This window comes from Ascidiimonas aurantiaca (assembly GCF_037646345.1).
In the GTDB taxonomy this organism is placed as follows: Bacteria; Bacteroidota; Bacteroidia; order Flavobacteriales; family Flavobacteriaceae; genus Ascidiimonas; species Ascidiimonas aurantiaca.
This window is the reverse complement of record NZ_JBBEWR010000016.1, coordinates 57,672-98,413: the sequence shown is the minus strand read 5'-3', so window position 1 is coordinate 98,413 and position 40,742 is coordinate 57,672. Positions and strand designations below refer to the sequence as shown.

Genomic DNA, 40,742 nt, shown 5'->3' with positions numbered 1-40,742 from the left:
GGGTGACGGGGTGAGCACTGCCGAGCTGAATGAACTTTGTTATCAGTACACCTATGACCATCGCGACCGGGTAGTGACAAAGAAAGTTCCCGGCAAAGGCTGGGAGTATATTGTGTATAACAGTCTGGACCGGCCCGTAATGACCCAGGACAGTATGCAACGTACCCAGAACCGGTGGCTTTTTACCAAATACGACCGTTTTGGAAGAGTAGTCTATAGCGGGCTCTATACAGCCGCAGGTGCTGCTTCCCGTGCCAGCGTACAGGCCGCTGCAGAGAACACCACGCAGTATTCGCTAACCGAGAGCCATAGCAGTACCGCCCAGAGTATAGGAGGCACCCAGGTATATTACAGCAACAATGCCTTTCCTGTTACCGGGATCACCGAGGTATATAGTATAAACTATTATGATGATTACAACGATTTTGACAAAGCCGGCTTTACCGTACCTGCCAGTATAGACGGGCAGGGGGTGACCACCCGCACGCGGGGGCTTGCAACCGCCAGCCAGGTAAAAGTACTGGACCCTTCGGCAGGCTCAGGGCCCGCCCACTGGATCACTACTTTGATGGGGTATGATGAAAAAGGACGTGTGATCTGGAGCGGTAGCCGCAACACCTATCTCGATACCCGGGATGAAACAGAGACCACGCTGGACTTTTCCGGGCGCCCCCAAAAAGTAGTGACCCGGCACACCAAAGGTACCAGTGCAGTAATTGTCACTACCGAGCGGTTTAAATATGATGCCAAAGGGCGGCTGGTGCAGCATACCCACCAGACAGGGAGCGGGAGTGAAGAGTTACTGGCCCAGAACCGGTATGATGTGCTGGGGCAACTGGTACAGAAAAACGTAGGGAACACAATTACCACCCCGTTACAGCAAATAACCTATAATTACAATATACGGGGCTGGTTAAAAGGTATAAACGATGTGAATAGTACCACAAAATTGTTTAACTTTAGTATCCGGTATAACGACCCGCAGACTGGGGCCACCCCGCTTTATAACGGGAATATTAGTGAGACCCATTGGCGTACGGCCAATACCGACAGTTCTTTGAAACATTATCGCTATACGTATGATGCGCTCAACCGGTTGGTAAGCGCCACCCACTCGAATCCCAACTATACTCTGGGCTTAGTGCAATACGACAAAATGGGTAATATCACAAAGCTGACAAGGAATGGCCATCGGGACGTAAGTGCTTTGAGTTTTGGATTGATGGATGATCTAACGTATAGCTACCAGGGCAACCGGTTACAGGCCGTAGATGATGCCATAGGGGCCAGTGCAGTGACCGGTTTTAGAGATGGAGCCGAAGCCACTACCGAGTACTGGTACGATGGTAACGGGAACATGACCCGGGATGATAATAAGGGGATCACGAATATTAGCTATAACCACCTGAATTTACCCACCCAGGTAAGTTTTGCTAATGGGAATATTGAGTATACCTATGATGCCTCGGGGAGCAAACTTCGTAAGACCGTTACCGAAAGCGGGAACACTACGACCACAGATTATATAGGCGGTTACGTCTATGAGAACGGCCAGTTACAGTTTTTTAACACAGCCGAAGGCTATGTATATAAAGATGGTGGGGGGCAGTTTAGGTATGTGTATCAGTATAGGGACCATCTGGAGAATATACGTATAAGTTATACCGATGGTAATGGTGATGGCACCATTACCCAGGACGAACTTATTGAAGAGAACACCTACTACCCCTTCGGGTTAAGGGTACGTGGGGTAAATGACGGCATAGGCGCTTTGGGGAACAGTGTGGCCCAACGCTGGAAGTTTGGCGGGAAAGAGTTGCAGGATGAACTGAACCTGCAATGGTATGACATTACCGCCAGGAACTATGACCCTGCTTTGGGCAGATGGATGAACATAGACCCCTTAGCCGAGCAAATGCGTAGGCATAGCCCGTATAACTATGCGTTTGATAATCCTATTTATTTTATTGACTATGATGGGATGATGCCTTCGGCTGGAGGCGGAAATCCAATAATTAAAAAATTAATACAGGCATTAAGCAAGAATAGAAATAAGCTTGTTAAGTCGCAAAAATCATATACCAAATTAATAACAGAGCATAAACAGAAGCTCGATGATTTTAATAAAGACCCTATAGGCAATAGTAGTAAAGACGCTCTTGAAAAGATGACAAAGGACAATCCTTCTAAAGAAGTCTTATTAGAAAGAGCTAAAGGGAGAGCAAAAGCTTTAGAAAAACAGATTGCTAAACAAGAAGGCGAATTAAAGAAAATAAATGAGCAAATTGACAAAGTAGATGATAACCTAAAAAAATTGAATGATAAGTTAGATGGAGCTTCTTCTACAACTTTAGCAGGCACTATTAATAGTGGAAATACTGATGATGATACAGGAAGTTCTGGAGACAATTCTTTAAAACCTGATAAGGTTGATGAGATAGGTAAAAAAGCTGTAGGTTTTGGAGAAAAAATGACAAGATTTGTTGAGAAATTTGGCACGAAAATATTTGGAGATAATGATTTTGGACGTATGATAGATGATATAAATCCACTGAATTTAGGGTTGAATGACCTATTTAAATTAAGTGAAGAAATTTTAAATGAAGATTAAGAAATAATGAAAACATTAACATTAGAAGAATTGAGTAAGTTGTTTGACTTAACAATAAAAAAGTTAAAAGATAGCAATATTGAAGAAATAAAAATTGAAGAAGATTTTTATAGATTTATACCAGCTGATAAATGGGACTCTTACGAAGAAGATATTATATTAAATGGTTCTCTTTTTGATGATGTTGATAGCCTAAAAGCTCATTTTAGCAATAATAAGAGACCATTTACATACGTAGATTTTGATAGGCTGTCATCTGTATTAAATTACATTAGTAATAAAGAAAATCCTGTTGAAATTTAACAGATAGTAAATTTGGGTAGTGTCCCAAACGGGTGCTTTACGGAAAATCCTGAGTTTTTAATTTGATTATCAGTAATTTATATTTACGACAAGCCTCTTAATGGGGCTTATCTAGTTCTTTGAAATATTCACTATAACTTGGGCTTGGTACAGTATGACAAAGGTGGGAACATTACCCGGCTGACAAGGAACGGCCACCGAGATGTAAATGCTTTGAGTTTTGGATTGATGGATGATCTTACCTATAGCTACCAGGGCAATCAGTTACAGGCCGTAGATGATGCCATAACCGCCAGTGCCGTGACCGGTTTTAGAGACGGAGCCGAAGCTGCTACGGAATACTTTTATGATGGTAACGGGAACATGACCCGGGATGATAACAAGGGCATCACCAATATCACCTATAACCATCTCAATTTACCCACCCAGGTAAGTTTTGCCAATGGGGATGTTCAATATACCTATGATGCCGCTGGGAGCAAGCTTCGCAAGACTGTTACCGAAAACGGGAACACCACCACTACAGATTATTTAGGCGGGTATGTCTATGAGAACGGCCAACTGCAATTTTTTAACACCTCCGAAGGCTATGTATATAAAGACGGTGGGGGGCAGTTTAGGTATGTGTATCAGTATAGAGACCATCTGGACAATATTCGTATAAGTTATACCGATGGTAATGGTGATGGTACCATTACCCAGGACGAACTTATCGAAGAGAATACGTATTACCCTTTCGGGCTATTGGTACGTGGGGTAAATGACGGTATAGGGGCCCTGGGGAACAGTGTGGCCCAACGCTGGAAGTTTGGCGGGAAAGAGTTGCAGGATGAACTGAACCTGCAATGGTATGACATTACCGCCAGGAACTATGACCCTGCTCTGGGAAGATGGATAAATAATGGTTATGGTACCTGGACTGCGGAAGCAGGAGACAGTGTTGCTACACTAGCAAAAGATGCGGGGATTACATTTGAAAGAGCGAATGAGCTTGTTCAAGATCGATTAGGAAAAATTATATTGATTCAGAAGATAGGCATCTATATACCAAATGGGACAGGGACAATGGAAAGTATTTTAAAAACTAAGTAAAAATCTATCTTTGGTAAAAATATTTTCTCTATGAATGTACGCTTGCCAAAGGATGAAGACATACGTATAGCAAATTCATAAGGCATAGCTCGTATTAAGCGTAAGATCCTATTACGGCAAAACCGATTGCACAGGAAGAAGGAATATTTCTGGGTGGTAGGTTAAATATAAAGAATGACATTGAGTATATAGAACTACTAACCGTAGGCATATTAAATAAAAATGCTTTAGATCCTGTAGAAGTATTTAATTTTGCCATAGCTAAAAAGTGTAAAAAACTTATTCTCTGCCACAATCACCCTACCGAGACACTTCGCCAAGTAAAGCAGATATTGCAGTTACAGAAAAGATAATTGCAGGCGCAGAAACCTTAAATATTGAGGTTTTAGATCAAATCGTTATTTGTGAAGATAAAAAATACTCTAGTTTTAAGGATTTTGATATGATTTAGAATATTTCATTCTAACTAGAATTTAATAGGCAGTTATATACAATTTGTTGTAAACAGGGATAAATAAACAAATCAACTTTTTTCATTTCTGATTTTTTGAAATGTATACCTCTTCCCACTTATAGGGTTTTGATGGTAAAAGATATTATGCTCTTTAAAGTGATTATCGTAGTATGTTTTTGACTTGACATAACTATCTATCTTTTTCATATTTGAAACAAAATCCTCTAATCCCGATTTAACTAATATTACTTCGTTATCGGATATAGCTATAAATAAGCTTGATATGTTAGTATTGCCTATTTTCAAAATTACTAAAATGTCATATATACTATATATGACATTTTTTAATAAATTAAATTGTAAATATAAAAATTTAATTATATATATTTGTATATGCAAAAACGCCGATGCTATGAACATCGACGTTTTCGGACTGTAAGTCAAAAGCCCTATCCTAATGAGAGACGGCACACTTTTGAACAGTGTATTTGCACTTTTCCAGTCTGTTACTTCTAAATGAAGAAGTATTATAAATTGACACAAAAATAACCGCATATATATGCGGTTATTTTATTTAATTAAATGATTGCCTCATCATATTAATCCAGTTTGTAATCGTATCCAAATCGCTTGCTTTTGCATCATTAGGAAGGATTAATTGAGCTGTCCTTCTTTCTTTTAATAATACATTGATGATTATACCATCAGAATTGGTTTTAGCAAAACCTCTTTGATCTTCTTTCTCTTTAATAACTGGTTGTGTTATAATAGAAGCTATATCATTGGGCTTATTGTCAAAATTATTTTGAATGTACTCTGTTTTAGAAAATTGATCCTCCTGTTGCGAGGTATCATCATTTGGTTTTATAACCTCTGATTTAGTTTCTATTTCTTTTTCATTTATATTCTCATAATCCGACAAACTACTATTCCCTTTCAAAATTAGCATTCCATCATCATCAATTAAATTTAATTCAGTGGCATTTTCTAAAAAGATAGAAGCTGCTTTCTCACATGCGTTATTTGATATATTATGATCCTGGAATAAAATATTAGACAAAGCCTTGTATTGCGGAATTATCGAGTTTTCGAAAACATTTACAAGATTTTCATAGAGAGTCGGACTTTTAAAAGCCTCTAAAAAGGCTTCATTTTTATCTTCTTCTGATTTTGGGCGGTATAATCTCAAAAATAAATCTGTTACCAGATACCCTTCTTTGTTTTTGACATCTAAAAAAGAATACTGGACACTTGAACCAATTTTTTGATTTAATGAACCAACAGACAAGCCTAAAACTTTAGATATATCTTCTCTTTTCGCTCTGTATGAACCATAATTTATGTAAATCTTTTTGCATAAATCCAAGCAATAGTGTATAGTATAACTTGGATAAGAAGCACTTCTCGTTTTTTTCATGACGAAAATTAATATAAATTGACTCTACAAAGATATTTAATTTCTATGTTGATCAGAACACAAGAAAATTATATTTATTTAACGATATTAACAATTTTATTTTTAATTACTAATTGTCAGGTACTTAACATGTTAATATCTTATGTTGAAATTTGTAAATACTGCCATTGTTTGTTGTCTTTTTAAAAGAGCCTAGCTTTATAGATGCTATATTCCTTTTTCCTTACCAAAGTCCAATAACTAGGAAAATTTGGTAGTGTCCCAAACAGGTGCTTTAAAGAAAAGCTTGATTTTTTAATATCATTATAAGTGATTTATATTTATAATAAGCCTCTTTTAAGAGGCTTATTATGGTTTATTGAAATAAATCAAAGCTATACTTTATTCAACATAGGTATAATGACGCGCAGAATGGGGCCACAACCTTACTAAACACCACAAAAGAAGTAATTATATAGATGCCTGCAACATTTCTCCCTATTACCCTGGACCAAAGAACGTTATAAATCAAAAAACCTCCCCTTAGGGGAGGTCTGGTGCCGAAGAAGGGACTCGAACCCATACACCTGAAAGGCACATGTCCCTGAAACATGCGTGTCTACCAATTTCACCACTTCGGCAGGGAATACAAAGGTACTGTTTTCGGGAGTATCAAAAAATAAAATAACCCCAAAAAAAGAAGGTTGCTGCTATTTAGTACCGCTAAGGATGTTAGTTAAAAAGGATAGGTCTCTATGAGCATGGGGATCGCCATACCTACCACAATAGACGAAATGACGAGTATCCACTCTTTTTTATTAAACCTGAAAAGCGAACTGATAATAAAACTCAATACCAAAACAATAAGTACCACAATTATTTGGGCAATTTCAATTCCCAGTGCAAACTCAAGAGTGGGGATAAGCTTATTGTCTTCTACCGCAATAATTTGTCTGAAATAATTGGAAAAGCCTAGGCCGTGAATAAGCCCGAAAAAAAGCGTAAAGAAAAAGGTAATACCCAGCTTTTCTTTACGTGCGGGTTTACCGGCTGTAAAAACATTAAACAAGGCGGTAGCCAGTATGGTAAGGGGGATTAGAAATTCTACCAGGCTGGTTTTAATACTTACAATTCCGTAAATGGCCAGAAGTAGGGTAAGGGTATGGCCTATGGTGAAAATGGTGACCAGCCATATAATTTTTTTCCAGTCTTTAAAAGTGTAGGGAATGGCAAGGGCAATAAAGAAAAGTACGTGGTCGTAAGCGTTAATATCCAATACATGGGTAAGGCCCAGTTTTACATAATACCAGAAAAGCTCCATAAAATGAATGTAGATTTAGCATTTTTTCAAACTTACAACATAATTTAGAATGAAAAAAACCGGGGTTTTAAACCCCGGCTTTTTTTAAGCGGCTTCTTTTAATTCTGGCGCCCCCTCTTCTGTTTTTCGTTTTCTTAAATTTTTTATGTAAAATTTAAACTTATATACCATAAAGAACAATACGGGCACTACAATGAGGGTAAGGAAAGTGGCAATAATGAGTCCGTAGATAACGGTCCATGCGAGCGGCCCCCAGAAAATCACATTATCACCTCCTATGTATATTTTAGGATCAAACTCGTTAAAGAGTGAGAAAAAGTCAATATTAAATCCTATGGCCAGCGGGATAAGCCCCAGCACAGTAGTAATAGCGGTTAGCAATACGGGCCGTAAACGGGCCTTCCCTCCTTTAATAATTATTTTTCGTACTTCTTCTTTGGGGAGCATTTCACCTTCGGGAAGCTCCAGGGCTTCTACCCGCCTGTCAATTAGTAGTTGGGTATAGTCCAGTAGTACCACCCCGTTGTTTACTACGATCCCTGCCAGTGATATGATACCCATCATGGTCATCATAATTACAAATGATGATCCTGTAATGAGAATACCTCCAAACACACCTACAAAACTGAGAAAGATGGCGATCATGATTATGGTAGGCTTGGAAATGGAACTAAACTGAAAAACAAGAATAAGCATAATGAGCCCGAGTCCTGAAAAGAAGGCTCCCATAAGAAACTGCATTTGTTTTTCCTGCTCTTCTATCTGGCCTGTATAATCAATTTTGATCCCTGCAGGCAGACCTTTGTAATTTTGCATCTCATCCTGGATCCGGCTTACAATGGCTCCGGCATCGGTAAAGCCTGGTTTTAAACCGGAATATACAGTTACTACTCTCTTAACATCTTTGTGTTTAATGGCGCTAAAAGCAGCGGTATTTTTTTGTCGGGCCACTGCCGAAATAGGGATCTCTTTTAGTTTTCCGGTGGCCTGATCCCTAAAGGTGATATTCTGATTGAACAGTGCACTGGTATTATAGCGGTTATCTTCATTAAACCGTACATAGATATCGTAATCTTCTCCATCTTTTTTGTAAATACCGGCTTTTTCTCCAAAAATAGACCTTCGTAACTGGTTACCTACCTGGCCGGCTGCCACACCTAGTTCACCGGCTTTTTCACGATCTACTTCCACTTCCATTACCGGTTTGCCTTTATTTACATCGATCTTAAGCTCTTCAATACCGGCAATGTTACGACTGTTAATATAATCGCGCATACTTTCTGCGGTTACGATAAGCTCATCATACGAATCGCCCTCAAGTTCAATGTTTATAGGGTATCCGGCAGGAGGCCCTACGGCATCTTTTTCTACGGATATGGCTACTCCCGGATAGATCCCTTTTAGGTTTTCCTGTATTTCCTGCCTCAGTTTTTCACTATCGGCCCCTTCTCTGAATTTAAATTCCCGCATGGTAGCCGTGATCTTACCTCTATGGGGCATTTCTGCTGAAGAACCTCCGTCTGTCTGAGGATTACCGGCGCCTTCTCCTACCTGAGATACGGCAGATTCTACTAAGATATTTTTCCCGCTACGGATATATTTGGAAGAGTTGATAACGTTATACACCCGCCCTTCAATTGATTTAGTGATCTTGTTGGTTTTATTAATGTCGGTACCTTCAGGATACTCTATATAGATAATTATCTGATTGGGAGTATTATCGGGAAAAAATTCGATCTTGGTACGCTGTTGCCCTACAGATACCCCAAAGAGAACAAAAATAACCAGTAACAGTAAAAAGGTACCGCCTACAATGGCAAATGAACGTTTGGTATAAAGTGATCTGTCCAGAAAACGCTGATATTTGTTTTCCAGCCAGATAAGGATATTGCGTTGAAAATAATTGGCAGCCACTTTGAGGCCGTAGCGATACAGCCAGAACATAATACCGGTAAAGATCATTAATGTACCCAGGCCGCGTACTTCCCTGCCAAAAATAAGAATAAGCAAACCAAACCCGCCTAAGATAATACTTAAGCGTATAAGCTGCTTACGGCTAAGTACTTTTTCTTCGGTTTCCATTAATTGAGAAACCAGCATGGAGTTAATAAAGATGGCCACAAAAAGCGAAGAACCTAATACTACAGAGAGAGTAATGGGAAAATACATCATAAATTGCCCCATAACGCCTGGCCATAACCCTAAAGGAATAAAAGCTGCTACGGTGGTAGCTGTGGAAATAATAATAGGAAAAGCAATTTCTCCCACTCCTTTCTTGGCAGCCTGTATTCTGGAGAGTCCTTCTTCTTCCATCAAGCGATATACGTTTTCTACGACTACAATCCCGTTATCTACCAGCATACCCAACCCCATAATTAAGGCAAAAAGGATCATGGTATTCATGGTATAACCTAAGGCAGACAGGATCATGAATGACATAAACATGGACATGGGAATGGCAAAACCAACAAACAGGGCATTCCGGAAACCAAGAAAGAACATCAACACCCCAACTACGAGTATAATACCAAAAATAATGTTGTTAACAAGGTCGTTTACATTATTAAGGGTCTTGGCAGACTGGTCGTTGGCTACGGTAATATCCACGTCGGGTGGAAATACATTTTCTCTGGCGTCTTCCAGGATCACATCTATTTTTTCAACCGCCTCGATCATGTTCTTTCCGGCACGTTTTTTTACATCGAGCATCACCACACTATGCCCGAATTCACGCGCAAAGGTGGTTTTGTCTTCTTCTTTAAAAGTTATCTTGGCAATATCTCTCAGATATACGGCACCGTTGTTTGACTTTACCACAAAGTCTTGTAATTGTTCGGGTTGTGTGATCTCACCGAGTATGCGTATTGTTCTGCGCTGGCCACTGGTAATAAGGTTTCCTGCAGATACGGTGAGGTTTCCGTTCTTAATGGTATTAATAACATCGTCAAAGCTTACCTTGGCAGCCATCATTTTATAAATATCAACGGCTACTTCTACCTCTTTTTCCTGGGCCCCCCGTATATCGGCCTGTTTAATTTCGGGAAGGTCTTCAATTTCATCTTCCAGATATTCGGCAAACTCTTTGAGTTTTTCAACGGGATAGTCTCCTGAGATATTGATATTGAGTATAGGAAATTCTTCTGATAAATTAAGGTCAAAAACGTTAGGCTCTACTTTGGCTTCATTAAAAGTGGGCCAGTCTTCTCCTGCTTTTTCAACATCTACCTCATCTTTTACCTTTTGCTTGGCGGCTTCCACGCTGATATCTTCATCAAACTCTACTGTGATAATAGAGTAGTCTTCCTGGGAGGTAGAGAGAATCTCTACTACATTTGAGAGGTTTTTAATGCGATCCTCAAGCGGATCGGTGATAAGCCTTTCAATATCTTCTGCGGTATTACCGGGATACGGGGTACTTATATAGATCTTGGTCTCTTTAATTTCGGGAAAATCTTCTCTGGGCATACTCAGATATGCCGACAGCCCCAAGACGAGAAAAATACCAATCATGACCCAGATGGTGGTCTTATTGTCTATGGCCCAGGAAGAAAGCCTGAACTCTTTATCGGTTTGCTTCTTTTTGATCATAAAGCTTCGTTTTTAAGGATGGATACCTCCTGCCCGTCTTTTACACTTCGGGCCCCTTCTATAATTACCTGATCACCTGTTTTAATACCCGAAAGTATTTCTACCAGGTCTCCCTGGGTTTTTCCGGTCTCAACAATTTTTTTCACTGCTTTGTACCTGCCGTTATCGTTTTTATATTCTACGGTATATACATATTGTTCACCTAAAGCATTTTCGGAGATCACATTTTGCGGTAAAAGAATGGCATTTTGACTGGTGTAGTCATTAATCAAAAGGCGGGAAGTAAGATTAGGTTTTACATTTCCGGATGTATTGGGTACCGGGATCTCAATTTTAAATGAACGGTTATTAGGGTTTATATAGCTGCCTACCTGTTGTACTTTGGTATCAACAGATTCGCCAATAATTGGGAACTCTACTTTCACTTTTGTGTTCTTAACAATACTGGTTAGGTAAATTTCAGGCACTTCGGCTTCTATATGCATATCGCTTAAGCTCACAATTCGAAATAAGGACATGCCGGGGGTTACTACAGTACCCTGTTCTGCCATCACGTCGTCAATGCTTCCGGCAAAAGGAGCTCTTACTTCTGCTTTAGACAATTGATTTTTCATTTGCTCTATGGCTTTTTCCTGAGCTTCATATGAACTTTTGGCCTGAAGGAATTGAATTTCGGAACCTATGTTTTGTTCCCATAACCTTTTTTGACGCTCGTAGGTGGTTTTAGCCAGGTTTGCCTGAACCTGCATTTGGGCAAGCTGTTGGCTAAGTCCGCCGTCATCAATACGGGCGAGGATCTGTCCTTTTTTTACTTTCTGCCCTTCTTTTACCAGAACATTGTACAGAAGGCCGCCAAATTCTGAATAAATGATGATATTCTGTTTGGTATCTACACTGCCCTGAAGCTCTACATAATGATTAAAAAGGGTGTCTTTTACAGAAAGTACGGTGATGAGTTGCAACTTTTTTACTGTATCCAGACGATCAATAGCTTCGTCCAGTTTTTTAAGTTGTTCACTCACAGCCTTATACTGCTCTGTAAGGGCTGTTTTCTTGGATCTTATTGCCTCCAGATTACCTTCACTAATAATTTCCTCTACAGATTTTTTGGAGTCGCCCCCGCAGGCAGTCAATACCAGTAAAGCTACGAGGATTAAATAAGTCTGTTTCATTTTCAAGTGGTTTAACAGTTTTTTGAGATGTTTGTTTTTGTAGTACAAAGGCTTTATTAAGGTTGTTTATATAAAAGGTCTCCGGATTCTGAAATAGTTTCCAGGGCAGCTTTTTTATTGATCACGTCTATCATGGCCTTTAAAAACTGGTTCTGACTTTCATAAAGCTGCAGTTGTGCCTGACGCAGATCAAAGCTGGTAGCAATTCCCTCTGTATATTTTATCTGATTTTTAAGTTCTATGCGCTCTGCGAGTTCCAGGTTCTTTTTAAAGGTGAAATACTGCTCGGTGGCAAATGTATAATCGCTTTGGGCACTTTCGTAGGCAAGTTTTATACGCTGCTCGGTTTCGGTAAGGTCTGATTTTGCCTTTTCAAACTCAATTTTGGCTCGCTGTGTTCGCGCCGACCTCTGTAAGGAACTAAATATGGGTATGTTTAGGGAAATACCCAAAAGTGAGTTCCCAAACCACTGCTGGTCACTGTTTAAAAAAGTAAAACCATCGCTAAAAGCCTGATATCCTCCGTTTAAGAACGCATCCAGTGTAGGCAGGGCTTTGCTTTTCTCAAGCTTTACCAATAGTTCCTGAGATTTAAGATTGTTGTCTGCAATGAGATACTCTATATTTTTATCTACAATAAAAGGATTGTTCTCAGTGGGGTCCTGAAGGTTTTTCATGGTCAGGGCCTCCAAACGATCTGTAAGTTTTACTTTGGCTTTAAGGTCTATTCCTAATGTAATATTTAAGAGTTTATAAGAAATGTCCTTGAGCCTTTTCAGGTTGTTAAGATCATTTTGAACATTGGCCAGTGTAATCTGCAATTGTTCTAAATTTTCTTCTTCCGTAAGCCCATTTTCAAATACTTTTTGGGTTTCATCTACATTTTTCTGAAGGGTCTTCAGGTTATTTTCCAGAATAATAATGTTTTCTTCGGTGAGTAATACATTACCATAGGCTTCTATCACAGATTTGCGTACCTCAAGATCGGTACGTATTTTGGCATTTTTAGAGATCTCTAAAAATACTTTGGCAGATTGTAGTCCTACCAGATAGGAACCGTCAAAAAGCAATTGCCGCAGGGTAGCAGTGGCCGTAGCATTTTGTTTGGTACCAAAAATCACTTCGGCAAATTCTCCCGGTTCACCCCCAAGAAACTCTGCAGGGATTAATGAAACTATTTGCTTAAGGAAGTTTTGATATTCAATATTGGCGCTTATTTGAGGGAGTCCGGTAGCGGTAGTTTCCCATTTTTGTTTTTCGGCGGCATTAATGTCTCGTGCGGCGTTTATAACCTCTCTGTTGTTTTCAAGTGCAAAGGCAATGGCCTCGTCTAACGAAAAGCGATAGGTAGCATTTTCCTGCGGGTAAAGAATTGTGGTAAAAAACAACGAAAGTACCAGCCCAAAATTTTTCATCATTAGTTTTGTGATTTGTTTATAGTTATGAATTTCCTCAATATTTCCATGCCTTTGAAAGTAACAATGGCCCGTAGGTGATATTCCAGATAGTTCTCCATAAGAATGGGTAACTGAAACTTTGGTTTGGGAAATAAAGTTTCATCTTTAATACCCTGCATCCCGTTAAAATACATACGAGATACAAATTCCACATCCATTGAAGAACGAAAGAGTCCCTGATCAATACCTTTTTGTAAATTTTTTTTCACGCTGTCATGCATTACTTCAAACTGTTTCCACATAAGCCTTTCGTAAAGCTTGGGATAATACTTTCGCAACTGATAATGTGGAGATGAACTTTCATTCTTAAGGTGTTCCATCACAAACTTTTTTATGTGATATAACTCTTCAATTGGGTTAGGTGCCGACTCACAAATAGTATCTATCCCTACACATATACGGTCAAAAACCGTAAATGTGCACTCTTCAACCAACTGGGTCTTATTTTGGTAGTGCGCATATATCGTTTTTTTGGAAATACCCATTTCATTGGCAATATCATCCATCGTTACACTTTTAAACCCCAGTGTGAGGAACATTTCAGTAGCCTTATTCTTTATATCTTCTTTCATAAGTGGGACAAAGGTAAGTAAGGAAACTTTAAAAACATAAAAAGTTTCCGTGGTTTTACGTTTTTTTAACAAAAACTTTAGATTCTGGATAAGTTGATTTATGGTATTTTAGCGCAAAAAATAAATGCGTTCTATTCAGGAGTATCAGCAACTTTTTTTTCTTCATTTATCTAAAGCCATCCATGTTAAAGAGCCCGAAGGACTATACGACCCCGTTCATTACATACTTCAATTAGGGGGTAAAAGGTTGCGACCTGTTCTCACCCTAATGGCTGCAGAGATATTTGGGGGCGATTATAAAAAGGCGCTTGATGCAGCTTTGGCGGTAGAGGTTTTTCACAATTTTTCTCTGGTACATGATGATATAATGGATGCGGCTCCTTTACGAAGAGGTCAACAAACCGTTCATGAAAAATGGGATATAAACACGGGTATTCTTTCCGGAGATGTAATGCTTATACTGGCCTACCGGCTCTTTGAGAATTATGAAGCAGAAACTTTTAGAAAACTGGCCATGCTTTTTAGCAAAACGGCCATAGAAGTTTGTGAGGGGCAACAATATGATGTTGAGTTTGAAGACCGTACTGATGTTACCATACCCGAGTATCTGAAAATGATAGAGTATAAAACTGCGGTTTTAGTAGGAGCCTCTTTGCAAATGGGCGCCATCGTAGCAGAAGCTTCAACAGAAGATGCTCAGGCCATTTATGATTTTGGGCGCAATCTTGGCATAGCCTTTCAGCTTCAGGATGACTATCTGGATGCTTTTGGCGATCCCGAATCTTTTGGTAAGCAGGTGGGTGGCGACATCATTGAAAACAAAAAAACCTATTTGTTCCTGCAGGCCCAATTACGCTCTTCCTCAAAAGAAGCAGAAGCTTTACAACATCTTTTCTCCATACGCCCTACAGACCCTTCGCAGAAAATACGCAACGTAAAAGCTATTTTTGAAAGCAGTGGCGCTACCACGGCTACGCGCGATGCGATAAGTACATATACCCAAAAGGCTTTTGATATATTAGAAACACTGGAAATAACAGATAAAAACAGATCGGTACTACGTACTTTCGGAGAGACCCTTATGAATCGTACTTTTTAATAGAACGTGGTACTAAACATCTAAAAAAAGTACCGGTAAAGTTCCTGTCAGCAACTGACCACATGATACTTAGTTCTTGAGTAAAAGAGGTTTTCTCCTCAAGAAAACGCAATATGGTCTGTGGTTTATTTTTTCGAAACAGTTTGGAAAAGATCATACTGCCCAGTTCATTTTTTCTAAACAGAATATCCAACAGAATACGGTCATAAAAAGAAAAGCGACTCGGGGTATTAAATTTTCTAAGGTCGGTATTGTGTTTTAAAAACTCTGTGAGTTGTTTTGTTTTTTCAGTCGTGTTTTTAAATGTAAAACCAGTACTGGCTTTGGTCCACCCTCCGGCGGTTCCTATGGGCATATGGTGTTGGGTGGTTTTTTTTGAGAAATTGAAAGAAGTCATGGGAATGCTCCCTTTTTCTTTTGCAGTTACGGTATAGGACCGTATGTTTTTTTCCTGTAGATAGTCTTCAATACCTTTTTCATATTCCTCATCTGTTAATAATTTTTCAGAAAACAGGGTATATTCCAGCAGTGCTTCATGTTTGGAAAAGGGGAGTAAGTACATAAAACGAGTATTGCCTCTTTGGGGAATATCAAAATCCATAAAAGCAATTTCCCCGGGGTTAAAAACAGGATCTTCTGTTTTAAGGAACCAGCCTATAAAATGCTGGGACAAAACCGGATGTTTTTTCTGTATCTGTATTTCCTGCGGATCAAAGATACTACTGAACAACTTGTTACCGGTGTAGTACCCTTTTGAAGTATTTACCCGTACTTTGGTATCTGTTTCCTGTATATCTTTTACTTCTTCATAACGTATATGTATGTTGGCCTGTTGCTTAAGAAAATCTAAAATGTAGGTATAAAAATCAATGGCCTGTATCATTTTGTATGCATATGGGGCCAGTGAAAAAGAATTGGAATACCCTTTGCTCCCAAAATAGGCCTGTTCCCAAACTCTGAAAACAATTTCCTCAAAGGGGCCTGTTCCCTGCTCCCAAAAGCACCAGGTACGGTCGTTCTTGTTTTTAGGCTCTTTTTCTATGAGGAGTATTTGTTTTTGCCTAAAAAAAGGATCGTTGGCCATGAACCATGCCAGTTGCAAGCCAGCGGCCCCGGCTCCTGCTATTATATAATCGTACGTTTTCATAATTATATAAACAGGAAAATGGTGAAAAAAAGTGTGAAAACGGTAAATACGTGAAAAGAAAATATAAAATGCCCTTCTTTCGTAACAGATTGATACGATACATGTGCTGCCATGGCGGTTCCAAACCACCCGAAGTAGTTTTGCAAAGGAGCAAATCCTTCTTTGAACTCCCAGTAGTCAAAACGGGGTGCAGAAACCTCCAGTAAAACATCTAATGACGTCATTAAAAGCGCTCCAATGGCTGATGTGATCAGTATATTAGAGTGTATCTGCCTGCTTATATTAGCGGTAACATATACCAGGATCGCCCAGTTTACCCCTATCATCCAGGGTACTCCCAAAAATTTGGGCCCCAGATTGTTACCGTAGGCATAATTACCAAAGATCCACCCAAAATTAACCCCTAAGGCCTCAGCAAACATACCCACAAAAAAGGGTATAAGAAGTGCTAAAAGAGTGCTTTTATCAAAATCGGAAATCCAGCAAATACTGAAAAGAATAATTAAAAGGTTTAAGGGGGTCAAGGAAATGAACCACGACTCGTAACCTAAAAAAATGCCAATTACGGCCGATATATGAAATAACCAGACCAGACCTATGCCAACAGGTACTTTATGTGCATTTATAAATTGAAAAATTGAGGATTGCTTCATGTATTCAAACAATTACAGATGTTTTTTGGTTACGAGCTGAGACACGATCTTTCCGGATAACAGGCAGAGTGGAATGCCGCCACCGGGATGAACGCTGCCCCCGCAAAAATACAGGTTTTTAATATGCTGACTAAAGTTAGGATGCCTTAGAAAAGCGGCGTACCGGTTATTACTGGCGGCCCCGTATAAGGACCCCTGAAACGAAGCTGTTTTTTCTTCTATGTGGGGAGGGCTCAACACTTCTTCGGTTTCAATAAGTGAGGCGATATCTGTTTTTAAAAGTGACGACAATTTTTTGATAATAGATTTACGGGCCTCTGTAACCATCCGCTCCCAGTCCTGCCCTTTATTGCCGGGAGCATTTATCATTACAAACCAGGCTTCACTTCCCGGAGGGGCATCATCCGGTTTTTCTTTACTACTTATATTTATGTACACCGTTGGGTCGTGATAAATGCGATTTTCATTAAAAATACAGGCAAACTCTTTTTCGTAATCGGCCGAAAAAAAGATATTATGCAGGTCAAGCTCAGGAAATTCTTTTTTAATACCCCAGTAGAATATTAGGGCAGAGCTGGACCGTTCCTGTCGCAGTATTTTTTCGGGGGCCTTTTGTGTTTTCAATAAGGTTCGGTATGTAGGGACCACATCCATGTTACTCACAACGATCGAAGCGTGAAAAATACCGTTTTCGGTTTTTATACCTGATACTTCACTGCCTTCGATTAGGATCTCACTAACCCGATGGTCAAACTGAAAGTTAACCCCTAATTCTTTGGCCAGTTTATAAATACTCATAGTGATATCATTCATCCCCTTTTTTGGGAAAAAAGTCCCGAAATACTGCTCCAGATGAGGTATCATACTCATAATACCGGGTGTGAGATAAGGCGAAGAACCATTGTAGGTAGCAAAACGATTAAAGAGTTGTACCAGTCTGGTATCTGAAAAAGAAGCTGTATTCACTTCATGCAGGGTACTGTAAATATCGAGGCTTCCCAGACGGGCTAGGGCCTTTATGGTTTCTTTATTGAGATAGGTAGAAAGCCTGTGGAGTGATTTTTCCAGAAATAAAGGGGCAGTGAGATCGTATTTTTTTTTGCTTTTGGCAAAATAATTTAAAACCTGCTGTTTTTTAACATCAAAAACTTCTTCTGCATGATGGGCAAAATCCTGTGCGTTGGCATAGGCCGTAAACCGGGTACCGTCTTCATAAAAATACCGGCAAACAATATCTTTTTTTAAATAATCGAAATACGCTCTGGGGTCTTTACCGCAAATGGTAAACAACTCATCTACAAACTGCGGCATGGTAAAAAGAGAAGGGCCTGCATCAAAACGATACGCTCCGGAGTGTAATTGCGACAGCTTTCCCCCGGGGTATGAGTTGGCTTCAAAAACATCTACTGCAAACCCAGCATTCCTTAACCTTACGGCAGTGGCCAATCCGGCTACTCCAGAGCCTATAACAATTACTTTTTTCATAAATCGTATCCCTTTTTCAGAGAGGTAGTCACTTTTTATTTCCGTATATAAGGAACTTGTTTTGATACAATAACCGGAATATTAATTTCTTCTTCTACCGATTCGAAGGTTTTCACTACAGCAATTATCTCTACCGCCACGTGAATGCCATATACGTTATCAGGGTTTCTAATACCCATGTATATTTTTTGAGGTACATACCCGTTAGCTGCTACTACCCCCGATTTGTAGTTTTCACGTGAGAGGTCCACATTGTATATAAAATCACTTTTTTCCCCAAAACGCCTCGCGTTATCTTCATCAAGCACATAGATATCACAAATATTAGCCCCCGGAGGAGTATTGAATTTTAATACGGCATTTTGAAGAGAGGTATCCTCATCTAAATATTTGGTTAAAGTACCTGCAAGGTTAAAGGTATTTAGGGTATTCTCAATATCGCTCTCATTTCTTGAAGCGGTAAAAACATACCACCAGCTTACCGTTTCAGGGGGCAGGAACACCGGAAAGAACACACGGTCTTTTCCTCCTTTAATAAAGGAGTTTGACCGGCTGTTCACATAAAATTTTTCTGTTTGCAGGCTTTGGGTCACCTCTTTTTTCACCGTTTTCCAACGGGTAGTTCTATAGGCATATGTGGTATCACGCTGCACTTTATAATCAATCTGAAGTGTATATGACCTTAGGGTGGCCACTTTGGCCTCTACCTGAAAGCGCATTTCTTTGGAAGCGGTGTTTGAGATCGTGAGTTCATATATCTGACGCTTGGCAACCGGAATGATTTTTTGTAAAGATTTTATTTTTTCTTCTGTAAAAACTGATACACCAGATAGCGTTTTAAGCGTAGATACCGCGATTCTGGGCCCTTTTTCCCGTTGAAGATCAATTTTTAGGGTATCTCCTTTTTCCGCAGGAATAAGAAACACTCTGTTTTCTCCTTCTTTGAGCGTAAATGTACCCGTAACAACAGATTCCTGAGCCTGAAGCAATATCGTTATAAACAGAAAAAAAAGAGTGAAAACCCTGTAAGTCATGGTACGGTAAAGATTTTCTCAAAAATAACAAACTATTTGCAATTTATAATTGAGAGTGCGCTAAAAGGTTTCAAATGGAAAGGGTACTGCTTTCTTGCTTTACTAAAGGTTTATAAGTATTTTTAGAATCTTTTTAAAATAAAAAGCTATGCGACATTTGTTTTGTTTATTTTTTATTGGGCTATTGTGCCATTATACCGGTTTTTCACAAACCGGACCCGCTTCTTTTTCTTATATGGATGTGTTTGATCTGGAGTACGCATCAGATCCGCAAATAGCGCCTAATGGCGACTGGGTTGTTTACCGCCGTATGGGCTTTGATGTGATGAATGATCGTTCCCGGGGAAACCTTTGGCTGGTTTCGGCCGATGGTACTTTTCACAGAAAACTTACTTCCCGTGAGGTGAATGAATCGCAGGCCCGGTGGTCTCCATCCGGAGATCGAATTGCCTTTATAAGCAGTACTAATGAAGGCGCAGAGCTTTATGTATATTGGGTAAAAGAGGGACAGTTTGCCAGACTTACCCAACTCCCTAACGGCCCGTCTTCCATAAGCTGGTCGCCCAATGGCAGGCAGCTTGCTTTTACGATGAAAGTAGATGAGGCACCGCCCGTACTGGTAAAAATGCCTAAAAAACCAAAAGGGGCCAAATGGGCAGAAGCTCCCAGAATAACAGACCGCCTCAAACACGAAGCAGACGGTAGTGGCTATATTTCTCCCGGATTTACTCACATTTTTGTAGTTCCTGCCGAGGGAGGAACCCCAAGGCAGATAACATCGGGCAATTTTGATCATAGAGGGAACCTGTCATGGCACCCCGATGGAAAAAGCCTGTTTTTTTCTGCTAACCGAAATGACGACTGGGAATACGAGTTCATAAACAGCGAAGTGTATCGCGTTGAGCTTTCCAATGGTTTGGTGAAGCAACTTACCCAACAAAAAGGACCGGATTATAGCCCTAAAGTATCTCCAGATGGCAATTGGGTAGCATTTTTAGGCTTTGAAGATAAAGTACAGGCATACCAGCTGCGAAGATTGTACCTTATGAAAACCGATGGTTCAGAAAAACGCCTTCTTACAGAAAGCCTTGATAGAAGTATAGGCAGTATAGAGTGGGATACAGATGGTAAAGGGCTCTATATTGGGTATGATGATAAAGGTAACGGAAAAATAGGCTATGTAAAACTCAACGGAGCCATAATAGAACTGGCGGCCAACAGGGGTGGTACTTCTATAGGAAGGCCCTACCCGGGAGGCTCTTTTAGTGTGTCCCGTAAAGGAAAGATCGCGTATAATCACTCGTTGCCCTCTTATCCTGCTGAGGTGGCCGTTCTGGAGCCTAAGGCAAAGGAAGTAAAACTGGTAACCTCGCTCAATAAAGATCTGCTGGAGTACCGTACATTGGGAAAAGTAGAAGAAATATGGTATAAAAGTAGTGTTGACGGAAGGGATATTCAGGGCTGGATCGTTAAACCACCTCACTATACCGAAGGAAAAAAATATCCATTACTTGTAGAAAACCACGGAGGTCCCATTCTAAACTATGGAGACCGCTTCTCTGCAGAAATGCAATTATATGCGGCTGCGGGGTATTTGGTATTTTACCCAAATGCACGGGGAAGTACCAGTTATGGGGAAGAGTTTGGAAACTTGTTGTACAATAACTATCCCGGAGAAGATTATAATGATGTAATGGATGGGGTAGATGCGCTTCTTGCAAAAGGACTGGCAGATGAGAATCAATTATTTGTTACCGGAGGGAGCGCAGGAGGGATCATGACTGCCTGGATTATTGGTAAGAACAACCGTTTTAAAGCAGCAGTAGTAGCTAAACCGGTTATGAACTGGATAAGTAAAACGCTGGTGGCCGACAATTACTATGGTTATGCCAATTACAGGTATCCGGGGCAACCCTGGGAAAACTTTGAAGCATACTGGAAGTTTTCACCCATTTCACTGGTGGGTAATATAGAGACCCCTACAATGGTCATGGTGGGTATGGACGACCTGCGAACACCTCCCAGTGAGGCCAAACAACTGTATCATGCCTTGAAACTCCGAAAAATAGAGACCGTATTAGTTGAAATACCCGGAGCATCTCATAGTATCGCCAACAAGCCCAGCAATCTTATCAGTAAAATTGCCCATACGCTGGCTTGGTTTGAAAAGTTTAGAGATAAGTAATTACCACTATACAAGGAGGGGACATTTAGTTTTGTAACCTCCTTTTTTTGATCATTCCTCCTTTTGTGTCATTAATACTGTTCATGATCACAAAAGCATTAGGATCTATTTTCTCTATTTCTGTACTTAATTTACTGATCTCAAGCCGGGTAATAACGGTGTAGATAATATCTATTTCCTTCTGATATCCGTTTTTACCGTATCCGCCACTTCCTTTGTATATGGTTAAACCTCTTCCCAGTTTTTCTGTGATCATTACACGAATATGTTCACTTTGCGTAGAAATTATGGTAACGCCTGTGTACTCTTCGATACCATCTACTACAAAATCGAGAGTTTTAGATGCTGCCAGGTAGGTAAGCATAGAATACAAAGCAGATTCTATAGATAAGAAATAGGCGGCGGCGGCAAAAATAATTACGTTGATGATAATGATGATATCACCTATTTTAGTACTTAATTTTCTGCTCAAAAAGATAGCGAGTACTTCTGTACCATCCAATACGCTACCGCCCCGTATGGAAAGGCCAATTCCTGCCCCGATAAAAAAACCACCAAAAACTGCCACCAGAAGTTTGTCCTGTGTAATTTCGGGAAAAGTAAATACGGCGAGTGCCAGGGCGAGTCCAAAAATAGCCAGGGTTGCTTTAATGGTAAAAGATTTGCCAATCACTTTATACCCCAGGATAAGAAAAGGGATATTGGCCAGAATGATCAAAATTGAGAGGGGTAGATACGATATTTCGGTTAGTAACAGTGATATACCGGTAACACCTCCGTCAATAAACCGGTTAGGAAGCAGAAAGCTTTCCAGCCCGAATGCTGCCGAGATAATACCGAGGGATATAAAAATGGTATCTCTTACAAAAGCTTCAATACTAACTTTACGCTCCTGAAGACCTCGTAATGCGGAATTTTTATAGCTTTCCGATGGATAGGAGGTGTTGGAAAACCTTCTGAGCAAAAGGGCCTTTATGAATATACGTTTCCAGAATCGTTTCATGCATCGGGATACAAAATCTTAATAACGATTTAAAGATAAATGTTTCTGCCTAGACTATTCCCTCCCAAGCCCATAAACTTTATAGCAAATTTATATTACAGGTTTTCAGGGTTTACTGCAAGGCTGTTGAAAAGCTTTGCTTTGGCATTGAAAAACTTGTTCTGTAATTCGTTTTGTTTGAGCTTGGAATCGATAAGACTTCGTTCCCGGGAGTTAATGAGGAATAATGAGCTTTCTCCAAAACTAAACTTCCGCTCTTCTGCACTTAAGAGTCTCTCATAATTACCAACAATGTCTACAATAAGCTGATTTTGGGTCTCAAAAGAATCCAGCTCCTGGTAAATGGCCAGTACTTTGTTCTGTATCTGCAATCGTGAAGCATTCAGTTCAAACTCGGCATCGCGCAGTTTAAAATTGGCAAGCCTCAGGTCTCCCCGTTCTTTCCGAAGGAACAGAGGGAAACTAAAAACGATCCCTCCTTTGTATTCGGCGGTGTTAAAAGACCGGGCAATTTCCGGAGTTTCGGTAAGAAAGTTGTATTCGAGATCTATTCTGGGAAGCAGTTTATTTGCTTTTAATTTTCGGTCAACTTCCAGCCCCTGAATTTTAAATCCGAGTGATCTTAGTTTAGGGTGATTATCAACCGTAAAATCACTTAAAGGTCTCCCCAGGATCTCCAGGGTAGCATCAATTTCATTCTCTACAGTGGGATCAGGTATTACATTGGGTTGCAACTCTAAGGGAATGTTGTTATTAAGCCATAAAAAGTTAGAAAGCTCCAGTGATGATTTCATGAATTTTACTTTGGCCTGCTCTAAACTCAAAGCTCTGTCTTGTACGGCTATTTTTGCCTCAACCGTATCTATGGTAGCAATATCGCCTGCCAGGGCACTTTTTCTAATACCTTCAAAACGCACCTCTGCATTGTTGAGAAAGTTATCGTAAATGCGTACTTCATTGTACATTTGCAGCCACTTAAAATAGGCTAGTGAAGCTTCATATAATATCTCATTCACCAATAGGTCTCTATCGGCCTGAGTCTGGTCTCTAAAGAACTTGGCCTTTCTCAAAGTAGCCATTCGTTCGTTAATAATAAGTCCCTGAGCTACAGAAACGGTCACTCCGGCACTAAAAAGGCCGTCATCAGGAACATTTCTTTCCGAATTGAGAAAATCTCCGTCATTTTGTTCAAAGCCGGCTTTGAACTCAACACCATACCATGTAGGTATTTTAAAGGTGGCGTTGAACAGATCGTAATATTCCTGACCTTTAAATTTTTTACGGTCATAATCTACATCTATTTTGGGATCAAACCCTCCACGTGCTCTCATGAGGTTGGCCTGCCCTACATCAATAGTAAGCTCGGCCTGTTTAGCGATGGGATGGTATTTTTTTACATATCCCAAATACTCTCTAAAGTTGAGTATAAGCAGTGAGTCAACCTCCTGCGAATACAGGGATGATACTGTTATGAGCAGTATGCAAACAAAATATTTTTTCATCCTTATTTCTTTTCAGATGTTGCGGTTCCGTCTAATGGCTGATAGTAGTTAGGAGGGAAGCCATTAAGTTGTCGCCATAGTTCAAACCATATGGGTACATCTTCCAAAAGTGCCATAGTCTGGGCTCCCGACCCTACGCGTATATCTACAGGCCACTCATGATCTTCCGGATCAGGTGCCAAAAGAATACGGTATTTACCATTTTCACTAATAAAAGTTTCAATAGCTACCACAACACCTCCGTATGTACCATAAGAAACATTAGGCCATCCGCTAAAAACGATAGCGGGCCATCCGTCAAACTGTATCCTTACTTTTTCTCCCAAATGAATTAGTGGTAAATCTATAGGTCTTACAAATGTTTCAACGGCCAGTTCATACTGTGCCGGCATGATACCAACAAGCCGGTCTCCTTCTTTAAAAGTTTCGCCAATTCCTGACTGAATAGCTTTGTTAATAAACCCGCTTTGCGGAGCCCTTATGTAATACAGTTTATTACGCATCTCATAATTGGTATATTCATTTTCAAGCTTTGTAACCTGTGCTTCTGTGTCAAACTGGTTAGACTGTGCCGTGAACATATCGCTTTGGGCTTTCGATATTTTGTCAGTATATTCGGCTTTTATCCTGTTTAATTCTATTTGGGCATTTATTACTTCATTTTCACTCGCCAATAGTTTGTTTTCCTGGGAGATAAGCTTTGCCTGGGTTTCCTGCAATTTAAGTTTTTTCTCTTCAACATCGGTTATTGCTTTTAAACCTTCGCTTTCAAGCTGCACAGTACGCTCATACTGCCGCTCAGCAATACTGATATTGGTTTTGGCAGCTTCCAGGTCAATACTATCGCTTTGAACTTTTAACCGGGATTGCAAAAGTTTGTTTCTTGCCTGCTCCAGTTTAAGTTCACGCTCACTGTTAAGGGCGCCTGTCTGTGTATTCAAAGCTTTTACTTTTTCTTTGTAAGATACGACCGACATGGATTTTGCTTTGATTTGCTGCTCGGTTCTTTCTACGAGATTGGGGTCGAAATACTCATTTTTGATCTCAGATATAAACAAAATAGTATCGCCCTCCTGCACAAAATCCCCTTCTTTTACATACCATTTCTCAATCCTTCCCGGTATGGGAGATTGTATGGTTTGCGGGCGGTGGTCAGGCTTAAGGGTAGTCACAAACCCATCACCTGCTATGTTCTGTGTCCATGGCAGGAAAAGAATAATAAGCACAAGTATGGCAAAACCAATAAGGAAACGGTTAAAATGCTTATAGTGTTTCTTGTGAAAGACTTTTTTTCCCGCTTTGTATTCAGACAGGTCAACTTTTGAATCAAGCTTGCTTTGTGAAATGTTTAGCATGGTTGTTTACTTTTCGCTTATTAATTTACCATTATTAAGAGTAATAATTCTGCCGCAACGTTTAATCCATTTTGGGTTTTGGCTTACTACTAACAAAGCCCATGAATTGGAAGAGTCTGAGAGGAAATCCATGATACGAAGAGCTTCCTGTTCCTCAAACTGGTCTAAAGGATCTTTTAATATGAGCAGTTTAGGTTTTCTGACAATACTTCTGGCCAGCACTATTTTTTTAGCAATAGTATAAGGAATTTGTTTTCCCTCGGGATAAATAATAGTATTTAACCCTTCTGCCTGCTCTTTTACAAACGAGGTTAATCCGGTTTTTTCAAGAGCCCAGTTTACATCGTCAGGCTGTACCTGAGGATCACCGAAAGTTATATTCTCTAATATGGTTCCTTCAAAAGGCGATTCTTCGGTGAGTGATTGCCCCAGGTGTGACCGGTAATAATTCAGGTTAATACCCTGAAGCGCCACATTGTTCAAAAAGATATTACCATTATCAGGCTGTATAATACCTGCAATAAGCCTTAGGAGGGTAGATTTTCCTGCACCATTAGGTCCCTGGAGTAGAATGGTACATTTGGGAGAAATGGTTAATGATACGTTATCAATGATCTTTTTGCTGGTTCCCGGAGCAAAGTAAGTAACTTTATCCAGCTCAACTGTGAAACCTTCATTTTCTTTAAAGGGCTTTTCACCTTCCTGAGGCTCCAGTTCTTTATCTACTACCTGCCCCAGTTTCTCCAGGGAAGTAAGTACATCATAAAGAGACTCTAAACCTAAGATAAGCTTTTCTACTGAGCTAATAACCAGTAGAATAATGATCTCTGCTGCTACAAACTGACCAATGTTCATTTCCTGATTGAGTACCAGGATACCTCCAATAAGCAAAAGTCCTGCCGTTACCAGTACTTTAAACCCGATCATTTGAATAAATTGAAGCACTAAAATTTTGAAGTGGCTTTCACGTGCAGAAAGGTACTTGGCTACGAGTGTATCATTCTTTCTAAGGGCATGGGAGGTTTTACCCGAAAGTTTAAAACTTACAATAGATCTCGCAACTTCCTGTATCCAGTGTGCTACTTTATATTTATTTTTTGACTCCATTAAACTGGTCTCCAGCCCTTTTTGTGCTGTATATTTAAATACGATATAAATGAGAACGATGAGCAGAATACCGTAAATAATAAAGAAAGGGTGATACAGTGAGAGGAGCATCAAACCGAAAATGATCTGCAACAGGGCTGCTGGAAAATCAATTAGTATTTTGGCAAGTCCCTTTTGTATGGTTAAGGTATCAAAAAACCGATTGGCCAGTTCCGGAGGATAGAAATTGCGTAGCTCACTCATCTTTATTTTTGGGAAGCGGTATGCAAATTCAAATGAGGATCTTGTAAATATCTTTTGTTGTACATTTTCTATAATCCGTATCTGCATAAGCTGTAAAAGCCCGACAAAGGCCACCCCCAGGGTTACCAGTACTACCAGAACAATCCAGGAAGTACTTACCTGTGCTCCCTGAATAAGGTTAATAATGGCCTGAATACCTAAGGGTAAGGATAAGTTAACCAATCCTGCAAAGATAGCGTAGTAAAAAACTTGAAGAATATCTCTCTTGTCCAGCTTTAGAAGGTTTATTAATCTTTGCCAGGCAGTTATAATGTTCTTAGTCATTTGGTCTTTAATTTAGAGAGTTGAAAACCAGATTTGTAAAGTACTCTGTGGTGGTTATATTTTTATCACAGTCGGTAAGTGATGAAAAATGTTCTTTTAAAAAGTGTTGATGAATTGCACCTTCCAGCAGGGTACTGGAAAGGCTGGAAGGATATTCATAATCGGGAGCGATGGCTACTATCATTTCGCGTATTCGGTTTACAAGCCTTTTATAAATGGAAAAATAACCATCTTTGTTTTCCTTATCTACTTCCTTGGTTATGTATGATTTGGAATATTCATTGATTACGATCTTACTAAGGACAATTTCATTAATATGAGAAAACGAAGAGTCTTCCTCTACACTGCGGGTAACTACTTCTATAGCCCGTTTTAGCTTTTCTTCGGGATCAGATACACTGTTGGTAGTAAACACCAACTGGTATTCGAGCCAACCCCAATACCAGGAAACCAGATATAATAATAATTTGTGTTTGTTCTCAAAATACCGATAAATGGAACTTTCATTAGAGCCAATGCGCTCCCCCAGTTTTTTGAAAGTAAAACTTTCAAAACCCATTTCATCAATCATCAAAATACTGTTCTCAATAATACGTCTGCCCAGATCTGATGATTCAGGATCTTTAATATATATGTTCTTATTAATACTCACCTTCAGGTTTGCAAGTATTTGCTTCATTTCATTTGCTTTTGCGAACAAATATAAAAGTATTACTATTAATACTTAATAGATTAACTTTTATTTAACGAATAAGTATTATGTTAAATTTAAGCTGCTTATTAAATTTGTAATCGAGGCAGTTGGTTAATTTTAATGTAGTGAAAAAAATGAAAAGCTTTTGTTCTCCTTTCTCTTCTTACTGGTTTTAATCGCCAGTAAATTTTTTGTTTATAAAAGCTTTAACTACAAAAAATTATGTCCTTGTAATACTTAAAAAACGGGCAATTATCGTTTTTGCAATTAATAGTGGTAAGTAGTGAAAATTGCCTGAATTGCATAAGTATTACATTCAGGGACTCTCTATATATAGCCTGAAAAGGTCCCATCTACGATCAAAGGTGGTAGCCGTGTAAAGGCACTTTGCAGAAAACACATCATTTAGATATTTTCTGCAAAGGGGTTACCACCTTTTTTTATAAAAAAAGGTACTTGAGACATCATATGTTTTCTGAAAGAAAATAAAGATTATCTGGTTTTTTGTTAAGCTAATAACAAATAAGTTGAGGTTTAGAAGTTTTTAATTAGTAATTTTGAAAAAAGATTTAGATCATTATTTGTTACTAGATTTTAAGAAATAACAAATGCTTATATCTGTTATTTGAAACATAAATGTTAATAAGTAAAAAAGACTTCTCATTTTTGCAAAAAATTAATCAAATAAACATAAATAATTAAAATGACTAGGATTACAGTAGCGAAAGGTGATGGTATCGGACCTGAGATTATGGATGCCACGCTTAAAATCATTATGGCTGCCGGGGCCGAAATAGAAATTGAAGAGATAGAAGTAGGTGAAAAGGTATATTTATCCGGGAACACTGCAGGTATTAGCAAAGAAGCCTGGGATGCGATTCGCAGAAACAAGGTGTTTTTAAAGGCGCCTATTACTACTCCTCAGGGCGGTGGGTACAAAAGTCTTAATGTAACTACCCGTAAATCTCTTGGTTTATTCGCTAATGTAAGACCCTGCAAGAGCTTGCATCCATTTGTAGATACCAAGCACCCCGATATGGATCTTGTTATAATCAGAGAAAATGAAGAAGACCTCTACGCCGGAATAGAACACCAGCAAACTAGTGAGGTGGTACAGTGCCTTAAACTAATTAGTCGTCCTGGTTGTGAAAAGATCGTACGATATGCATTTGAATATGCAAAAAAATATAACCGTAAAAAAGTAACCTGCTTTACGAAAGATAACATCATGAAACAAACCGATGGTTTGTTCCATAAAGTTTTTGATGAGATCGCACAGGAATATCCTGAAATTGAGAATGAACATTGGATTATTGATATAGGAGCTGCTAAAATGGCCGATACTCCTGAGATTTTTGATGTAATTGTAATGCCTAACCTGTATGGTGACGTAATGTCTGATGTAGCTGCACAAATTACAGGATCTGTAGGTTTGGCAGGTTCTGCCAATATAGGTATGGAATGTGCCATGTTTGAGGCTATACACGGTTCTGCACCAAGAAGAGCAGGACAAAACCTGGCAAACCCTTCGGGATTATTACAGGGAGCCATACTAATGCTTAACCATATTGGACAGACGGAGGTAGCAGAAAAAGTTCAAAATGCCTGGCTAACCACTATGGAAAGCGGTATTCATACCTATGATATCTATAAAGAAGGGGTCAGTAAGCAAAAAGTAGGTACCAGCGAGTTTGCCGATGCAGTAATTGCCAATCTGGGCAAAACTCCGCAAACCCTTGCGAAGATTACCTATCATAAGGGAAAACCCCTTACTATTCCTAAATATGTAAGGAAAGAGGGTGGTAAAAAAGAACTCGTTGGGGTTGATGTATTTGTAGATTGGGCAGGAAATGTAAACGATCTTGCAGCTAAATTACAAAAACTTAATACTAACGGTGTAGAGCTTACTATGATAACTAACCGGGGAATTAAAGTATGGCCGGAAGGATTTGAAGAAACCTTCTGTACAGACCACTGGCGTTGCAGATATAAAGCAGCCAACGGAGAATCCGTTACCAAAGATCATATTGTAAAGATACTTTCAGATGCCATTACAGAAGGGATAGACACTATCAAAACGGAAAACCTTTATACGTTTGATGGGAAAAGAGCATACTCCCTGGGTCAGGGCCAGTAAATGATCTGAAAAAAGAAGTTCACTACAGACGTGGGTTCGGCATAGAAACGTTTTGGTTTTTTCAGCTTTACTCTCAGGTTTCTTACAGGGGTATTAGGTTTTTAACATTCCTGAAACTTAAAGATGAGACAAACCATTGTTAAGGTTCTTTGTTTGAGCTCACGTCACTTTTTATAGCAATTCAATGGTATTATGATTTTGAATAAAAATGTACTTATGGATAAAAATCACACTATAAAACTTATTGAAGGTGCCTTTTCACCCTCGGAAGCCGCTGATATTTTATTTAATCTCCTCTCTGAAAAGATAAAGTTTCATGAAATAAAGTTGCTTAATATCAAAGAGTATGGAGCCTATAGTACAGAACATTCGGCGGAGAGAATAAAAGCATTGAAACAGGCAAAAAAGGACATAAGTAAACTGCTTATCGATGCGCGCGATGAAGATGCACATATCGTGATAAGCGGAAATATTGATATTAAACTGGTACGGCCATAAACATGCCTGTTCTTAAAAAGTACATTTAAGAGCAGCTACTCTTATTTTCGATAGTTCTCCAATGCTTTTCAGGTTTTTTTGCTCAGGAAAACTACCTGTTCTTTACCATTTACATCTTTATACGTTATTTCCAGAAGAGAGGGTACCTTATGGGCAACTCCGCGTATTCTTGCCAGATCCATTATGTAAATACCTAATGCTTTGGCGCAAAACGGGTATCCCCATGCCTGTTGCATTTGATGAAAAGCACTGCGTATAAGCTTATCATATTGTGGGTCATTACGGGTAATGCCTCCTAAAAGATCATTCAGACCATTCACAAAACTTTTGACTTTAACTGCAGGGCTATTAAGACGCACGAGCCCGCCAAACCAAATAGTATCTCCTGCTCCGGGGCGTCCCAGATGATCTATATAGCGCCCCTCCAGTCTGCTGAGGTCCCGGTCTTTTTTTCTAAAGTAGTGTTGCGCAAGTTGAGTGTAGTACACATAACTTTCCTGTGCGATAGGATCAGAGAAACCTTCATTTACAAAATAGGTTTTCCAGAGCTCTCCATAGGTTTTGCCACGCAGAGTAGTATCGCTTCTATATACAAAATCGGGGTGATAAGGAACGGCTTTCCCAAAAGCATTTGCCAATAAGGAGAGATGCTTGTCCCGTTGATGCATAAGTAAGTGAGCCCATTCTTGTTTAAGGCTGTCAAAAGCTTCTGAACTGAAATCCAGCTGAAAGGAAAATTCTATATCAGAGGCCTTAATTAGTGTTTTCCAAAGTGTTTCTGTGCGGGTATCCCATTCTTCCTGAGGTACTATATTCCAAAGCTTTGCCATATCCATAAGTCGTAGAAAACGCAGTTTTTCGTTTCCGGCAAGCTTTTTTTCAGAGTGTTTAAAAATAAAGGAGAAGCCATAGTTGAAATCGCCGGCACCCGGCTCTTTTTTGAATTGATCCATACTCACATTAAAACCGATCTTGTAGTCGTTCCCAAAACCTCCCAGGTCTCCCGCTTCATCATAGTCCCGAAAACCATCATAAGCTACTTTTTGAAGACGCTCTTTATTTACAATGGTTTCCTGTATTTTTAGGGTAAGCTCTACACGTTCTTTACTGCCAACGGTATAGTCGCCTATGCCCAGGGATACTCCCCAGTTACGGCTCACTTGTAAATTTTGTGTTCTTAGGTATTTTTCAACAGCTATCTTCTTTGAGGTTTCCGGGGCTACTGCCCATTCTACCAAAGGCTTGATATTGAAAAGGATCAGATGTTTATGGGCTTTTTCCAGTATAGATTCATCAATACGGCCTTTAAAGAAAACTTCATTGCTGCTTATTCGGGAATATTCATAGGTAAAGCCTGCCTTTATTTTCGTTTCTGTGAGTGAAATGATTTTCTTTTGTATCTCGGCACGTATATTTCCAAGGGTATTTAACAGAGAAGTGATTTTGTCAAGTTCATCCTCGAGATCCAGCCGTTCTACCAGAAAGTTCACTACTTCCTGTTGTGCATCAGTTAGATCGGGTATGTTAAGGTTTTTTGATGATGTTTCCTGTAATAGGGTTTCTATTTCCTCTAGCGCTTCGATCCTGAGACCGGTAATCGCTGTAAGAATGCGGTTCATTTGGGAAATAAGAAAGTCAGAAACAGCTTTGGGATTGGCAAAAGCAGCAGTAATTCCCAATTTTGCCGTAATGCGGGAAGCTGAATTTACGACACTTCGTACCCGTAGTTCATAGGTTTTTTCAGAAACTTTGGTGAAGATGAGTTCATAGTTTCCCTGTACTCCAAAATTAACATCAAGTGAAGCGCCTGCCTCTACTTCCAGTACCATGCCTTTTTCCGGTTTTAGATAGGAAGAAAGCGCAGCGAGTCCCGCCCCCATGATCTCTTGCGTTTCAAAAGAAAGAGATAATCCCATACGGGCATCTGTAGTAACGGCCAAAGCTTCGCCGGGAGTCAGTTTTTTAATATGTGGAATAAAATATACAAAAGGCATATTCTTTATGTCTTTCAATAATGCTTCTTTAACGGCGTCGTCTTTGCGATGCTTTAAATATGCCATGGTTTTAAGTGAAGCATTAGAATCAATACCAAAGCCTATGGGTCCATAACTGCCTTTGGCCCCCGATGTGACGCTAAAGAAAAGGGTATGTTTTAATACAGGGTGTTCAGGATCAAGGGGAAAGATAGTTTGAGATTTTTCTTTTGGCCCCAGAATAAGATCTTCGTCTTGGTCTCCCGGTTCATTAAATAGCTGCGTGGTATGGGAGGCTTTGGCGCTACTTCGTATTTTGAGTGATGTTTGCTCGCTTTCTAAAATTACCACGGGAGGTAGCTGGTACTCCAGTTCTTCTTTCATGGCTACCGGGTCACCCAGCTTTTCGTTTGATAAGATCTTGTCGAGTTGTAGTTTTTTAATGAAATCCAGATCACTCAGGTCAACTTTTTCTAAAATGTTCATGATACCATATGGTTTTACGAAGGGGAGGGAAAAAACTCTGTTTTTATAGCTCTAATGTAGTAAAAAGTTTATAAGTAGGGTTGTGTTTTATCGTAATTTTATCAAAAAAGATATGGAAAAATAATCACCAGATTTTAAGGAAATAATGTATTTACGACTAAAGTTTCTGAGGGCATGGTAAAAGAAAATGTTATTATAATATCCTCAAAAATTGCTTACAACTTCAAAAATAACGTAATTTTGCACATTTGATAAACGCGATGGCATTGAGACAGGTAGGTGAAACCGGTATTGAAAAGGAGCTTTATGATTATCAGCTAAAGGACCTGGAAATTATTTTTAAAAAAATAGCGAAGGTAGCAGATAATTACAATATGCTGTACCAATTGCCTACAGGAGGAGGGAAAACGGTTATTTTCTCTGAAATAGCACGGAGGTTTATTGAAAATACCGGTAAAAAAGTACTGGTTCTTACCCATCGTATTGAGTTAAGCGTACAGACTTCCCGTATGCTTCGTGGTTTCAGGGTACATAATAAGGTAATTAACAGCAAAGTTAAAGAGCTTCCTGATCAGGATCAGTACATGTGTTTTGTAGCTATGGTAGAAACACTGGCCAACAGGTTACAGGACAAGAAGTTTGAAATGAAAAATATAGGCCTGGTGATTGTAGATGAGGCACACTATAATTCTTTTCGAAAGCTTTTCCGTTATTTTGATAACTCTATGATACTGGGTGTTACCGCCACGCCCTTAAGCTCAAACATCAAGCTTCCCATGAAAGATCACTACGAGGAGCTTATTATAGGAGAAAGTATAGCATCATTAATAAAGAAAGGTTTTCTGGCGACTCCGGAAGCTTTTACATTTGATGTGGGCCTTCAAAATCTTCAAATAGGTTCAAATGGCGATTATACCGTAAAATCTTCTGAAGAAGTATATACGGCCGATGGTATGCAGGCGAAACTCATTAATGCCTATGAAGAAAAGGCAATGGGTACCAAAACCCTAATTTTTAATAATGGGATCAATACATCACTTTTTGTGTATGATACCTTCAAAAGAGCCGGCCATCCTGTACGGCATCTTGATAATACGCATACGGAAAAGGAGCGAAAAGAGATCTTACACTGGTTTAAACATACTCCTGATGCCGTACTCACTTCGGTAAGCATCCTTACTACCGGTTTTGATGAGCCTACGGTAGAAACAGTTATACTTAACCGGGCCACACGTTCACTTACGTTGTATTTTCAAATGATAGGAAGAGGCTCCAGAGTACTCCCCAATAAAAAGAAGTTTAGTATTATAGATCTTGGTAATAATATAGCGCGCTTTGGTGCCTGGGAAGCACCTATAGACTGGCTTGAGATCTTTTATCATCCTGATTACTATCTTGAGAATATAAGAACGGATGAAGAAATTGAAAGGCATTTTATTTTTGAAATGTCTCCCGAAGTGAGGGCCAAATTCCCAAATACCGATACGATTGATTTTGACATTAAAGCGGCATATAAAAAAGCCCTTACCGAAGGAAGACCTCCCAAAACAGCACTTAAGCAGTCTATAAAGCAGCATGCAACCATGTGCTGTGAAAATGCCAACAGTGCTACGGAGGCACGATTACTGGCTTTTTTACTGAAAGAAGACATTGCCTACCGGGTACGCCAATATACCCATCTCATCATGAACAGTACCAAGAACTATCGCAATTGGCTGGAGGAAGATTATTTACGTAAACTGCGCTTACAGATCGTACAACACTTCTCGGGAGTGACTCATACCTGAGTTTTTGATTATTGGCCTCGCAACAATCTTACATATTTCGCAATGTACTCCTGTTTTTCTTTGGATTTGTATTGCATCACATAACGCGGATGTTCTAACGGAACAATTCCTTCGAAAAAGTCATATTCGTCGTTAAGTTTTTTTAGAAACCGATAGTTTTTTCCGGTACCCAGACAAAATGCCTCTTTACGTTCTATGCCAAATTCTAACTGGGCCCTGAGTGATGCGGTGATGAAAGGAGTTACGATTTTGGTAAGGGTAACACTGTCGTAATAGTTATAGTTTACTAGTTTCCCGTTTTTATTTTTTTGAACAAAACCCAGAGGGCACACCGAGCTGATAAAAAAATCATTATAGAAGTCAAAGGTTCCCCCATACGCTTCAATAACTTCATAGATGAATACGGAAGAGGGTTCGTGCAGTGTATAAGAGGTTTCAATGTCACACTTTTCGAGAAGGCGTTTAGGGTCTGTAAAGGGAATGCCGGTAGCACCGGCCCCTAATCTTCCCGGATTAATACCCAGGATCATTTTTCTGGGCAAATGGTCATCGTAGAATTTTTTGTAGAATGCTGTGGTAATGGTAATCACCTCAGGATTCTCTTTAAAAGGGTGAAGAACGTGAATGTTCTCGGGAAGTTTTACGTTCAGTTCAAGGGTTTGGTTAAAATTGAGAATAGTATCAGCAAAGGTCATACAACAAAAAGAAAGCCTGAAAAGTGAATTTTGTACTAACTTTTCAGGCTTACAGATAGTAATTTATTCGTTATCATAGCCGGAGGCTCGCTTCCAGCGAACGGGTGGTGCCGGCTCGGGCTTTATTTCAAAAGTTTGTGTTTTTAGCATGTTAAGTGCTTCTTCTACGGCGCGCTCCAATTGCGGATCTTCTCCCTTCAATACTTTGGCAGGATGTTGTATCACTTCAATATCGGGTTCGATCCCTTCGCCTTCTACGGCCCATTTTCCGTTGTTATCATAAAAACCTCCACGGGGTGCTACCATGCGTCCGCCATCAATAAAACGAGGGGTATCCCAGGTACCTACGAGTCCTCCCCAGGTACGGGTCCCTACCAGTGGGCCCAGTTGGGCTTCTCTAAACATATAAGGTAACAGGTCTCCTCCTGATCCGGCTCTTTCATTTACGATCATGACTTTTGGTCCCCAGATCCCCGAAATGGGAGTAGTCCAGGGCCTTTTGTCACCTGCTTTGCTATTGAAGTAACCAAAAGGTTTCCTGGCCATAATATCGATCATATAGTCAGCGGCAGAACCCCCTCCGTTATTTCGTTCGTCTATAATAACTCCTTTTTTATCCTGTTGTGCAAAATAATACCGGTTAAAAGAAGCAAAACCTCTTCCCGAAGTATTGGGAACATATACATATGCGAGTTTTCCATTGGAAAGGGCCTCTACTTTTCTTCGGTTATTCTCTACCCATGCCATGCCTCTGAGTTCTATTTCAGAGCTTATAGGAGTGACTAGTATTTCCCGGGCACCGGCTGCAGAAGGTTTACTGTTTACCTCAAGTGTAATGGTCCTGTTGGCCGTTTGCTCCAGAAGGCTGTACGGGTTAACAGGGGCCTTGATCTCTGTACCATTTATAGCGATAATATAATCACCTTCTTTTACATCGAGCCCAGGTAAGGCCAGAGGGGCACGTACATCGGGGTTCCATCGCTCTCCGGTGTAGATCTTACTTATCTGGTAATAGCCGTTTTTCTCCTTAAGGTCACAGCCCAGTAGCCCTACAGGTACACGTTGGGTGTCGGGAAAATCACCTCCTGATACATAGGAGTGACCAATAGATACTTCTCCACTCATGATGTCAACCAGATAGTTGAGGTCGGTACGGTGTCTTACATGATCTACCCAGGGGGCATACCATGCATATATTTTATTCCAGGGAGCTCCGTGTACATTGTCAACATACAGAAAATCGCGCATGAAACGCCATCCTTCTTTGAATATTTGACGGTACTCGTCTTTAGGGGCGACTTTTATTTTTAGGTTTGTTACCAACTTATCTTTCCCATCTTTGGGAGGGGTTTTGGTATCGTTTATACTCCATGAACTGCCTTTTCGTAATAATATGCTTTTTCGATCTTCAGACACCACTGCAGCATTTACATCGGTGGCATATTCTTTTGCCTTTTCGTCTTTCACATTATACAAATGAAGCGTGAGCCCGTTAGACCGGGGTTTGGCCTCTGCGACAAAAACATGTTCTTTTGGTGCTTTTTCCAGGGCTACGTAGTTTTTATCTTCCAGCTTTAGGGCTTTGGCACGATCCCAAAGGCCTTCCTGGTCTATGACCACTATGGCTTCTTTGGAATCGGGCTTTTCTTTATCTTCATTTTTCTTACTGCTTTTTGTGGTAGCAGATTCCTTTTCTTCACCAGATAAGGCTTCCTCATCACTTTTGGGAAGTACCGGGAACGTATCTTTTTTAGAGAGTACGAGGCAATATAGATTTCGGGTTACATCAGGGTCGTAGGAGCTCATATCGAGCCATCCTGAGTTAAGGCCATAGTTGGTGCTCGCCAGGAAATACAGGTATTTTCCGTTTTCATCCCATACGGGGCTAATAGCATCGGCCATCCCGTCGGTAAGTTGAATGGTGTTGCCACTTTCAGCATTATACGCAAAAACCGCTTTAAAGTGACTGTCCAGTTGTTTGCTGTACGCAATCCACTTACCATCCGGAGACCATACAGGATTCATGGAACGGTTGGGGTGGGCATAGCGGTCTGTCGCAACGATCTTACTGTTACCGGTTTCTGTATTGGTGATCCAGATGTTGTAATGCGTATCAGTGTATGCTATGTGTATTCCGTCTGATGACCACTCGGGTTTAAAATAAAATGTAGGATCGGGAATATCTATGGTCTTAAGCAGGGTACCCTGTTGGTTCGCAAGTATTATTTTATATTCACCACTTTGATCGGAAAACCATAGTATCTTATCTCCTTTTGGCGACCAAACGGGAGAACGTTCGGCAGATCCTGGTGCATTGGTAAGGTTTCGCCAGCTTCCATTTTCTTTGGGAACGGTAAAAATCTCACCTCTATGCTCAAAAATAGCACGTTTGCCAGAGGGGGATAGGTTAGGATTGGTGAGCGCACTTGCGTTTACATTCTCCCATCGTGTTCTCGCAAAGTTCATATCGCCTTTTACAGTAATAGTGAGTTGTTTGATTGTTCCGGTTTGAGGGTCCAGAAGATGCAAATAGCCGCCTTGTTCATAAACAATGGTATTTGATCCGGCATCCAGGCTCTTTACATCAAATTTTTTGTGAAAAGTATGTTGTTTTTCTTCACCGGTGGAAGGATCATAGGACCAGATGTTATTGGTATAATCTCTTTCGGAGAGATAAAATACTTTTTTACCATACCATACGGGGTCCAGATGTCTTTCTTTGGTAGGCTGGGGGGTGCGTATAAGTTCTTTGGTTTTCATGTTAACGATCCATATAGGCATGGCTTGTCCGCCCCGGTAGTTGCGCCATTCGGGATCCCAAAAGGTAATGGGCACATAGGCAATATGTGAACCATCGGGAGATAATTCTCCAAAAGCAGCCCGTGGTATGTCAACGGCTGTGGGTAATCCGCCTTCAGCATTTACAGTAAAGAATTTACTGGTTTGGGTAGGTTGGCCTTCCCGGGAGGAACGAAATAAGACTTCCCCGGTTGGGGTCCATCCCTGAACCACATCCGCAGAAGAGTGCCAGGTAAGCCTTTTAGGGCTGCCTCCTTCGGCCGGAAGTATATACACGTCATAGTTACCATCGTATTCTGCGGTAAAAGCAATCCACTTCTCATCGGGAGAAAAGTGAGGTGAGAACTCATATCCTTCATTGCTGGTAAGCCGTATAGCTTCTCCTCCGGTGACAGGAACTTTCCAGAGGTCATTGGCATATACAAAAACAATACTTGATGAGGAAACGGTGGGTTGTCTGAGCAGTTGTGTTCCCTGGGCTCCTGAACTAAGTGTGAGGAGCAGGAAACATACCGATAAGAGATGTTTCATGATTTTTTGTTTGGTTTTTTGTTTAGTAAGACTGAAAAGGTATTAAAAAACAGCAGGGGAGGCAATTTCTTTAACAAGGATTTAATAAGAGGGCTTATAGATATCCTAAAAGGGAATAAGGGTAGTGAACTGTTTGGAAGAAACAAAAATTAGTGGCAGCCACATCTGTCCTGTCCACAGTTTTTTAAGCTTTTTTTCTTTTGCCCTAAAATGGATAATTGTGAGAAGAAGAATTTTTTTAACAGAAATGCGGTAGCCAGAAATACGGTAATATATACTAATATGTGTTGTAGAGACTCCATGAATGCTAAAATCTATTTTAAGAGTTGATAAGCTGTTAATGCTGCAAGGTACGCAATAATACTCATTGAAAATAATTGTATTAGCGGCCATTTCCAGGAATTTGTCTCTTTTTTAACAATGGCCAGGGTACTCATGCACTGCATGGCAAAGGCATAAAACAGTAGGAGCGATATTCCCGTAGCAAAATTAAAAAGAGGTTTGCCGTCTTCCCGTACCTCGGCTGCCATACGGTTTTTGATCGTTTCTTCTTCTTCACTGCCTACGCTGTAAATGGTGGCCAGGGTACCTACAAAAACCTCTCTTGCTGCAAATGAACTTACCAGTGCAATCCCTATTTTCCAGTCGTAACCCAGAGGCGCAATAAGAGGTTCTAAACCTTTTCCAACAATCCCGATGTAAGAGTTTTGCAGTTTAAAAGAAGCGATTTTTGTATTCATATCATCAGCAGAAAGTGATGCGTTTTCAGGCTGGTTAGTTATAATGGTTTCTGCATTTCTAAAGTTATTACCGGGGCCATTGGAGGCTAAAAACCAGAGTATAATGGAAATTGCGAGAATAATTTTACCGGCATCAACAACAAAGCTCTTTGTTTTTTCGAGTACGGTGTAAAATACATTTCTCACCAACGGTATCTTATAATCGGGCATTTCCACAACAAAGAAGGAATGGCTTTTTATTTTAAGGATTTTGTGGAGTATCCAGGCGGAAAGAACAGCACTTAAAAACCCAAGCATATATAATAACATAAGTGTAAGCCCCTGGAGGTTGAGCCCGAGAAAGCTCTTATCGGGTATTATTAGTGCGATAATGATAAGATATACCGGTAGTCTTGCAGAACAGGTGGTAAAAGGGGTTACCATTATGGTAATTAAGCGTTCTTTCCAGTTTTCAATATTACGGGTAGCCATAACGGCGGGAATGGCACAGGCAGTTCCCGAGATCAGGGGTACTACGCTTTTTCCGCTTAACCCAAAACGCCTCATTACTTTGTCCATAAGAAAAACAACTCTGCTCATATACCCGGTTTCTTCCAGTATAGCAATAAAAAGAAACAGGAATGCAATTTGTGGAATGAAAATGACCACACCTCCCAGTCCCGCAATAATTCCTTCTGAGACCAGATCGTTAAATACTCCTGGGGGAAAGGTATTCTTTATCCAATCGCTGAGGTTTGCAAACTGGGCGTCAATAAAGTCCATAGGATAGGTGCTCCAGTCAAATATGGCCTGGAAAATGGTAAGTAAAATAGCAAAGAAAATCACGTACCCAAAAACTTTATGGGTAAGCACCCTGTCCAGTCGGCTCCTAATGTCCTTGGCAGCGTTGCGGTCAACTTTATACCCTTCTTTTAAAACGTTATTGATAAACTGGTACCTTACAATAGTTTCTTTTTGTTGCAGGCGTTTAAGCTCAGAAGGGGTTCGGGTGGAAAAATCAGAAGTATCAGGTACTGTAATTCTATTGAGATTGGTAAAGTTTACATCCTGAGTAATTACCAGCCATAATTTATAAACTGATTGCTGCGGAAAGGCTTTTTTAAGGCCCTCAAAATATTCGGGATCAATTACAGAGGCATTGACACAGGCTTCTGTTGAGAGATCCCTGTAGCTGAGAATACGTTCTTTTAATTCACTTATTCCGGTGCCTTTGCGGGTACTTACCACAGCAATACGGGTTTTAAGGCGCTCTTCAAGAAGAGGGATGTTAAGTGAAATACCTTTTCGCACCATACGGTC

At 40.0% G+C, this 40,742-nt stretch carries 27 protein-coding genes, 1 tRNA gene and 1 pseudogene (1 of these 29 only partly in view); 9 read left to right on the top strand and 20 right to left on the bottom strand.

Going from position 1 to position 40,742, the window contains the following annotated elements:
- The 4 genes and pseudogenes from WAO84_RS15315 to WAO84_RS17245 all read left to right on the top strand — a co-directional run.
- A partial coding sequence (locus tag WAO84_RS15315) for an RHS repeat domain-containing protein (RefSeq protein ID WP_340066899.1) occupies window positions 1–2,611 on the top strand: 2,611 nt, incomplete at its 5' end.
- A gap of 6 nt (window positions 2,612–2,617) precedes the next feature.
- Window positions 2,618–2,914, top strand: a complete 297-nt coding sequence (locus WAO84_RS15310; RefSeq protein WP_340066898.1) for a hypothetical protein — start codon at window positions 2,618–2,620, stop codon at window positions 2,912–2,914.
- Window positions 2,915–3,052: 138 nt separating this feature from the next.
- Window positions 3,053–4,006: an RHS repeat-associated core domain-containing protein gene (locus WAO84_RS15305; protein ID WP_340066897.1), complete on the top strand. Its 954-nt coding sequence runs from the start codon at window positions 3,053–3,055 to the stop codon at window positions 4,004–4,006.
- Window positions 4,007–4,116: 110 nt separating this feature from the next.
- A pseudogene (locus WAO84_RS17245) lies at window positions 4,117–4,457 on the top strand (JAB domain-containing protein).
- A gap of 577 nt (window positions 4,458–5,034) precedes the next feature.
- On the opposite strand, the gene WAO84_RS15300 reads toward WAO84_RS17245, so the two are convergent.
- From WAO84_RS15300 to WAO84_RS15270, 7 genes are all read right to left on the bottom strand, one after another.
- On the bottom strand, window positions 5,035–5,877 hold the full coding sequence (locus WAO84_RS15300; protein ID WP_340066896.1) for a hypothetical protein: 843 nt from the start codon (window positions 5,875–5,877) through the stop codon (window positions 5,035–5,037).
- A gap of 534 nt (window positions 5,878–6,411) precedes the next feature.
- Window positions 6,412–6,497 (bottom strand) — tRNA-Leu (locus WAO84_RS15295).
- Window positions 6,498–6,592: 95 nt separating this feature from the next.
- A complete protein-coding gene (locus tag WAO84_RS15290) occupies window positions 6,593–7,177 on the bottom strand; it encodes a HupE/UreJ family protein (RefSeq protein WP_340066894.1) in 585 nt (194 codons plus the stop codon).
- An 84-nt stretch (window positions 7,178–7,261) separates the two neighbouring features.
- Window positions 7,262–10,765, bottom strand: a complete 3,504-nt coding sequence (locus WAO84_RS15285; protein WP_340066891.1) for an efflux RND transporter permease subunit — start codon at window positions 10,763–10,765, stop codon at window positions 7,262–7,264.
- Window positions 10,762–11,937: an efflux RND transporter periplasmic adaptor subunit gene (locus tag WAO84_RS15280; protein ID WP_340066889.1), complete on the bottom strand. Its 1,176-nt coding sequence runs from the start codon at window positions 11,935–11,937 to the stop codon at window positions 10,762–10,764. Before WAO84_RS15280 ends, WAO84_RS15285 begins: the two co-directional genes overlap by 4 nt.
- Window positions 11,938–11,993: 56 nt before the next feature.
- Complete coding sequence (locus WAO84_RS15275; protein ID WP_340066887.1) at window positions 11,994–13,355, bottom strand: TolC family protein; 1,362 nt, start codon at window positions 13,353–13,355, stop codon at window positions 11,994–11,996.
- Window positions 13,355–13,966, bottom strand: coding sequence for a TetR/AcrR family transcriptional regulator (locus WAO84_RS15270; protein ID WP_340066886.1), 612 nt, complete (start codon window positions 13,964–13,966; stop codon window positions 13,355–13,357). Before WAO84_RS15270 ends, WAO84_RS15275 begins: the two co-directional genes overlap by 1 nt.
- Window positions 13,967–14,090: 124 nt before the next feature.
- Between WAO84_RS15270 and WAO84_RS15265 the strand changes: the two genes are divergently transcribed.
- Entirely contained in the window at window positions 14,091–15,065 is a 975-nt protein-coding gene (locus WAO84_RS15265) for a polyprenyl synthetase family protein (RefSeq protein ID WP_340066884.1), read from the top strand.
- Here WAO84_RS15265 and WAO84_RS15260 read toward each other — a convergent pair.
- Genes WAO84_RS15260 through WAO84_RS15245 form a run of 4 tightly spaced genes read right to left on the bottom strand, consistent with a single transcriptional unit; the run spans window position 15,046 to window position 19,384 of the window.
- Window positions 15,046–16,212 (bottom strand): lycopene cyclase family protein, encoded by a 1,167-nt coding sequence (locus tag WAO84_RS15260; protein WP_340066883.1) that lies wholly within the window; start codon window positions 16,210–16,212, stop codon window positions 15,046–15,048. The two genes, WAO84_RS15265 and WAO84_RS15260, sit on opposite strands and share 20 nt — an antisense overlap.
- Before the next feature lie 2 nt (window positions 16,213–16,214).
- Window positions 16,215–16,865 (bottom strand): carotenoid biosynthesis protein, encoded by a 651-nt coding sequence (locus WAO84_RS15255; RefSeq protein ID WP_340066882.1) that lies wholly within the window; start codon window positions 16,863–16,865, stop codon window positions 16,215–16,217.
- Window positions 16,866–16,877: 12 nt separating this feature from the next.
- A complete protein-coding gene (gene crtD / locus WAO84_RS15250) occupies window positions 16,878–18,350 on the bottom strand; it encodes a 1-hydroxycarotenoid 3,4-desaturase CrtD (protein WP_340066881.1) in 1,473 nt (490 codons plus the stop codon).
- A 35-nt stretch (window positions 18,351–18,385) separates the two neighbouring features.
- On the bottom strand, window positions 18,386–19,384 hold the full coding sequence (locus WAO84_RS15245) for a hypothetical protein (RefSeq protein WP_340066879.1): 999 nt from the start codon (window positions 19,382–19,384) through the stop codon (window positions 18,386–18,388).
- Between the two features lie 148 nt (window positions 19,385–19,532).
- Between WAO84_RS15245 and WAO84_RS15240 the strand changes: the two genes are divergently transcribed.
- Window positions 19,533–21,569 carry a S9 family peptidase gene (locus WAO84_RS15240; protein ID WP_340066877.1) on the top strand — a complete coding sequence of 679 codons (2,037 nt, stop codon included), beginning with the start codon at window positions 19,533–19,535 and terminating at the stop codon, window positions 21,567–21,569.
- Window positions 21,570–21,594: 25 nt separating this feature from the next.
- Here WAO84_RS15240 and WAO84_RS15235 read toward each other — a convergent pair whose 3' ends face one another.
- From WAO84_RS15235 to WAO84_RS15215, 5 genes are all read right to left on the bottom strand, one after another.
- A complete protein-coding gene (locus WAO84_RS15235) occupies window positions 21,595–22,572 on the bottom strand; it encodes a YitT family protein (protein WP_340066876.1) in 978 nt (325 codons plus the stop codon).
- Between the two features lie 95 nt (window positions 22,573–22,667).
- Entirely contained in the window at window positions 22,668–24,074 is a 1,407-nt protein-coding gene (locus WAO84_RS15230; protein WP_340066875.1) for a TolC family protein, read from the bottom strand.
- Between the two features lie 2 nt (window positions 24,075–24,076).
- A complete protein-coding gene (locus WAO84_RS15225) occupies window positions 24,077–25,429 on the bottom strand; it encodes an HlyD family secretion protein (protein WP_340066874.1) in 1,353 nt (450 codons plus the stop codon).
- A gap of 6 nt (window positions 25,430–25,435) precedes the next feature.
- Window positions 25,436–27,103 (bottom strand): peptidase domain-containing ABC transporter, encoded by a 1,668-nt coding sequence (locus WAO84_RS15220; RefSeq protein ID WP_340066873.1) that lies wholly within the window; start codon window positions 27,101–27,103, stop codon window positions 25,436–25,438.
- Between the two features lie 7 nt (window positions 27,104–27,110).
- Window positions 27,111–27,782 carry a TetR/AcrR family transcriptional regulator gene (locus WAO84_RS15215; RefSeq protein ID WP_340066871.1) on the bottom strand — a complete coding sequence of 224 codons (672 nt, stop codon included), beginning with the start codon at window positions 27,780–27,782 and terminating at the stop codon, window positions 27,111–27,113.
- Between the two features lie 718 nt (window positions 27,783–28,500).
- Here WAO84_RS15215 and WAO84_RS15210 point away from each other — a divergent pair.
- Both WAO84_RS15210 and WAO84_RS15205 read left to right on the top strand, forming a co-directional pair.
- Window positions 28,501–29,934 (top strand): NADP-dependent isocitrate dehydrogenase, encoded by a 1,434-nt coding sequence (locus WAO84_RS15210; RefSeq protein ID WP_340066870.1) that lies wholly within the window; start codon window positions 28,501–28,503, stop codon window positions 29,932–29,934.
- 216 nt (window positions 29,935–30,150) lie between these two features.
- A complete protein-coding gene (locus tag WAO84_RS15205; protein ID WP_340066868.1) occupies window positions 30,151–30,432 on the top strand; it encodes a hypothetical protein in 282 nt (93 codons plus the stop codon).
- 68 nt (window positions 30,433–30,500) lie between these two features.
- Here the strand turns inward: WAO84_RS15205 and WAO84_RS15200 are convergent, their stop codons facing one another.
- On the bottom strand, window positions 30,501–32,891 hold the full coding sequence (locus WAO84_RS15200) for a hypothetical protein (RefSeq protein ID WP_340066866.1): 2,391 nt from the start codon (window positions 32,889–32,891) through the stop codon (window positions 30,501–30,503).
- 260 nt (window positions 32,892–33,151) lie between these two features.
- On the opposite strand from WAO84_RS15200, the gene WAO84_RS15195 reads away from it, so the two are divergent.
- Window positions 33,152–34,678 (top strand): DEAD/DEAH box helicase, encoded by a 1,527-nt coding sequence (locus tag WAO84_RS15195; RefSeq protein WP_340066865.1) that lies wholly within the window; start codon window positions 33,152–33,154, stop codon window positions 34,676–34,678.
- An 8-nt stretch (window positions 34,679–34,686) separates the two neighbouring features.
- Here the strand turns inward: WAO84_RS15195 and WAO84_RS15190 are convergent, their stop codons facing one another.
- The 3 genes from WAO84_RS15190 to feoB form a co-directional block, all read right to left on the bottom strand.
- A complete protein-coding gene (locus WAO84_RS15190; protein WP_340066863.1) occupies window positions 34,687–35,373 on the bottom strand; it encodes a uracil-DNA glycosylase family protein in 687 nt (228 codons plus the stop codon).
- A gap of 63 nt (window positions 35,374–35,436) precedes the next feature.
- A complete protein-coding gene (locus WAO84_RS15185; protein WP_340066861.1) occupies window positions 35,437–38,703 on the bottom strand; it encodes a S41 family peptidase in 3,267 nt (1,088 codons plus the stop codon).
- Between the two features lie 314 nt (window positions 38,704–39,017).
- Window positions 39,018–40,742: the 3' portion of a ferrous iron transport protein B gene (feoB, locus tag WAO84_RS15180; RefSeq protein WP_340066860.1), read on the bottom strand. The gene runs 372 nt beyond the window's last position; 1,725 of the gene's 2,097 nt are visible here — the last part of the coding sequence; the start codon falls outside the window, past its right edge; it ends in the stop codon at window positions 39,018–39,020.

Bases quoted from the DNA above. Each gene is read 5' to 3' on its own strand.
- WAO84_RS15310 (WP_340066898.1), top strand. From the start codon at position 2,618: ATGAAAACATTAACATTAGAAGAATTGAGTAAGTTGTTTGACTTAACA.
- WAO84_RS15300 (WP_340066896.1), bottom strand. From the start codon at position 5,877: ATGAAAAAAACGAGAAGTGCTTCTTATCCAAGTTATACTATACACTAT.
- WAO84_RS15290 (WP_340066894.1), bottom strand. From the start codon at position 7,177: ATGGAGCTTTTCTGGTATTATGTAAAACTGGGCCTTACCCATGTATTG.
- WAO84_RS15285 (WP_340066891.1), bottom strand. From the start codon at position 10,765: ATGATCAAAAAGAAGCAAACCGATAAAGAGTTCAGGCTTTCTTCCTGG.
- WAO84_RS15280 (WP_340066889.1), bottom strand. From the start codon at position 11,937: ATGAAACAGACTTATTTAATCCTCGTAGCTTTACTGGTATTGACTGCC.
- WAO84_RS15275 (WP_340066887.1), bottom strand. From the start codon at position 13,355: ATGATGAAAAATTTTGGGCTGGTACTTTCGTTGTTTTTTACCACAATT.
- WAO84_RS15270 (WP_340066886.1), bottom strand. From the start codon at position 13,966: ATGAAAGAAGATATAAAGAATAAGGCTACTGAAATGTTCCTCACACTG.
- WAO84_RS15265 (WP_340066884.1), top strand. From the start codon at position 14,091: ATGCGTTCTATTCAGGAGTATCAGCAACTTTTTTTTCTTCATTTATCT.
- WAO84_RS15260 (WP_340066883.1), bottom strand. From the start codon at position 16,212: ATGAAAACGTACGATTATATAATAGCAGGAGCCGGGGCCGCTGGCTTG.
- WAO84_RS15255 (WP_340066882.1), bottom strand. From the start codon at position 16,865: ATGAAGCAATCCTCAATTTTTCAATTTATAAATGCACATAAAGTACCT.
- crtD (WP_340066881.1), bottom strand. From the start codon at position 18,350: ATGAAAAAAGTAATTGTTATAGGCTCTGGAGTAGCCGGATTGGCCACT.
- WAO84_RS15245 (WP_340066879.1), bottom strand. From the start codon at position 19,384: ATGACTTACAGGGTTTTCACTCTTTTTTTTCTGTTTATAACGATATTG.
- WAO84_RS15240 (WP_340066877.1), top strand. From the start codon at position 19,533: ATGCGACATTTGTTTTGTTTATTTTTTATTGGGCTATTGTGCCATTAT.
- WAO84_RS15235 (WP_340066876.1), bottom strand. From the start codon at position 22,572: ATGAAACGATTCTGGAAACGTATATTCATAAAGGCCCTTTTGCTCAGA.
- WAO84_RS15230 (WP_340066875.1), bottom strand. From the start codon at position 24,074: ATGAAAAAATATTTTGTTTGCATACTGCTCATAACAGTATCATCCCTG.
- WAO84_RS15225 (WP_340066874.1), bottom strand. From the start codon at position 25,429: ATGCTAAACATTTCACAAAGCAAGCTTGATTCAAAAGTTGACCTGTCT.
- WAO84_RS15220 (WP_340066873.1), bottom strand. From the start codon at position 27,103: ATGACTAAGAACATTATAACTGCCTGGCAAAGATTAATAAACCTTCTA.
- WAO84_RS15215 (WP_340066871.1), bottom strand. From the start codon at position 27,782: ATGAAGCAAATACTTGCAAACCTGAAGGTGAGTATTAATAAGAACATA.
- WAO84_RS15210 (WP_340066870.1), top strand. From the start codon at position 28,501: ATGACTAGGATTACAGTAGCGAAAGGTGATGGTATCGGACCTGAGATT.
- WAO84_RS15205 (WP_340066868.1), top strand. From the start codon at position 30,151: ATGGATAAAAATCACACTATAAAACTTATTGAAGGTGCCTTTTCACCC.
- WAO84_RS15200 (WP_340066866.1), bottom strand. From the start codon at position 32,891: ATGAACATTTTAGAAAAAGTTGACCTGAGTGATCTGGATTTCATTAAA.
- WAO84_RS15195 (WP_340066865.1), top strand. From the start codon at position 33,152: ATGGCATTGAGACAGGTAGGTGAAACCGGTATTGAAAAGGAGCTTTAT.
- WAO84_RS15190 (WP_340066863.1), bottom strand. From the start codon at position 35,373: ATGACCTTTGCTGATACTATTCTCAATTTTAACCAAACCCTTGAACTG.
- WAO84_RS15185 (WP_340066861.1), bottom strand. From the start codon at position 38,703: ATGAAACATCTCTTATCGGTATGTTTCCTGCTCCTCACACTTAGTTCA.